A 47,671-nucleotide genomic window follows, 5' to 3' on the forward strand; every position below is an offset into this window, starting at 1 on the left:
CGTCAATGCAGCGGATATACAGAACTGGTACGACGCTCACAAAGCCGCTTACACATTGCCGGAACAGGCGCGCTTCCAATATGTAGTGTTATCGCAGGACGCTTTGGCCAGTCAGATCCATATCAGCGACGCGGATGTCAAGCAGTACTACGATCAGAATCTTGCAAAATATAGCGAGCCCGAGCAGCGCCGTGCCAGTCATATTCTAATTGCGGTAAAACCTGGCGATGATGCACAAAAACGCGCAGCTGCCAAAGCTCGTGCCGAAGCTATTTACCAGCAAGTCAAAGCGAATCCTGGCAGTTTTGCTACAGTAGCCAAACGCGAATCGAGCGATACGGGTTCTGCCCTGCAAGGTGGTGATTTGGGCTGGTTCCCCCGTAATGCAATGGTTAAACCTTTTGCAGATGCCGTGTTCGCAATGCGGAATGGTGCCATCAGCCAGCCCGTACTGAGTGAATTTGGTTATCACATCATCGAATTGACGGGTATCAAGCCTGCCCGTACACGTAGCCTGGATGAGGTGAAAGCGGATATTGTGCGCGACTTGCAAACGCAAAAAGCCAGCAAACGCTTTGCCGATGCAGCGGAAACATTCAGTAATCAGGTTTACGAACAATCCGATAGTCTCAAGCCTGTGGCTGACGCGCTTCAGTTGCAGATTACCGACTCCGGCTGGATAAACCGTAAGGGTGGTGACAGCAGCCTGCTGGCAAATCCGAAAATGCTGAAAGCGCTGTTTTCTGATGATGTGCTGAAAAACAAGCGCAACACCGAAGCCATCGAAGTTGCTCCCAATACACTGGCATCAGCTCGTCTACTCGAATACAAACCGGCTGCGCTGCAACCACTGAATACGGTACGAGCGGCTATTGAACAACAACTCAAGCGCACTCAGGCTATAGCGCTGGCCGAAAAACAGGGCAAGCAGGATTTGGTGCAATTGCGTGCAGGCAAGGAACCCGCCGTAAAATGGAGTGCGTTTCAGCTCATCTCTCGGCAACAGGTAACTGGATTGCCCGCGGCATTGGTTGAGCCGGTATTCAGTGCAGCCGAACAGCATTTTCCGGCATATGTCGGCGCAGAAGGCACCGATGGTAGCTATACACTGGCGCGTGTGACGCGAGTGATTCCCCCACCGCCAGCGGATGCCGCCCAGATCAAGGCTCTGCAAGGCCAACTGGCACAACTGGCGGCGCAAGCAGATTTTTCCGCCTATCTTGCCAGTTTGGAAGCAAAGGCCAAGATCAAGATCCTTTCCGCAAGCCTGGACAAAACTGCACAATAATCCATTGCATAAAGACGGTTAGCGGCCGTCTCGCAATCGGGCACAATTTACATCGCAACTTCAATCCGGGAATAAGATGCCGATACAAGAATGGGCGCGAGTATGGAATACTCGCGCCCATTGTTTGGTAAGCTTTCTGCCCGGTCCCGGATTGCTCCTGGATTACCCCATGTCGGCCCCGGCCGTGGTATTGAAGCCCGCGTCGACGTAGGTAATCTCGCCGGTAATGCCGCTTGCCAGATCGGACAGCAGAAAGGCAGCAGCATTACCCACCTCTTCAATGGTTACATTACGCCGTAGTGGAGAGTTGCGTTCCACGTAATTCAGTATCTTGCCAAAATCCGATATCCCGCTGGCAGCCAGCGTTTTGATCGGCCCAGCCGATACGGCATTGACGCGTATACCTTGCGGCCCCAGGCTTTGTGCCATGTAATAGACGTTGGATTCGAGGCTGGCCTTGGCCAGCCCCATGACATTGTAGTGAGGCAGGGTGCGGGTGGCACCGAGATAACTCAAGGTAAGCAGTGCCGCGCGCCGCCCCTGCATCATGGGGAGGCCTGCCTTGGCCAACGCGGCAAAACTGTATGAACTGATGTCGTGGGCGATGCGGAAATTCTCGCGTGTTACCGACTCCAGATAGTCGCCTGCCAATGCTGCCTTGGGAACGAAAGCAATCGAGTGAACAATGCCATCCAGTCCGTCCCATTGATCTCCGAGATCGGCAAATAGCTGTGTGATTTCCTCGTCACTGGAGACGTCACAAGACAGAACTAAATCACTCCCGAATTCTTTGGCAAACTCGGTTACCCGATCCTTGATCTTGTCGCCCTGATAAGTAAAGGCCAGTTCAGCGCCTTCGCGTTTGCAGGCCTGGGCAATGCCATAGGCAATGGAGCGGTTACTGATCAAGCCCGTGATGAGGATGCGCTTGCCGACGAGAAATCCCATGTTTTTTCCTTTAGTGAAAATGCCTGAACATTATACCCGCTGTGCCGTGACGCTAGACACGCGCTGGGTTAAACTCATCCGATATGAATTTTTTACGGCTATTTGGTCTGTTGATATTGCCTGTGCTATTGAGCGCGTGTGGTAGTGGCCCCTTGAACGACCCTTATCCGGCAGCCGATCGTGACAGCAATATTCTCTATTCTTCATTCGAAGAGCGGCCCAAACATCTCGATCCGGCACGCTCCTATGCCAGCAATGAAGCAGAATTTACTGCGCAGATTTATGAACCACCGTTGCAATACCACTATCTGAAACGGCCTTATACGCTCATCCCGCTGACTGCAGCGCAAATGCCCACGGTAACCTATTACGATGCCTCGGGCCGGCCACTGCCTGCTACTGCCCCCGTCTCCGCCATTGCCGAGAGCGTATACGAAATCCATATCCGGCCAGGTATTTACTATCAGCCGCATCCGGCTTTTGCACGCGATGCCCAAGGCAGGCTGCGCTATCAGGACATGAAACCGGGCGACTGGCATGGCATCCAGACACTCGGCGATTTCCGCCACAGCGGCACGCGCGAGTTGGTGGCTGCAGATTATGTTTACGAGATCAAACGGCTCGCCGCGCCGCAACTCAATTCACCCATTCTGGGAGTGATGGCCGAATACATCATCGGTCTGAAAGATTATGCAGCGCGACTGGAGAAGGCGGCGCGCAGCCTTCCGCGCGGGACATATCCTGATCTGCAGCGCTATCCACTGGCCGGGGCGGAGGTGGTGGATCGCTACACCTACCGCATCAAACTGCGCGGCAAATACCCGCAGTTTCTGTATTGGCTGGCGATGCCGTTTTTCGCGCCGGTGCCGCCAGAAGCGGATCGCTTCTATGCGCAGCCCGGCATGGCCGAGCGCAACCTGAGCCTGGACTGGTACCCGCTGGGCACAGGCGCCTACATGCTGACCCGGAACAACCCCAATCGCCAGATGGTGCTGGAGAGAAATCCCGATTTCCACGGCGAGACCTACCCGCGCACCGGCGAGCCGGGCGACGCAGCCGCCGGTTTGTTGAAGGATGCCGGCAAGCCGTTGCCGTTTATCGACAAGGTGGTTTTCAGCCTGGAAAAGGAAACTATCCCCTACTGGAACAAGTTTTTGCAGGGCTACTACGACGCCTCCGGCATCAGTTCGGACAGCTTTGACCAGGCTGTGCAGATCAACGCAAATGGGGTGGCGCAGCCATCCGAAGCGATGCGCGCCAAGGGTATCCGGCTGACCACGGCGGTGCGGCCAACGAGCAGTTATATGGGTTTCAACATGCTCGATTCGACGGTAGGCGGTTCGAGCGAACGCGCGCGCAAATTACGCCAGGCGATTGCCATCGCGGTGGACTACGAGGAATACATTTCCATTTTTGCCAATGGGCGCGGCATCCCGGCGCAAGGACCGATCCCGCCGGGCATATTCGGCTATGTGGGCGGCACGGCCGGGGTGAACCCGGTGGTGTACCGGCTGGTCAATGGCCAGCCGGTGCGGCGCCCGATAGCAGAAGCGCGGCGCCTGCTGGCCGAGGCCGGCTATCCGGACGGGCGCGATGCCCAAACCGGCGCTCCGCTGGTGTTGTATTTCGATACGAATGCCAGCGGCCCGGATGCTGCCTCGCGCCTGAGCTGGATGACCAAGCAATTTGCCAAACTGAATATCCAGCTGGTGGTGCGCAGCACCGACTTCAATCGCTTTCAGGACAAGATGCGGCGCGGCACCGAGCAGATATTCGAATGGGGATGGAATGCGGATTACCCCGATCCGGAAAACTTCCTGTTTCTGCTGTACGGGCCCAACATGAAAGTGGGAAAAAATGGCGAAAACGCAGCGAATTACAGCAACCCGGAATATGACCGACTGTTCGACCAGATGAAATATCTGGATAACGGCCCTGAGCGCCAGGCCATCATCGACCGCATGGTGAACATCGTGCGCGTGGACTCGCCCTGGCTGTTCGGATATTTTCCCAAGGCGTTCAGCCTGAGCCATGCCTGGGTCGCACCCAGCAAGCCCAATGTGATGGCCAACAACACGCTTAAATACCGCCGCATCGACCCGAAATTGCGCGAGAAATTGCGTAACCAGTGGAATCAGCCGGTGCTGTGGCCATTGCTGCTGTTATTGCTGGCGCTGATCGCGGCATTGGCACCTGCGCTGTGGGCGTGGCGGCAGCGTGAACGGAGTGTGGCGCGATGATTGCCTATCTGCTGCGCCGAATTTTATACGCCATCCCGATACTGATCGGGGTGAATCTGCTGACCTTCGCGCTGTTTTTCGTGGTCAATACGCCGGACGATATGGCGCGCATGCATCTGGGCATGAAGCGCGTCACGCCGCAGGCAATCAGCAACTGGAAGGCTGAACATGGCTACGATGCGCCGTTGTTCTATGACGCCAGTGCGCCGGGCATCAATAAAATCACCCATACCATTTTTTTCGAGAAATCCGCGCGCATGTTCGTACTTGATTTCGGTACCTCCGATGACGGGCGCGATATCTGGCATGAGATCAAAACCCGCGCCGGCCCCAGCCTGGCGATTGCGGTGCCGGTATTTATTATTGGGCTGCTGGTGAACATCACCTTTGCCCTGCTCATGGTGTTTTTCCGTGCCACTTATCTGGATTTCTGGGGGGTGGTGCTGTGCGTGGTGCTGATGTCGATTTCCGGCTTGTTCTACATCATCGCCGGGCAATATCTCATCGCCAAGCTGTGGCATCTGGTGCCGATTTCAGGCTTCAACGGCGGAATCGACGGGCTGCGCTTCATCCTTCTGCCGGTGGTGGTTTCCATCGTTGCGGGAATCGGCGGCGGTGCGCGCTGGTACCGTACTATTTTCCTCGAAGAGATCGGCAAGGACTACGTGCGTACGGCGCGTGCCAAAGGCCTGTCCGAGTGGCGCGTGCTGTTCCGTCACGTGCTGCAGAACGGCATGATCCCCATTCTCACCGGTGCGGTGGTGGTGTTGCCGCTGCTATTCATGGGCAGCCTGATCACCGAATCGTTTTTCGGCATTCCGGGTCTGGGCAGCTACACCATTGACGCCATCCAGTCGCAGGATTTTGCCATCGTGCGCGCCATGGTGTTCATCGGCTCCGCGCTTTACATTATCGGCCTGCTGCTGACCGACATTTCCTACACCCTGGCTGATCCAAGGGTGCGCCTGCAATGATGTTCAAGCTGGTCATGCTGAAGACGGATGCGTTGATATTCCTGCTGCTGGCCGCAGTAGGCATATTTACCTGGTATGTGCGCCGCCACGACTATCTGCGTGCGCCATGGCGGCGTGTGCTGACCAACCCCACCGGCATGGCAGCGGCAGTGGTGCTGGCGGTGTTTGTGGTGATCGGGCTGCTGGATTCGCTGCATTACCGCCCCGCATTGGCGATGAAAGCCGGGCAGCCGGTGCAATACGGGGTCGAGGTGCTCAGTGCGCTCGATGCCATGCTTCCCAAGCTGCGCACGCACAAGGAAAAAACCTACTCGGCGCCACTGGCTACGCATCTTTATGCCAAGGAAACCATCGTGCTGGCCAATGGCAGCACCGTGCGTGATTATCCGCGCCTGAAATATGGCGGCGCGCAGCTGGCTGATCCGCACACGCAGTGGATGCGCGACATTGTGCAGCGGATCGCATGGGGCGTGATCGAGGGACTGACATTGACGGCGCTTCTGGTTTTGCTGCTGGCCGCTTTGCTGGCACGCCGCCAGCCTGGCGGCCTGGTTGCGGCACTGGTGCGCCTGCTGCGTGGCGGCAATGCGATTCCTTGGCGCACTCTGTTGATTACCTGCGCCATCCTGCTGATGCTGGGTCTGGTCATTGTCCAACTGGCGGCTGCTTATCACGTATTTGGCACCGACAAAGTGGGGCAGGACGTGCTCTACATCTCGCTGAAAAGCATACGTACCGGACTGGTCATCGGTACGCTGACGACATTGGTGATGCTGCCATTCGCATTGTTGCTGGGGATAGTGGCGGGTTATTTTCGCGGCTGGGTGGATGATCTGATCCAGTATCTCTACACCACACTCAACTCCATTCCGGGCGTGCTGCTGATCGCAGCTTCGGTGCTCATCATGCAGGTGTATATCGAAGCCCACCCGGACGTGTTCGACACCTCGGCTGCGCGTAGCGATATTCGGCTGCTGTTTCTGTGTCTGATCCTCGGCGTGACCAGTTGGACCGGGCTGTGCCGTTTGTTGCGCGGCGAGACGCTGAAACTGCGCGAGCAGGAATATATCCAGGCCGCCACCGCGTTTGGAGTGTCGCACTGGCGCATTATCACGCGTCACATTTTGCCCAATCTGCAACACCTGGTGCTGATTACCGTGGTCATGGATTTTTCCGGTCTGGTGCTGGCCGAGGCGGTGTTGACTTATGTCGGTGTGGGTGTGGATCCGGCCATGTACAGCTGGGGCAACATGATCAACTCGGCGCGCCTGGAAATGGCACGCGAGCCGGTGGTGTGGTGGCAGCTCAGCGCGGCGTTTGTGTTCATGTTCGCGCTGGTGCTGGCCGCCAACCTGTTCGCCGACAGCGTGCGCGATGCGTTCGATCCGCGCGGGAGGGTGCAATGAAGCCCACCCCGTTGTTGCAGATAAGCGATCTGCGCACCCGCATCGGTGCCGTGCGTGCCGTGGATGATGTGAGTTTCAGTGTGTCCGCCAATGAAACCTTCGCGCTGCTGGGTGAATCCGGGTGCGGTAAATCGATGACGGCATTATCCATCATGCGCCTGTTGCCGGAGCATGGCACCATTGATGCCGGGGCGGTTTTGCTGGAAGGGCGCGACTTGCTGGCATTACCCGAGGCTTCCATGCGTGCCGTGCGCGGTGGTGCGATCGGCATGATCTTCCAGGAGCCGATGACCAGTCTCAACCCGGTGCTCAGCATTGGCGAGCAGGTCGGCGAATCGCTGCGTCGCCATCGCAATCTTGGCGGAGCAGCCTTGCGAGCCGAGTCCATCCACTTGCTCAATGCCGTAGGTCTGCCGGATGCGGCGCGGCGTATCAGCGAATATCCATTCCAGTTATCCGGAGGGATGAAACAGCGCGTTATGATCGCGATGGCATTGGCAGGCAATCCGCGCCTGCTCATCGCCGACGAACCCACCACCGCGCTGGATGTAACGATACAGGCGCAGGTATTGCAATTGCTGCGCAGCATACAGCGTGAGCGCGGCATGGGCATGTTACTGATCACCCACGATCTGGGTGTGGTGGCCGAAATGGCGGATCGCGTAGGCGTGATGTATGCCGGCGAGCTGGTGGAAATCGCACCGCGCGATGCATTTTTTGACGCGCCGTTTCACCCCTATAGCCGCAAACTGTTTGCCGCGTTGCCCGGCAGAGGGCAGCGTGGCGGCGCGCTGGAAGTCATACCGGGCATGGTGCCTGCCTTGGACAGCGCGTTCGTCGGCTGCCGTTTTGCCCAGCGCTGTGATGCTGCTTTCGATCTTTGCCGGAGCGAGACGCCGGCGTGGACGCAGCTGGCACAGGGGCATACAGTGCGCTGTCATCTGGCGCCCACCGGCAGCCGCACCGCCATGCCGGTACCCACGACTTCTGTGACGCAAGCTGTCATGGGCAAAGCGACAGCGCTTTTGACGGTCCGTAATTTGCAAGTGCATTTTCCGATTCGAAGCGGCCTGTTGCAACGTCAGGTCGGCGCAGTCAAGGCCGTGGATGGGGTGTCGCTGGATATTGGGGTTGGGGAGACGCTGGCGCTGGTGGGCGAATCCGGCTGCGGTAAAACCACCGTGGGCAAGGCCATTATTCAATTGGTCAAACCGACTGCAGGCAGCGTGCTGTTCAATGGCAGCGAACTCACCCGGCTCGGTGCAGCCGGGTTGCGCGCTCAGCGCAGCGGATTCCAGATGATTTTTCAGGATCCGTACAGCTCGCTCAACCCGCGTATGCGCGTGGTGGAGATACTGGAAGAAGGCATGATGGCGCTGGGCGTCGAGCCTGCCGCCGGGGCGCGCAGAAAAGCGATGACGCGATTGCTTGATCAGGTTGGCTTGGCGCAGACAGCGCTGCATCGCTATCCGCACGAATTTTCGGGTGGCCAGCGCCAGCGCATCGCCATCGCCCGTGCGCTGGCGGTGCGGCCCAGACTGATTGTGTGCGACGAACCCACCAGCGCGCTGGATGTGTCCGTGCAGGCGCAAATCCTTAACCTGCTGAAAGATTTGCAGAACGAACTGGGGTTGAGTTACTTGTTCATCACCCACAATCTGCCGGTGGTGGATTATCTGGCGCAGCGCGTCGCAGTGATGTATCTGGGACGTATAGTGGAAACGGGTGATACGCGAACTGTGCTGGAACATCCACGCCACCCTTATACCCAGGCTTTACTTTCTGCTGCGCCGGTAATCAGCGGGCCGCGGCCACCGAAGATTCAGTTGCATGGGGATTTGCCGTCGCTGGCACGGCCGCCGGCAGGCTGCCATTTTCACCCGCGTTGTGCGCAGGCCATGGAGGTGTGCCGCAGGCAATATCCCGGACAGACTGAAATCAATTCCCATCAAATGGTGTGGTGCCATCTGGCAAATCAGATTGCGTGAATGGATATTGCTGCTGAAAAAATCTAATTAAGCACCAGCCTGGTACCGGGTTTGATTGCTGCGTGATGCTTGATGCGATTCCAGTACTGAATTTCAGCCACCGAGACATCGAACTTTTCCGCAATACCAGACAATGAGTCACCGCGTTTCACCGTGTAGCGCCTGGCTCTGGCGTGGTGTGCAGGCCGTTTGTGTGAAGCTGCCTTAGGGCCGACCTCGCCATTTGCTTCAGCAACGATAAGGCGGCTACCGGTGCGCAAATGCTCACCATGCAAGTGATTCCAGCGTTTGATTTCGGCAATGCTGACGCCATGATGTCTGGCCAGCATGGCGAGTGTATCGCCACGTCTTACCTTGACGGTGCTTGCATGGCGCGAGTTTGCAACGGATTTCGAGCTTGCTTCAGTTACTGGGGAGTCTGCCTTGTTGGCAAGCGGCAGCATAAGGGAATAATTGGCCGTCAATCGGCCTTTGCGGGTGAGATTAAATTCATTGTGTTGCTTGAGCCATGCCACGGTCACGCCGAATTTTTTCGCAATGCTAACTACACGTTCACCTTTTTTGGCTGAATATTGCTGCCAGCTTACCAGCGGGCGATCGTAATTTTTCAGGTTGTCGGAGAAAGCTTCAGCCCGGTCTACAGGCAGCAGGATAGGTTGGCCTGAATCCGAGCGAACAACCGGTCTGGTGAATGCCGGGTTGAGCGATTCGAAATCCTTGACCGGCATGTTTGCCAGCTTGGCAGCCAGCTTCACGTCGATGGGCTTATGCAGACTGACTGAAACGAAGTAGGCCTGATTGGGAATGCTGTCCAGGCTGAGTCCGGCCATGCCGGGATCGGAGATGATTTCTTTTACCGCCATTAACTTGGGGACATAGTGCCGGGTTTCGGCAGGCAGGTTCAGGCTTAGGTAATTGGTGGGTAAGCCCTGCGCCTCATTTTTGGCGATGGCGCGGGAAACGCAACCCTCGCCGCAATTATAAGCAGCGAGCGCCAGGTTCCAGGTGCCAAACATGGTATGCAGTTTTTCCAGATAATCGAGCGCGGCATCTGTTGCTGCGACGATATCGCGTCGACCGTCATACCAGTTGTTTTGCTTGAGACCGAAATCCTTGCCAGTGGAGGGAATGAATTGCCAGATACCCGACGCATGACTACGCGAATAGGCCATCGGATTGAATGCGCTTTCCACAATCGGCAACAATGCGATTTCGGCCGGCATGCCGCGCTTCTGAACCTCCTCCATAATATGAAACAGATACATCTTGCTGCGCGCTATCGTGCGGCGCAGATAATCCGGACGCTGGGCATACCAGTCAACGTGGGTGGCGACAAGTGGACTATCAAGCGGCTTAAGCGCAAAGCCGTTGCGTATGCGCTGCCACAAATCGCCTGAATCCGGGGCAGGGGTGTCAGTTGTATTTTCCGTTTCCTGCGCAGCATAGCCCGAGTGAGCCGTATCGATGACAGGTGTGGCATTCGGATCGTTGGGAAGAGAGCCGACTGTTGTTGCATGAGTGGGGACGGCAGCGGATAAGACCTGGGTCTCTGACAAGACAGTAATCGTTACACCATTCTGCGACGTGACTGAAGGAATGCGACCATCGGCTTCAGCAAATGCTGAAGGGGCCAGGCTCAAAGCCAGTAAACAAAAGCATAGGGGCTGGCGAAAGATATTCAGAGCTGAGGACTTATACATAAGTCGGGCTATGGTACTGGAGCGACCAATGGGGGTCAAGGCGCCCACATTTGGTGCATATTTAAGCCCGAAATACGTTTTTCATTTCACGCAAGGCCGCGAATACAGCGATGTCATCCGCTAATGATTGACCGGCCCAGGTTTCTGCAACTTTATGTAATGCGCTTAGATGACAGCGCAAAAAAGGATTGGTCGCTTTCTCAAGGCCGATACTGCTAGGCAAGGTCGGTAAATCAACAGCGCGTTTCTCCCGTTCGATGCGGGCGCGTTCGATCAAGGCCGGGTTGGCACCATCCACGCTGAGTGCAAAATCGATATTGGCAAGCGTATATTCATGTGCGCAATAAACAGCCGTGTCATCAGGCAATTGTGCCAGTCTGGCAAGCGAGGTAGCCATCTGCGCGGGGGTGCCTTCAAACAACCTGCCGCAACCCGCAGCAAACAGTGTATCGCCACACAGCAGGCTACCTGTACCATAATAGGCAATGTGTCCTGCGGTGTGCCCCGGCACATTGAGTACATGCAAATCCAGCATCAATTCAGGCAGGGAAACAATATCTCCATCATGTAACGGCTGGGTGATGCCGGGTATAGTTTCGCTGGCGGGGCCGTATACAGGCACTGGATAGTGTTCTAATAGGGCCAGATTGCCACCGGTGTGGTCGGCATGGTGGTGTGTGGTTAAAATAGCCACAAGTTGTAAGTGTTTGTCGCGTAAAAACCGGATGACTGGTTGTGCGTCACCGGGGTCAACCACGACAGCAAAATTACCGCGATGGATGACCCAGATATAGTTGTCGGTAAAGGCGCGTACCGGTGTCAGAAAAATATCAGAATGCATGGGAGCAGGATAGCATGGCACAAAGAACTATTTCTCTGGATGAATGGTTGACAACGCCGCTGGGACAGCACCTGCAGGCGCGAGAAAGTGCCTATTTCGACACGGTAGTGGCAGATATGTTCGGTTTTAATGCGGTGCAAATCGGCCACCCGGAGCTGGATTTGTTGCGTAACTGCCGTATCCCGAAGCGCTACCGGGTCGGATATGGCGGGGCAGTGGCAGTGCGCGCAGATGTGGAGTTGCTGCCGTTTGCCAGCCAATCAATGGATCTGGTGGTGATTCCACACATGTTGGAATTTGCGACGCACCCGCACCAGGTATTGCGCGAGGTGGAACGTATCCTGATGCCTGAAGGCCATCTGATTGTAAGCGGTTTTAATCCGCGCAGCCTGTGGGGCGCCAGCCGCTGGATCAAACAGAGAGAGGGCGAATTTCCGTGGTGCGGCCGTTTCATAACACTGCCGCGTCTCAAGGACTGGTTATCCTTGCTGGGTTTTGAAACGCAGGGCGGTAGCATGTGCTGTTACACACCTCCATTCAGTCAGGCAAGATGGCTGCAACGTTTTGCTTTTATGGAGGCTGCCGGAGATCGCTGGTGGGCCATGGGCGGAGGTGTCTATTTCATCAAGGCCGTCAAACGCGTGCAGGGTATGCGTCTGATTACACCCAACTGGCGCGAACCGGCTGTCAAATCAGCAGCGCTGACCCCCGCCGCCCGGAATGTAGTGAATTTGAATCAATATAGAAAGTTGAAACACCCTAATGAGTGACCGTAGTTTGCCTGTTATAAACATTTATTCGGACGGGGCGTGTAAAGGCAATCCCGGCGTCGGGGGTTGGGGAGCACTACTGGTTAGCGGAGAGCATCGCAAGGAACTGGTTGGCGGGGAACTTCTCACTACCAACAACCGCATGGAGTTGACGGCTGTCATCGAGGCCCTGCAAAGTTTGAAACGCAACAGCCGTGTGTGTATCCATACCGATTCACAGTATGTGTTGAAGGGGATCACTGAGTGGTTACCCAACTGGAAACGGCGTGGGTGGCGTACCAGCAGCAACACTGCAGTCAAAAACGTAGACCTGTGGCAGCGGCTGGATGAATTGGTCAGTCAGCATCAGGTAGACTGGTTATGGGTAAAAGGTCATAGCGGGCATCCCGGTAACGAACGCGCTGATGCACTCGCCAATCAGGGCGTGCTGTCAGTACAGTAAGCATAACAAGCAAGCGAACCAGACATGCGACAAATATTTCTCGATACCGAAACGACCGGCCTCGACCCAAGACAAGGGCACCGTATTATCGAGGTGGCCGGCGTGGAGATGATCAATCGGCGGCTGACTGGTAACCGCTTTCATCGCTATCTCAATCCGGAACGCGATATCGACGCGGGTGCGCAGCAAGTGCATGGCCTGACCAGCGAATTCCTGCAGGACAAACCGCGCTTTGCGGATATCGTGGACGAACTGCTTGCATTCTTACGCGGAGCCGAGTTGGTCATCCATAATGCGCCATTCGATCTGGGTTTTCTCAATGCCGAATTGCAGCGTCTTGATCGCCCGCTCATGGTCGAATATTGTTCGGAAGTTACCGACACGCTCAAATTGGCCAAAGATCTCCATCCTGGTCAAAAAAACAACCTGAATGCCCTGTGTAAGCGCTATGAAGTGGATAATACCAGCCGTACCTTGCATGGAGCTTTGCTGGATGCCGAACTGCTGGGCGCCGTATATCTCGGAATGACACGTGGCCAGGAAAGTCTGGTGATGGAGGTGGAAACGAAACCCGCCCAGTTCGGCCAACAATCCAGCAGTACGCATGCCCCATTGAGAATTATCCTGGCTGACACGCTTGAAATATCCGCACATGAGACTGAACTCACACGACTGGAACAGGAAAGCCGCAAAGCCAGCCTGTGGCGTTCCACTCTGCCAGGATAAGCGGCCATTCAAGTAAAGCGGAGTCACGTGTATCTTCTTCCAGCGATTTCCAGCTCCGACGCGGCTATACGCTGGAGCTGGCTACTCCTGTACCGATTGGTATTGCTGTCAGCCGCCAGTTTGCTTCTGTGTGCACCTTCCTGGGCAGCAGGCGTGCTGGTGTTGATGAGTGACAAGAGTCCGCCTTACCAGGAAGTCGCAGATGGTTTTCGTGTGCAATTGCAGCATGAACGGCCTGCCGTCCAGGTGATTGTCGAAGCCTCTCTTGAACGTGCAGAAAAAGCCGTGACAGCGAACACGAGCTTGCTGGTAAGTGTCGGAATGAAAGCCACCCGGGCAGCGCTTGCCTTGAATACTCGCGCGCCTATCCTGGCCGTGCTGGTGCCCAAAGACAGCTTCGACTCATTAGCCTTGCCAGCCAATGAGGCACGCAGATCAATTAGCGCCATTTACCTTGATCAACCCTATTCACGCCAACTGGCCATGATACGCATGGCTTTCCCGGAACGTCGGAGAATAGGCGTGTTATTGCGTGAGAAAAACCGGCAAAAGCTGGAGGCGTTATTAGCATCAGCCAGATTGCAAAAAATCCAGGTGACTGGTGAATTGATACCCAATGCAAGCGAAATCATCCCTGCTTTGGAGCATTTGCTGGGAGCAAGCGATATGCTGCTGGTGCTGCCGGATGCGTTGCTATATAACAAAAACGATATTCAGGGCGTGCTGCTTACGTCTTATCGCTATCATGTCCCATTGATTGGTTACTCGCAGGCACTGGTACGTGCCGGCGCAATTGTGGCGCTGTATTCAAAGCCTCAGCAGATTGGTTATCACGCTGCCGAAGTGGCATTACGCTACCTCGACACCGGTGATTTACCTGCGCCGCAGTACCCGAAATATTTTACCGTGAGCATTAACCAGCAGGTGGCGCGCTCATTGAATATTTCCGTGCCTGACGAGATTGAGTTGCAAACGGCATTGCAGCGCAGGGAACAGGAGCAATGATGAAATCAAGCATTCGCCGCCGGGTTTTGTTGCTGGCTCTTCTGCCCGCCACATTGCTTGCATTATCTTTAGGCTATTTTTTCACGCTGTCGCGTATCACCGATCTGGACCAGGCGCTACGCGCACGCGGACTGGCCATTGCCCGTCACCTGGCACCCGCATGCGAATATGGCGTGATTTCCGGGAATAACCAGATACTGCAGCGCCTGGCTGATTCAGCGCTTGCCGAGCCTGATGTTGTCTCAGTGTATATCATGGATCGTGGCGGTAATGTACTGGCCAGCAACAGCCTTAAACAGAGCAAACTGGCCGGCATTCAACCTGGCGATATCCCTGTTTCAAGCCAGAACGATACTGTTACCGTTGCCACTCGATCCAACGTGTTATTTTTCCGGATGCCTATCCGGCAGACGGAAGTTCAGGTTGATGATTTCGCGTTGACTTCAACACCCGCGCCAGCCATCCAGCCTGTGAACGCAGCGCCTTTGGGCTACGTGGCTATAGAGTTGTCCCGTAAAGCCACCATGGAGCGCCAGAACGAGGTGCTGCGCAGCGCCGCACTGCTGACCATTGCCGCGCTCATTGCCACGGCCTTGCTGGCACTACGCTTGGGACGAGAGATTACCGTGCCGATTATGAAGCTGGCCAGTGCTGTGGACAAAATCGGCAGGGGTTATCTGGATGTGCGCGTGAAGCTGGGTGGCAACGATGACGAATTCCGTATTCTGGAAGATGGCATCAACGGCATGGTAAGCAAGTTGCACCGGGCGCATGACAACTTGCAGGAGCAGATTCTGCAGGCCACCGCCAAGCTCAGCTATCAGGCTAGCCACGATATGCTCACTGGCCTGATTAACCGGCGCGAGTTCGAAGTCAGGCTGGAACGCGCCTTGTTCAGTGCGCAACACCAGGATAGAGAGCATGCACTGTGTTACATGGATCTTGACCAGTTCAAGATCGTCAATGACAGTTGTGGTCATGTGGCAGGCGATGAACTGTTACGCCAGCTGACCCTGCATTTGCAACAGGAAGTCCGCGAACGCGATACCCTGGCGCGTCTTGGGGGGGATGAATTCGGTCTGTTGTTGGAAAACTGTCCTCAGGATAAAGCGCTGGAGTTAGCTGAAATCATGCGGAAAACGGTGGAAGATTTCCGTTTCAGTATGGGCGAAAAAAACTTCATGGTGGGAGTCAGTATCGGTATTGTCATGATCAACCACGAAAGCGACAACGTGGTCAGTCTGCTCACCTCGGCGGATGCCGCCTGTTACGCTGCCAAGGATCATGGTCGCAACCGCGTCCATTTATATCAGATGCAGGATAGTGAACTGGCCAAGCGTCGTGGCGAAATGCAATGGGTCAATCGTATTCAACTGGCCATCGCAGAAAACCGGTTGCAACTCTATTTTCAGCAGATCCAGCCACTGCAGAAGCAGGAACAGGGCCTGCATGTGGAGTTATTGCTACGCATGATAGACGAATCGGGTCAATGCATTCTGCCCATGGCGTTTATCCCGGCGGCTGAACGTTATCACTTGATGCCGATGCTGGATCGCTGGGTAATGGAAAATAGCTTCAAGCTATGCGACGCATATATCGCGCCAGATAGCTGTGAACTGCAAACCTGGGCAGTCAACGTGTCGGGCGCATCACTGTGCGATGCAGGCTTCGTGCAATATCTGAAATCCCATCTCGTAGACAATCCGGCACTGGCACGAACCTTGTGCATAGAAATTACCGAAACCGCCGCCATCACCAATCTCGGTGCGGCGAATACATTTATCAAAGAACTCAAATCGCTCGGTTGCCGCTTTGCGCTGGATGATTTTGGCAGCGGACTGTCATCACTCAATTATCTGAAAAATCTGAATGTGGATTATCTGAAAATTGATGGTGCCTTTATCAAGGATATGGCGGACGATGCCATCGATCTGGCAATGGTCGAAGCCATCAACAAGATCGGTCATCAAATGGGTTTGTTGACGATTGCCGAATTTGTGGACAGTGAGCGCGTATTGTTAAAACTGAAAGAAATCGGAGTGGATTTTGTGCAAGGAAACTGGATACACAAACCCGAAAATGCCGAAGCTTTGTGTAAAACCTGATCAGCAAGGTATTTGACGTGGCGTTTGCGGGTGGTGCCGTTATATTAAATGCCTGTTACTGGATACCGAGTATAGGAATGACAGCATCCAGCCCGTTGAAATTCACTGCATAGCCAGCCTGTGCCTGCACCACTGGTTTGGCGTGATAAGCAATGGATATCCCTGCTTCGCTCATCATCTTCAGGTCGTTGGCACCGTCACCAATGGCTACGACCTGTTCATATGTCAGCCCCAACTCGTTACGGATGCGATTGAGCCAATCAGCCTTGCCCTGGGCGTCAATAATCTGTCCCAACACGCGCCCGCTCAGTTTGCCTGCAACGACTTCCAGTGTATTGGCGGCAGTGTAATCCAGCCCGAGCCGTGCCTGCAGGCGTTCGGTGAAAAATGTGAAGCCGCCGGATACCAGCAGCGTCTTGATGTTGTGCTGTTTAAGTTTGCCGAGCATTTTTTCCGCACCCGGAGAAAGTTGCAGGCGTTCGTCATACACGCGTTGCAATGCGGATTGATCGAGTCCCGCCAGCAACGCCACGCGCCGGGTGAGGCTCTCGGAAAAATCGATCTCACCGCGCATGGCGGCTTCGGTAATCTGCGCGACTTGCGGCTTGACGCCTATCATGTCGGCAATCTCGTCGATGCATTCGATCGTGATCAGCGTGGAATCCATATCCATCACCACCAGTCCGAAATCACTCGGGCGACGCGTGGATGGAACAAAGCCATAGTCCAGAGCGACCTCGTTGCAAAAATTGGCCACAGCGGCCTGGCTATCCGGATTCGCTCCCGTCAGGCGGAACGCCTGCTGGGAAATGGCCTGAATTTCATGTGCGCCGCTAAGCTTGGCGAGCTGTTTCAGGGACTGGGTCGCAATGTTTGTTGCCTGAACAATCAAATTATAATTCATGATATTAGGATAACTCTTTAAATAGTTTTCTAATGTTTTCCACGCGGTTTGCCAAGGTCGGCGATGAGACCGTTACGCGTAGCTTGTCCGGGCCGGCCAGCTTGAAATTGCGCCGGGTCTGGATCAATTCAATAATCCGCGCCGGATTGATTGGCGGGTTGGGCACGAACTGGATGCTGATCGCATCTGTGGAGGCATCCAGCTTGGCTATGCCCAGCGGCTTGGCGAGCAGGCGCAAGCGATGCGATTCCTGCAGTGCCTGTGCCGGTTCCGGCAACAGCCCGAAACGGTCCACCAGCTCGGCGTGCAGGTCGTCCAGCTCATCGCTGTTGCTGCAGTTGGCGAAGCGTTTGTACAGCACCAGTCGCTCATGGATATCGCCGCAATAGCTGTCGGGCAGCAGGGCAGGGGTGTGCAGATTGATTTCCGTGGTTATCCCGAGTGGCTGGTTCATGTCCGGTTCGATGCCCTTTTTCAGCGCTGCCACGGCATGGTTAAGCATGTCGTTGTACAGGCTGAAGCCGATCTCCTGCATGCTACCGCTTTGCGAATCGCCCAGCACCTCGCCGGCGCCGCGTATTTCCAGATCATGCATGGCGAGATAAAAGCCCGCGCCCAGTTCTTCCATCATCTGCAAGGCTTCCAGGCGTTTTTTGGCGGAGGAGGTGAGCGCCTCTTCCTCAGGCGTCAGCAGATAAGCGTAGGCCTGATGGTGCGAGCGCCCGACCCGGCCGCGCAACTGGTGCAGCTGCGCCAGTCCGAACTTGTCGGCACGGTTCATGATGATGGTGTTGGCGGTGGGAATATCAATCCCGGTTTCGATGATGGTGGTGCACAGCAGTACATTGACGCGTTGCTGGTGGAAATCGCGCATCACATGTTCCAGCTCACGTTCCGGCATCTGGCCATGGGCGACGCGGATGCGTGCTTCGGGCAACAGTTTGGCGAGCCTGGCTTCCATGTTGAGGATGGTTTCTACCTCGTTGTGCAGGAAATACACCTGGCCGCCGCGTTTCAATTCGCGCAGCACCGCTTCGCGGATCACGCCATCCGAGTAGCGCGACACGAAAGTCTTGATCGCCAGGCGCTTCTGCGGCGCGGTAGCGATCACCGAAAAATCGCGGATGCCTTCCAGTGACATGGCCAGCGTGCGCGGGATCGGCGTGGCGGTCAGCGTCAGCACGTCCACTTCGGCGCGCAGTACCTTCATCTGCTCTTTCTGACGCACGCCGAAGCGGTGTTCCTCGTCGATGATGACCAGACCGAGGTTTTTGAACACCACATCCTTCTGCAGCAGCTTATGGGTGCCGATGACGATGTCGATCTTGCCATCCGCCAGGCCGGCCAGTGCCTGGGTGATTTCCTTGGCGGAGCGGAAGCGCGACAGTTCCGCGATTTTTACCGGCCAGTCGGAAAACCGGTCGGAAAAAGTCTGGAAATGCTGCTCGGCGAGCAAGGTAGTGGGAACCAGTACAGCGACCTGGCGGCCATCCATCAGCGCCACAAATGCGGCGCGCAGCGCGACCTCGGTTTTGCCAAAACCCACGTCACCGCATACCAGCCGGTCCATCGGTTTGGCGGTGCACAAGTCAGTAATCACCGCCTGGATCGCGGCAGCCTGGTCGGGCGTTTCTTCAAAACCGAAGCCTTCGGCAAAGGCCTCGTAATCATGCGGTTTGAGCGTGAACGCGTGGCCCTCGCGCGCCGCGCGCCGCGCATACAGGTTGAGCAACTCGGCAGCAGTGTCGCGTGCTTGCTGCATGGCGCGGCGCTTGGCTTTTTCCCACTGGCCGCTACCGAGCTTGGACAGGGGAACGGATTCGGGCGATGCGCCGCTGTAACGCCCGATCAGATGCAGTTGCGACACCGGCACATACAGCTTGTCGTCACCCGCGTATTGCAGCAGCAAGAATTCCGTCTCGCCTTCCCCCATATCCATGCTCACCAAGCCAAGATAGCGTCCGATGCCATGGTCGGCGTGCACCACCGGGTCACCCACCTTGACCTCGGACAGGTCGCGCAGCATGCTGTCCACCTGGCTGCGACGTCCGCTGTCGCGGCTGCGCGTACGTACCGTGGTGGCGTACAGTTCGGTTTCGGTAACGAAGGCGGTGGGACTATCTGCTTCAAGAATGAAGCCGTGACCCAACGGGGCAACACCCAGCAAAAGCCGGCCAGCCGGAACCGTACAGCTTTGATAATCCTCGCACAGCACCGGTTTGAGTCCGTATTCGGCGAAATACTGCGCCATGGTTTCGCGCCGTCCCAGGCTCTCCGCCAGCAGCACAACCCGGCCTGAAAAGCGGCTGATGAAATTCTTGACGCGGTGCAGGGGGTCATCGGCGCGGCGCTCGACTTCCAGCTTGGGCAGCGGGCGCGTGCTACCGCCTTCGGTGTCGCCCCGGCTGAGTTCAACGCGCGGATAGCTCTTCAGCCCGCCGAACAGCGCATCGACCGAAAGAAACAGGTCGGCAGGCGGCAACAAAGGCCGCTGCGGATCGCCGCGCAGCAGCTTGTAGCGCGATTCGGTGTCGCGCCAGAAATCCTGCGCGGCGGCCTCCACATCGCCGTGCAGACAGAGCATGGCATTGTCCGGCAGGTAATCGAACAGGCTGGTGGTGGTATCGAAAAACAGCGGCAGATAATACTCGATGCCCGCTGGTGCCAGACCATTGCTCACGTCCTTGTAGAGCTGGCGTTTGGAAGCATCGCCTTCGAAGCGGTCGCGGAAACCCTCGCGGAAGCGCGCAATGCCGGCTTCGTCGAGAGGAAATTCGCGTGCCGGCAGCAGGCGGATTTCATTTACCGGGTAAATACTGCGCTGGGTATCCACGTCGAAGGTACGGATGGTCTCGATTTCGTCGTCGAACAAGTCGATGCGGTAGGGCAACGGGCTGCCCATCGGGAACAAATCCAGCAACCCGCCGCGCACGCTGTATTCGCCGGGGGAAATTACCTGACTCACTGCGGTGTAGCCGGCCAGCGTCATCTGCCCGCGCAGCGCATTCAAATCCAGCGTCTGGCCTTGTTTGAGAAAAAACGTATAAGCGCCAAGATAGGCCGGGGGTGCCAGTCGATACAGCGCCGTGGTTACCGGAACGATGGCGACGTCGCACTGGCTTTGAGAAATCTGGTAGAGCGTGGCCAGGCGTTCGGAAACCAGATCCTGATGCGGCGAAAAATGGTCATAAGGCAGTGTTTCCCAGTCCGGCAACAGATTGACTTGCAGACCCGGCGCGAACCAGCGAATTTCCTCCAGCAGTCGCTGGGCATCCAGCGCATTGGCGGTGAGCACTACCAGCGGGCGCGCTTGTCCGGCCAGTTCAGCCAGCGCCAGTGCATCGGCAGAGCCGGTGATTGGCTGCAGACGGACGCGTTGACCAGATGTGGGAAGCGGCTGATTGAAGAGCATGTGGGATCGCAAATGAACGCATTATAACTTTTCGTGCTGGAAATAACCGCTGGCAGGGCTATGCTTAAAAAGTGATGGTCCATCTTTTTCAGGGGTAAGACATGCTGTTTACTGACCGTAACCAGGCCGCATACCAACTGGCGGCCGCACTTTCCCAATACCAGGACATGCATCCGCTGGTACTGGCGATCCCGCGCGGCGCCGTGCCGATGGGGCGCATCATTGCGGATGCATTGGGCGGGGAGCTGGATGTGGTCCTGGTACGCAAGTTGCCCGCACCGTTCAATCCGGAATACGCCATTGGTTCGGTGGATGAATCGGGCTGGACTTACGTGTCCGATTCAGCCGCAGCGGCGGGCGCCACACCGGAATACATCGAGCAGGAAAAGCAGCGCCAGCTGGCAACCATACGCCGCCGGCGTGCCGAATATACGCCGTTGCGCCCCCCTTTCGATCCGGCCGGGCGTATCGTCATCGTGGTGGACGACGGCCTGGCCACCGGCGCCACCATGATCGCCGCATTGCATGGTTTGCGCGAGCGCAAGCCCGCCAGGCTGGTGTGCGCAATACCCGTGGCGCCTGTGGATACCGTGGACCGGGTACGGCTATACGCCGATGACGTGGTGTGTCTGGAAACCCCCTTCAGCTTTCAGGCAGTCGGGCAGTTCTACAGCGATTTCCCGCAGGTGGAGGATGAGGAGGTGGTAGAGATTCTGCGACGCTAGTGTACTGTTTCACACTAAACAGCACTTACAGCGTTCCCCTGATGGGTCAGCTGCAAGGCGCGTTTGCACAGCCATAGCTGTTCTATGGCAAGTAAACGCAACGCCGCAGATGACCCATCAGGGGCGCGCCCGCAGGGAGCCACCCAAAAACGCCCTGCCCGCGTTGCGGCGCTTGACAAGGGAATGGCCATTGCCTGCGCGCCGCGCCTTGTCAGGGCGTTTTTGGGTGGCTCTGTAAGAGCCGTTTAGTGTGAAACAGTACACTAGCGCACTGTCACGCGGCTGTCGTCTGTCAGGCCATCCCCCGGATATACGACAACCTGTTCTCCCCGTTGCAAGCCGCTGCTTACCATCGCTTCGCTGCCATTCTGGCGCGAAATTTCCACCTTGCGCAATCGGGCACGGCCCGCAGATATCACAAATACCTGCCACTGTCCGTCCTTGCGGAATAACGCGCTCACCGGCACCTTCAGCGTATCGGGCGTATTGAAAATGATGATGCCAGTCTCAACCCGGTAGCCGTCGCCCAAGGCCTGCCATTGTTGCGGTGGGGAAGTCAGATCAATGATGACATTGACGCGCTGCTCCTCCACGCCCAATGCGGAAACCTTGGTGAAGGCGGACGGTTCGACCCGGCGCACGCGTCCTTGCAGGGACTCGCCGCCCCCCCAACGCTGGATGCGCACAGCGTCACCTGGCACGATCTGCACGGCATCGGTGGTGAGCACATCCACCACCACTTCCAGATCGCCCGGCGCGCCGATTTCCACGAGCGGCGTGCCAATGGCGACCACACCCTCATTTTCCTGCATGACTCTTAGCACCCGTCCGGCAACAGGAGCGCGCAGCATCCATTGCCGATCTGCCGTCTTGCCGCCATCGCTATGCAGTCGCAGCACTGCAGCGCGGGCGGCGGCAGTATCGAATCCTGCAGCGCGGGCGGCATGCCTGGTCACCTCCAGGTCGCGGGTAGCGAGTTGCGCCGCGAGTTCAGCCTGTTCCAGTTGGGCAGGGGAAATAAAAGCGCGGACGGCCAAGGCTCGGCTACGCATGAGATCGGCACGGGATTTTTCCAGGGATGACTGAGCCCTTGCCACGCCTGCATCAGCGCGTGCCTGGCTCGCCTCGGCCGCACCGACCCGTGCGCTCAGTTCGCGCTCGGTGCGTGCATCGAGCAGCGCAGGCGCAGCGGGTTCGATGACGCCCAGCAGCATGCCCGGCTTGACCTCGTCGCCGACCTTGAGCGCAATACGCTGTAACTTGCCCGCCACCGGTGCGGATACGACATAGCGCTCGCGTACCCGGGTTTTGCCGTCTTCCTCGATCAGTTGCTGGAAGCTGCCACGGGTGACTTGCGCCACCTGCACCGCCACCGGCTGGGGGCGAAACGCCCAGATCAGCACTACTATGGCGGCGAGGCCGAGCAGTATCAGCAAACCACGTTTGATCCAGATTTTATTCATGTTCACTCTCTTGTTTTGAGTACGGCGACCAGGTCGAGGCGATCCACACGGTGGCGCACGATGAGTGCGCTGACCGTGCCCGCCAGCAGAATCGCGATGCCTGCATAGGCATATGTGTCGGGTTGAATAATGACGGGCAGCACCAGGGTTTCGTGCGGCATCAGTTGTATCAAACCCCATGCGATGAAGTAACCCAGCGGAAACCCCAGCGGAATAGCCAGCACGATTTCGATGGCGAGTTCCCCCAGTAAAAAGGCAGAAACTTCGCGTCGTGTGAAGCCCAGTACGCGCAGCGATGCGAGCTCCCAGGCACGCTCGGCAAGCGCGATGCGCGCGCTGTTGTACACCACACCGAACGCGATCACTGCAGCGAAGCCAGTGAATATCGTGGTGAAGAACAACACGTTTTTTGCCGAGGTTTCCTTGAAGCTTTGCAGCATGGCCGTCTTGCTCCCCGAGGTGGCGATTTTGGGGTGTCCTTTAAGATAGGCAAAAAAATCTTTCTCACGGCTTTTGTCGAGCGCCACCGAAATACCCGAGACCACATCGGACTCGCCCATGAAACGGTTGAGCGCACCGATCTCCATGTACGCCGACAGGCCGATCAGCTCCCCTACTGTACCGGCGACCACGACTTCGCGCTTGCGCCGCGTGCTTTCCAGCGACTCGACCCATAATGTGTCGCCGGCATGTACGTTGAGGCGCTGCGCCAGGCGGTCGGTGAGCAGGATTCCAGCACGTGGCAGTGGCACGCTGCGCAAGTTCGCGTCGAGCAGGCGGTGCAGACGCGCGTCCTGTGGAATGCCCTGGATCACGGTGCGATACGACAGGTGGCCCGACACCAGCCGCACCGGCACAATGCGCGAAACTTCGGTTTCACGCACGCCGGGAGCATGCGCGATTTCGTGGCGCACGCGGGCGGCCATCGGCTCATTGAAAACCACTTCCGCGTCGGCACGCTGCACTGCCTCGAACTGCACGTAGATCAGGTAATTCACCGCATCGCGCCAGAAAGTGCCGGACAAAATGACCGCCACCGAGATGGCAATGCCGAAAATGGTCACCAGTACGCGCAGCGGGTGCCGTTCCATGTTGCGGATCACCATGCGAGCCGCCGGAGAAAGCCAGTGCACCAGTCCCAGGCGTTCCAGCAGCATTTTCCGGTAACGCGGCGGGGACGGCGGGTGCATCGCCTGCGCCGGCGCCAGCACCACGACTTGGTGCACGGTGCTCAGCGCGCCTGCAACGGCGGCCAGCAGACTGATGCCACCCGCGAGCAGAGGGATCCAGGGTTGCATGCGGTAAGCCAGGTGCGGGAAGTGAAAAAAATCCGTGTACATGCGGGTCATGTAATGGCCGAACCAGGCGCCGACCAAAACACCGATGACGATGCCCAGCATCGTAATGACCAGGACGAATTTCAGATAATGCGTGGCGATCGCTGCATTGCCGTAACCGAGTGCCTTGAGCGCAGCGATTTGTTCGCGCTGGGTGGAAACAATGCGGCTTAACACCACGTTGAGCAGAAATATCGCAACACCGAAGAAAGGCAGCGGCAGCGTGGTGCCCATTACCTTTTGCTGGCCGATTTCCTGCGTCAGGATTTTGTTGGATACCTGGTCGCTACGTCCGTACGCATGCAGCCCGCCATAGGGCTCGAGCAGGCGATCAAGCGCATCGATCACAACACGTTCGGAAGCGCCCGGCGCAAGCTTTACCGCGACATGATTGAACGCGCCTTCCATGTTGAACGCTGTGGCGAGATGGACACGGTCAATCCACAGCACGCCGAAGCCGCGGTCGTCCGGAAACGCGCCGCCGCGGGTGGCAAAAACATACTCCGGCGATAACCCGATGCCGACGATCTTCAATGTTTCGCGCTTGCCGTTGATCAAGGCGGCAAGCGTAGCGCCGGGTTTGAGATGGCGTACGCTGGCGAACCCTTCCGACACCACAACTTCATGCGCTTGCCCGGCTTCCGGCATGCGCCCCTGGCGGATGAATATCCGGTTCAAGCGCGGCTGCCCCCCTTCCGGCAGGCCGATCATGCGTCCAACCACCGGCTCGGCGATGCCGGGTATATCCAGCGTCACGTCGAACTGCACGGTGCTTTGCACATCCGCCACACCGGGAATCTCCGCGATCCTGCGTTCGATTGCTTTCGGGGCGCGCTTCAACTCGGCGAACACATCGGCGAAGCGTGCGGCGTCGTAATAACTTGCGCGCGACCACTGCATCGAATCGTAGGTGGAAAGCGAGCCGATGAAACCGGCAATGCCTGCTGCCACCACCAGTGCGATGGTGAATGCCTGGCTGCGCATGCGCCAGAGATCGCGCAGCAGCTTTTTGTCGAGCAGGTTCACCAGGACAACTCCGCAGGCCTGAGTTTGTTCTGATTGTGTTCGACGCTGGTGATGCGCCCGTCAGCAAGCCGCATCACCCGGTCCGCCATGCCTGCGATGGCTGCATTGTGGGTGATGACCACTGCAGTGGTGCCGAATTCCTGATTGATTCTGGCGATCACTTCCAGCACCACCTTGCCGGTTGTGTAATCCAGTGCACCGGTCGGCTCGTCGCAAAGCAACACATCGGGTCGTTTCGCGATGGCGCGGGCAATGGCTACACGCTGCTGTTCGCCGCCGGAAAGCTGGGAAGGAAAATGATTGGCGCGTTCACTCAGGCCCACCAGGCCGATGGCCTCGTCCACATCCATTGGATGCGGACATATATCGGTTACCAGTGCCACGTTCTCGCGTACGGTGAGGCTGGGAATCAGGTTGTAAAACTGGAACACGAAACCCACGTGCTCGCGCCGGTAGCGGGTCAGTTCGCGCTCGTCGGATTTTGCCAGATCATGGTCGCGCCAATGCGCCTCGCCGCTGGTAGGTGTATCGAGGCCGCCAAGAATATTCAGCAGGGTCGATTTGCCGCTGCCGGATGGCCCCAGCAACACCACGAATTCGCCGGAATAGATTTCCAGATCCACTCCGCGCAGCGCCGGAACTTCGACTTCGCCCATACGGTAGATTTTGGTCAGACCATGGGCGACAAACACGGCTGGGGGTGCTGGCTGCATGTTCACCCCTTGTATTTATTTATTGGAGGATTTGTTTATAGCTCAGCTGGCCGGAGATTTGAAGTAATGCCCAAACCACGCTGCCGCCTGGCGCGCCACTTCCTCCAGCGTACCGGGTTCCTCGAACAGGTGGGTGGCGCCGGGGATGATGATCAATTCCTGGTGACATTGCAGGTGTGCGGCGGCGCGACGGTTGAGTTCGATCACCACGTCGTCGAACCCGCCCACCAGCAGCAGGGTGGGGGCGGTTACCCGGCTTAGCGCGTCAGTTCCGGCCAGGTCGGGGCGTCCACCGCGCGATACGACAGCGGCGATTTTTCCGCCCGGTTGGGCGGCGGCCTGCAACGCAGCAGCGGCGCCCGTGCTGGCGCCGAAATAGCCGAGAGGCAAGCTGCGGCAATCGGCGTGATTTTTCACCCAGGCCGTGGCGGCAAGCAGGCGCCGGGTCAGCAGGGGAATGTCGAAGCGGGTTTGGTAGTCACTGTCCTCCTCGCGCGTGAGCAGGTCCATCAGCAGCGTGCCCATTCCGGCTTCGCGCAGTATCCGTGCCACGTAGTTGTTGCGTGGGCTGTGACGGCTGCTGCCGCTGCCATGGGCGAACAGGACGATGCCCGCCGCGTGTTCCGGTAATTCCAGCATGCCCTCGATGTGCACGTCGTCTGCCGGGATGTGTACCAGTTGCTCCAGTTTGCTGGTTGTCATGGTGTGTCTCCCTTTCACAGTCAATTTTGCGCGCGTCTGATGACGTACTGAAGAATTAAATCAAACCGCGCGCTGCATGTTGATGGCGATGGGAATGCGCCGTCGTCCGAACTGGCCGCTGAATGCCTCGAAACGACCGGCTACCTGGGCGCCGCAATCCGGGCAATGGCCTTCCGGGGTGAGCCGGTACTGGATGATCTGATGCCAGTCCCGCACGATCAGCGGCGCGTGGCAACTGGGGCAAGCGGTGGTGCCGCCGGCCGGATCGTATACATTGCCAGTATAAACGTAGCGCAGACCGGCGCGCAGGGCGATGTCGCGGGCGCGCGTGAGCGTCGCGGGCGGGGTAGCCGGCAGGTCTTCCATTTTGTAGTCAGGGTGGAAGGCGGTGAAGTGCAACGGCACGTCCGGCCCCAGTTCGCGCATGATCCACTGGCTCATGGCGCTGAGTTCCTCATCCGAGTCGTTCTTGCCTGGGATGAGCAGGGTGGTGATCTCGAACCACACGTCGGTGTGGTGCCTGAGGTATATCAGCGTATCCAGCACCGGCTGCAATTGCGAGCCGGTGAGCTTGAAGTAAAAATCCTCGGTGAAGGCTTTCAGGTCGACGTTGGCGGCATCCATTTTGGCGTAGAAGTCGCGCCGCGGCTGATCGTGCATATAGCCCGCGGTCACCGCAACGGTTTTGATGCCGCGCGCATGACAGGCATCCGCCACGTCCATGGCGTATTCGGCAAAAATCACCGGATCGTTGTAAGTGAAAGCCACGCTCTTGCTGCCGTATTGCTCGGCCGCGTCGGCGATGGCTGCGGGTGAGGCCTGATCCATCAGCCTGTCCATGTCTTTTGATTTGCTGATATCCCAGTTCTGGCAGAATTTGCACGCCAGGTTGCAACCGGCGGTACCGAACGACAGCACGCTGCTGCCCGGATAGAAGTGATTGAGCGGCTTCTTCTCGATCGGGTCAACGCAAAAGCCCGAGGAGCGCCCGTAAGTGGTCAGAACCATCTGGTCGCCGACGCGCTGGCGCACAAAACAGGCGCCGCGCTGCCCCTCATGCAGCTTGCAGTCGCGCGGGCACAGATCGCATTGAATGCGGCCGTCTTCAATAAAATGCCAGTAGCGGGCGGGGTAGCCGGATTCGACCGTCATTGGGGTGCCCATAACTCGCTCTCCCTCCATTTGCTTACGCTATAGCACGACAGGCGGATATCCTCTGCCCAGAAATCTGCTGGTAGACCGGCCTTGCGCTTCAACTGGGCCAGGAACATTCCCGGCTCCGGCAATTGCTCCCACACCTGCGGCAGAAAGGTGCTGCGGTAGTGACGGTATTCGAGCACCACGCCATCGATGCCGGGGCGCAATGCAGCCAGCGCGTCCACCTCGCTGGTGAAAGCGATGGGCTGGATGGCTGAGAGCAGCGACACCTCCACCTCGGTAATATCCAGTTCCGTGTGCTGTAATGGTTCGAAACGCGGATCGCGGAAAGCCGCCGCCAGTGCGTTGGCTTTGACGTCTGCCAGCAGCGAACGGTGCGCCTCCAGCGTGCCGATACAGCCGCGCAGTTCACCTTGCTGGGTCAGCGTGACGAAGCTGGCGCCGGGTGCGTGCAAGCGCGGTGCGGATTCATCCGCACGCGCCGCACTACCCAGGGCATCGGCAATCGTCGCGCGGGCAATACCAAGCAGGCTTGTTCCCAGTTCAGCGGTCATGGTTTTCATCCTCGTAAAAGGCAAAGGCAGCGTAGCCCACCACCCGGCTTTTGTCGCCGGACGTATCCCCGGAATTGCGCAAGTCGAGCAGTTCCACTTGCAGCCCATGATGCCGGGCGGCCAGCAGCAGGCCATTCACCGGCGTGGCGCCGCAGGCCTGGTTGTAATCAAGGTCGCCACGCAGGCCGAGTATCATCCGGGCGGTGTCGGTGTCCACGCTTTGTGCGGTGGCATAGGGCAGGTAATGGGAAAGGTCTGAGCTCACCACAATCAGGGTTTCGTCGCCGCCCCATAGCCGCTCGATCACCTCGGCCACCTGCGCGGCGCTGGCGTCGCCTACCGCCAGCGGCACCAGCTTGAATTCGCCCAGCGCGCTTTGCAGAAAAGGCAGGTGTACCTCCAGCGCGTGTTCCTGGGCGTGGCAGCGGTCATCCACCACTACTTGCGGCAGATCGGCCAATGCAGCCAAAGCCATGGTATCCAGCAGCACTTCTCCCATAGGACTTGCAAAAGCCTGTACGCTGGGTACTGCCAGGCCCAGTACCGGCACCCGGTGTACCGGCCCCAGCAATACCACGCGGCGCACCTTGCCGCGCAGCGGACGCAGCCGGGCGTAGGCGCTGGCGGCGATGGCGCCGGAATAGCTATAACCGGCGTGAGGCACGATCAAGGCCTTGGGCGCACGCATTTCCTCTGTAGTGTGGACGTTCTCCAGCAGCGCTTGTACCTGGCCAGCCAGCAGTGTGGCATCGGCCGGGTAGAATAGCCCGGCGACTGCTGCCGGGCGGGTGGTTGCGGACATGTTTGCTTCCTCGTTTAATCCAATGACTCCAATATGGAGACAAATACCATTAAGACAATAATGCCTTCATAAATTGCATTGCTTGCAGAGGCCGAGCATCCCGCCGGATAATCCGTTTCTTTGCGCATCGCCCACATGTCTGACTATTACGCACTGATTCCTGCGGCGGGCAGTGGCGCCCGCATGGGCGGAGAGCTGCCCAAGCAGTACCTTGACCTTGCCGGCAAGCCGATGATTTACCATGCATTGCGGAGGCTTGCCGGTTCTCCGCGCATCCGCCGGGTGTATGTGGTGATCTCGCCTGAAGATGCTTACTGGGACGATTACGACTGGCGCGAATTCGCGCCCAGGTTAAGCGTATTGCGCTGCGGCGGTGCCGCGCGTGCCGACAGCGTGCGCAATGGGCTGGCGGCGATGGCGGAGGAAGTGGCGGAAAACGACTGGGTGCTGGTGCACGACGCCGCGCGCCCCTGCCTTTCCGCAGCCCAACTCGAGCGCTTGCTGGATGAGGCGGGCGCCGACCCGGTAGGTGGCTTGCTGGCGGTGCCGGTGGCAGATACGCTGAAGCGCGCCGATGCCGGCCGGCATGTGTGCACGACCGAACCGCGCGAAGGGCTATGGCAGGCGCAAACCCCGCAGATGTTCCGCCATGCCATGCTGCTGCAAGCCCTGCACCAGGTGCGTGATGCTGTACCCACCGACGAGGCGCGCGCCATCGAGGCACTGGGGCATCGCCCCTTGCTGGTGGTGGCGGACAACAGCAATTTCAAAGTGACTTATCCGCGCGACCTCTATCTGGCGCGTTTGATCCTGGAGAACCCGGATGACTGATTTACGCATTGGGCATGGCTTCGACGTTCACGCCTTCGCAGCGCAGCGCAAGCTCATTATCGGCGGTGTGGAGATTGCCCATCCGCTGGGTCTGGCCGGACATTCCGACGCAGACGTACTGCTTCATGCTATCTGTGACGCGCTGTTGGGCGCAGCGGGGCTGGGCGACATCGGCCGTCACTTCCCCGATACCGACGCCCGCTTCAAGGGCATCGACAGCCGCCACCTGCTGCGCGAAGTAGCGCATCTGTTGACTGGACGCGGTTACCGCGTGGTGAACGTGGATTCCACCATCATCGCCCAGGCGCCCAAAATGGCGCCGCATATTGCGCTGATGCAGGCAAATATCGCCGATGATTTGGGCGTGGGGCCGGATGCGATCAACGTCAAGGCCACCACCACTGAAAAACTCGGTTTCACCGGACGCGGCGAAGGTATCGCTGCGGAAGCCGTGTGTTTGTTGGCACGGCGCGGTGGCGGATAAACAAGCCACCACGCTGCGCGTGTTTTTTGCGCTGTGGCCGGACAGTGCGCTGCAAACCGCACTGCACAATCTGGGAAACGCCCTCAACCCCGATTGCGACGGGCGTGCCGTGCGTCCGGAAACCATCCACCTCACTCTGGCTTTTATCGCGGCACTGCCGGCTGACCGAATAGAGGCGCTATACGCCGCAGCGGCACGGGTCGATACGCCGGCATTCGACTGGCAAGTCGATCAGCTCGGCTACTGGCGCCGTAATCAGCTACTCTGGGCAGGCGCAAGCCAGCCGCCCGAGGCGCTTACCACCCTGGTCGGCCGTTTGCATGCCGTACTCAACGACGCCGGCCTGGCTTTTGACGACAGCAAGCCGTTCGTTCCGCACATTACACTGTTGCGAAAAGCCCGCTGCAAACAACTGGTACAACCGCCGGTGGCGCTAGACTGGCAGGTGCGAGAATTTGTTCTGGTGCAATCCGAAATCGCTGCCGGGGGAGCGAACTACCGCGTGATGCGGCGCTGGCCGCTGGGGTGAATCCCTCGTCCGCAGCGGGCGAGGGGGAGTCGATCAAAGATAGATACAGTGTTCCAGATGCCCGGAGAGTTCCTTCGGCGTGGCGCGGGTGTAATCTTTCTCGATGGTGTCGCTCACCATATTGCGCACGTGCCCGGTCAGGCGCTGGTTGAGCACGCCGATGAACGGCGACGATGCCACCATAATAAGGCGCTCATAGTGGTTGGAAGCACGCCCGCATTCCAGTTCTTTCGATAATTCCTGGGCGAAACGCTCGGCTTCATGTTGCTTGGGATCGGTGGCGGGAACAAAGGAACCGTGCCCATTTCCCGTGCCCGGATTATGGCCTGGCCGGTCAGAGACCAGTTCCGATGCTTTTTCGCGGCTTTCAGGGTGGTTGAGTTCTTTGAGGAGTTGTAGACCTTGTTTCGGGCCATTATTGATATAGAGGCGGGCTAGACTTGCATTTGCAACAACGATCCAGGTTGTGGTCATGGTTCCTCTTTTCTTCAGTAATTAAACCCGCAAAACATTGAACCGACGCGCGTCGCAACCAGCTACTCTCGCCTGCCTGCAAGACAGGAAGCGCGCATTCTGCCAGTTGATTTCATGATTAAAGTGCGGTCAAGTCAAGTTTGTTGGATTTTCTGGTTTACGAAAGTGTTACGCTTTAAAGCTAGCACCTCAATCCAACCCGTCAAGGCTGTTCTAGGATGCGTTGCGCCGTCGAGAGGAAACCGGCCGGGCTGATATCTTCCACCACAATCGGCATCGTGTCGGCGTAATGAGGGTAATTTTTCAACGTGGACTTGCTGTAAGCGGGGTCGTAGTGCCTTTCCAGCAAAGCCAGCACCAGTTCGTCCCATGCACCCTGTTCGGCCAGTGCGTTCCAGCGCGCAATGATCTCATGGCCATACAGGCCAACCAGGCAATCGAGCTTTTCCTTGAGGGCAGCAGGGTTGGCTAAAAAGTGGGCGTATTCTTCCTTGAGGAGGACTACCCGTAACGGCATTGCTACTTCAACACGCACGCAGCCACCCTCATGCATGCGTGCCAGCAGCGCATCGGGTACTCGCAGCAAACCGATTTTTTTGCTTTCTGCTTCCACATACACCGGGCGGCCGGGGTTGAAGTGCTGAAGTGTCCACCACAACTGGCTGTCGAACATTTTTTGCGGCGGTTGCGCTGCATCCGGCAGATTGCCCAGTACCGAGCCGCGATGTGCGGCGAGTCCTTCCAGGTCGAGCACCTGCGCACCGGATTCCTGCAGCGCTTGCAGCAAGCGGCTTTTCCCGGAACCGGTCGGTCCGCACACCACGCGGAAATCGAAACGGCCAGGCAGGCTATCCAGTTCGGCCACCACTGTGCGACGGTAAGCTTTATAACCGCCATCCATCTGGGCGGCGTCAAAGCCGATCTGTTTCAAAACATGCGCCAGCGAGCCGCTGCGGCTGCCTCCGCGCCAGCAATAGATAAGCGGTTTCCAGCCACGCGGTTTGTCGGCAAAAGAATCCTCGATATGGCGGGCGATGTTGCGTGACACCAGCGCCGCACCGATTTTTTTGGCCTCGAATGCGGAAACCTGCTTGTATATCGTGCCCACGCGCGCGCGCTCGGCATCATCCAGGACCGGGAAATTCAGGGCACCTGGAATATGGTCCTCGGTATATTCACCGGGCGAGCGCACGTCGATAATCTCGTCAAATTCGGCGAGCTGTGCTACGTTTGCGAGGGGTACAGATTTCATGAGTGTTTGCGATCAAGCGAATCGCGCAGTTTATACGAGAGGGTAACAACAATGAACGACTCCTTGGCGCCCGAGCCTATCCGCCTGACCCAGTATTCCCACGGCGGCGGCTGCGGCTGCAAGATCGCGTCGGCAGTATTGTCCCAAATCCTGGCCAATTCCGGTGCTGCGCGCTTGCTGCCGCCGGAACTGCTGGTAGGGACTGAATCCAGCGACGACGCCGCCGTATACAAGCTCAACGACACCCAGGCGATCGTTGCCACCACGGATTTTTTCATGCCGATTGTGGATGACGCGTTTGATTTTGGCCGCATTGCCGCGACCAACGCCATTTCCGACGTGTACGCCATGGGCGGCAAGCCGATTTTCGCGTTGGCCATTGTCGGCATGCCGATCGGCAAGTTGCCAGTCGAAACCATCCAGCAAATCCTCGCTGGTGGTGAATCGGTGTGTGCTGCGGCGGGCATCCCTATCGCGGGAGGGCATTCTATCGACGCGCCCGAACCCATCTACGGTCTGGTGGTGTTGGGTATCGTGCACCCCGACCGGATCAAGCGTAACGACATGGCTCGCGCCGGTGATGTGCTGGTGCTCGGCAAGCCGCTCGGCGTCGGTGTAATGAGTGCCGCGCTGAAAAAAGGCGAGCTGTCCGCGGAAGGCTACCGCCAGATGCTGGCCAGCACCACACAGCTCAATACCCCCGGCAGCCGTCTGGCGGAAATGCCTGGCGTGCACGCAATGACGGACGTGACCGGATTTGCCCTGTTAGGCCATCTGCTTGAAATCTGTCGGGGTTCCAAAATGGGTGCCACAGTGCAATTCGACCAATTGCCATTCTGGAGTGTGTCACGCGAATTGGCGCAGCAAGGTTATGCTACGGGCGCTGCCGAGCGTAACTGGAATAGCTACGGTCACGATGTGGAGATCCCGGCGCACATGCCCGACTGGCAACATAAGCTGTTAAGCGATCCGCAAACCAGTGGCGGCCTGTTGGTGGCGTGTGCGCCTGAAGTGGTGGCTGAGGTTTTGGCAGTGTTTCGGGAAGAGGGCTTCGATCAGGCTTGCGTGATAGGTGGCATGCAAGCTGGGCCAGCCAGGGTGACGGTGCGTTAAACCCACCGCTATTTCAAATCAGGCGCTGCCATGGAAACGCGGTACTGGTGCCGTCATCTTCCTGCCGGCGGCCAGTAGCGCGGCGATCCACACCCAAATAGGGCTCCCGCTCCAGCGGTGCGGCCAGACTGCGCCGCTCGCACATACGCCGCTCGAGGGGTATGAACTCTACTTCATAACTTCCTGGCTTTTTGGTGGCTTTTTGCATCAAGTGCCCCATTATTTATTGTCGAGATTTCATCACTTTTCAAATGATAGCACTCTATTATTGAATAAGTTACGCAAATTAAAAATTCATGGTTCATCGTAGACGTCTGGCGGTCAATAGGGGTTGCAAGGATTTCCAAACATTGTCCAGAACCTGATTTTGCGCAGAGGCGATAGGATGAAAACCATCAGCCTGGAAAAGTTCGCGCTTTGTCTCGATACCACTGAGAAGGGATGGCAACAATGCAACATGACGTTGCTGGGCAAGCGTTTCATAGGTGTGTAGGAACTTTTCCGTATAAGCCATGCCGTAATTGGGCGGCAGGTGTATGCCCACCAGCAGTACACGTGCTCCAGTGTGCTGAATGAGGAGGATCATCGCATCCAGATTATGCTGCATCGCAGTCAGGGACAATCCCCGCAGGCCGTCGTTCGCGCCCAGTTCCAGAATGACGATTGCGGGCTTTTGCTGTACCAGCGCGGCAGGCAGGCGTGCCAGACCCCCGGCGCTGGTTTCGCCGCTGATACTGGCATTGACCACGCGCCAGTTTTGTTTGTTATGGTTAAGTCGCTGTTGCAGCAGACTGGGCCAGGCCTGGCTGGTTTCGAGACCATAGCCCGCCGACAGACTGTCGCCGAATACCAGAATGACTGGCGCTGCCTGCGCGGCGCCGGATACGACAAGACATAACAACAGTAAAATTTTTCTAAAATTCATGACCACTCCCATTAATACATTCATTCTGCGTGCAGCCGGTGTTGCCAAGCAAGTCGCGTTGAACGGCGTAGCGCTGACCATTCTGCATCCTGCCAGCTTCGACATCCGGCGCGGTGAATCAGTTGCCATTGTAGGTGCGTCCGGCTCGGGAAAATCCACCTTGCTGGGCTTATTGGCCGGGCTGGACCTGCCCAGTGAGGGCGAAGTGTGGCTGGACGGACAAGCGCTTGGGTCGCTGGATGAGGATGGCCGAGCCCGGCTGCGTGGTGCATTGATTGGCTTTGTGTTCCAGTCGTTTCAGTTGCTGCCCATGTTGACCGCGCTGGAGAATGTAATGCTGCCGCTGGAATTGAACGGCGCCTCCGATGCGCGGGCGCGTGCCCAGCATTGGCTGGAACGGGTGGGGTTGGCCGAGCGCCAGCGTCACCGCGCCCAGCAACTCTCCGGCGGCGAGCAACAACGCGTGGCCATCGCCCGCGCATTTGCGGTCAAACCGGCGCTGCTGCTGGCGGATGAGCCCACGGGCAATCTCGATGCGGAAACCGGCGCGCGCGTGATTGAATTGCTGTTCGAACTCAACCGCGAGCAAGGCACTACGCTGGTTCTCGTCACACACGATACGCAACTCGCCGGGCGCTGTGGCCGCCGTTTGCAACTGCGTGCCGGGCATCTGGAAATCGGCGCATGAATATTGTTCGCCTGGCATTGCGCATGTTGGCGCGCGAATGGCGCGCCGGCGAATTGCGCGTACTGGTGCTGGCTGTTCTGATTGCCGTGGCCGGGCTGGCCTCGGTGAATGCCTTCACAGTGCGCATGCATCTGGCTTTGAGCCAGGAAAGCAATCGCTTGCTGGGCGCGGATATGGTATTGGTATCGGATCATGTACCCGCCGCCAGGTTGATTGCCGAGGCGCAACGGCGCGGGCTCGCAACGGCGCAGACCGCGTTGTTCCCGAGCATGGTGAGCACGCCGCAGCAGAGCCGACTGGCCGAGATCAAGGCGGTGAGTAACGGCTATCCACTGCGTGGCACGCTACGTATTGCCGATGCGGCATTCGGTGCGGACCATCCTGCCGATGGCATTCCCCGCCCGGGCAGTGTGTGGCTGGAAGCGCGTCTGGCGAATGAATTGCAGGTGGCGCCGGGTGGATCCATACAGGTCGGCTACAGCCAACTCAAAGTGGCGGCGATTCTCACCAATGAACCGGATCGTGGTGGAGATTTTTTCAATCTGGCCCCGCGTCTGTTGATGAACCAGGCTGATTTGCCTGCCACCGGTTTGATCCAGCCGGGCAGCCGCGTGGGTTATCGGCTGCTGATTGCGGGCGAGAGCAAGGCGGTGGAGTCTTATCGAAACTGGCTGGCACAACACCTGGAGCGCGGTCAGCGTGTGCTGGGTGTGCGCGACGCGCGGCCGGAAATCCGCAATGTGCTGGACAAGGCCGAGCGCTATCTGGGCTTGGCGGTGCTGCTGGCAGCAATGCTGGCGGCCGTCGCGATTTTGCTATCGGCACGACATTTTTTGCGCCGTCACCTGGATGCCTGTGCACTGTTGCGCTGCTTTGGCGCCAGCCAGCGCAATATCGTCGCACTATATGCTGTGCAAATTGCCGTGCTTGGCGTGCTGGCGGCGCTGGCCGGGGTGGCGTTGGGTTATGCCGGGCAGATGGTGCTGGCGGGGCTGTTGGGTAAGCTGGCCAACCTGGTATTGCCGCCCGCCAATGGCTTGCCCTTTTTACAGGCCGCGCTTGCAGGTCTGGTATTGCTGGCGGGGTTTAGCCTGCCCACTCTTTTTGCGCTGCGGCGCACCCCGGCATTACGCATTTTGCGCCGTGATGGCATGGCGTTCGACGCGCTCGGCGCGGCCAGTTATCTGGCCGGGCTGGCAGCGCTGACGGCATTGCTGTTCTGGCAGGTACGCGATACCCGACTCACCTTGATGGTGCTGTCTGGCATGGGTGCAACCCTGCTGCTCACCGTGTTGCTGGCATGGCTGCTGGTGCTCGGTGCAGGTTGGCTGGGTGCACGCAGCCGGGGCAGTTGGCGCCAGGGCCTGCTCAACCTGCGCCGCCGTGCCGGCGGCAGCGTGATCCAGGTTTCCGCCTTTACCCTGGGGATGCTGGCATTGCTGCTGCTCACCGTGGTGCGCGGTGATTTGCTCAACAACTGGCGCGCCACCTTGCCTGCGGATGCCCCTAACCGTTTTGTCATCAACATCCAGCCGGATCAGGTTGCGCCACTGCAGGTTTTTTTCCGTAGTCACGGACAGGCTGAGGCGACTCTCTATCCGATGATACGCGGGCGGCTGACGGCCATTAATGGGCATGCAGTGAATGTAGCGGCCTATGCCGACCAGCAGACCCGGCGCCTGCTGGAGCGCGAGTTCAACTTGTCTTATGCCGACCGGTTGATGCAACAAGGCAATCAGCTGGTTGCGGGCTACGGCTGGAATAGCGCCAACGCCGCGCCGCAATTTTCAGTAGAGCAGGGCATCGCGGAAAAATTGCATCTCAAGCTGGGGGACAGTTTGAGTTTCGACGTGGGCGGCACGCCTGTCTCCGCGCATATCACCAGTCTGCGTAAAGTCAACTGGGACAGCTTCCGGGTGAATTTTTTTGTGATCGCCAACAGTAGCCTGCTGAAGAATATTTCTGCCAGCTACATCACCAGCTTTTATCTTCCCGCACAGCAGTCTGACGTGTTGAATGAAATGGTCAAGGCCTATCCCAATCTGACTGTCATCGACGTGTCTGCCATCATGAAGACGGTGCAGGATATGCTCGACCGCGTTACCGCAGCGGTGCAGTTCGTGTTCATATTCAGCCTCGCATCAGGCCTGGTGGTGTTATACGCAGCACTCGCCGCTACTCGCGACGAGCGTGCGCTGGAAACCGCGCTGTGGCGCGTACTCGGTGCGCGACGCGGGCAATTATTGGTAGCACAGGTGACTGAATTCGCCGCGATTGGCTTGCTGGCCGGCCTGCTCGCTGCAGCCGGGGCGAGCGCAATTGGCTGGGCCTTAAGCAGCGAAGTATTCAACTTGCCATACCATTTCAATCCGATGCTGTGGATTTCCGCAATGGGTTTGGGTAGCGCGGGTGTGGCACTGGCCGGAGTGGCCGGGTTGTGGGGGATTAGCAGGGAAGCGCCGCTTGCGACCTTGCGCGCAGCGGTTTAGGGATTGTCCGACTAGACTTTATTACGCATGGCGCGCTGTACTTCACGATCGGTTTCACGTTCTTTGGCGCTTTGGCGCTTGTCATGCTGTTTCTTGCCTTTGGCCAGGCCGATTTCCAGCTTGATGCGGCCACGCTTGTAGTGCATATCCAGCGGCACCAGGGTGTACCCGGCGCGCTCCACCTTGCCGATGAGCTTGCTGATTTCTTCGGCGTGCAACAGCAGTTTGCGGCTGCGTGTGGCGTCCGGATGGACGTGGGTGGAAGCGGTGGCCAGCGGGCTGATATGCGCGCCGATCAGAAATATTTCACCATTCTTGATGACCACATAAGCTTCTTTCAGCTGCACGCGCGAGGCGCGGATGGCCTTCACCTCCCAGCCTGCCAATATCAGGCCGGCTTCGTATTTGTCCTCGATGAAATAATCGTGGAAGGCTTTTTTGTTCTGCGCGATGCTCATTGGTTTTTCCGGCGTCAATCGTGTATTTTACCAGTTTTTACATGCAAGGCTGACGATGGCAGTTGTAAACAAAAGCGTGCTGGTCGGGCATTCTGCCCAGCAAATGTTTGAGCTGGTAGATGGGGTGGAGCACTACCGTGAATTTTTACCCTGGTGCGGTGGCACCGAGGTGAAATTGCGCGACGGCCTCACTACGATAGCTACCATTCATATTGACTATATGCACATCAAGCAGCACTTCACTACCGAAAATCTCAATCAGCCGCCGCATCTCATCAAGATGAAACTACTCGATGGGCCATTCAAGAAACTCGACGGGGAATGGCACTTCAAAGCACTGACCGAAGATGCCTGCAAGATTGAATTCATGCTGAACTATGAATTTTCCAACAAGTTGCTGGATACAGTGCTCGGGCCGGTTTTCAGCTATATTGCCAATAGCTTTGTCGAATCTTTCATCCAGCGCGCAGAACAAATATACGGAGCATCATGAGCGAACAAATAATGGTGGAGGTTGCCTATGCAAAGCCCGACATCCAGGTAATTCTGCCGGTCAGGTTACATGCGGGCGCGACAGCGCTGCAGGCCATCGAAGGCTCGGGCATTCTGGAAAAATTTCCGGAAATCGACCTCAAGCAAAACAAAATTGGTATTTTTGGCAAACTGACCAAACCCGAAACCACAGTGCGCGACAAGGATCGCGTGGAAATTTATCGCAAGCTGATTGCCGATCCCAAGGAGGTCAGGCGCCAGCGCGCCGAAGAGGGCAAAGCAATGAAAAAAGGGGGGGGAGAACTGGAAAAAAACGAAGACGCATGAGGCGGCTTCAAAAATATGCACCATTAAATAAAAACGGGCGCCGATGCGCCCGTTTTTAATGGCTTGAACAGATGCCGCTTATTTAAATACGTCGGTAGTAGGGTATTTCAACTGAGCGACGCTCAGCTTGGCTAGCTCGCTGGCAAACTTGGCATTTTTCAGCACAGCGTCGCTATCCCCTTTTTTGGCGGCATCCTGCGCATTTTTTAATGCGGCTGCAGCTGTCGTCCATTCGTTCCCGTCTTTCTTGGAAGCGCCGACATCACTTTCAGCCTGCTTTAGCGCTGTCTGGGCCGAAGCGCTGATGCCGGGGGTGGTCTGAGCCGAAGCCTGGGTACCGCTTGTGCCATTGGACGTACTGGCACAGCCACCCAGCGTCAATAAACCTGCACTCGCCAAAGCAATTAAAAGTTTCGTCATCTTCAAATCTCCTCTGCTATCTGGTTTGTAATTAGCGAATCTAACCGAACACTGCGCCAGTTGATGCAAACATAACTATTCATACGCCATACGTCAAATGCTTTTGCAATGTTTGGTAGGTATTTACCACCTCTACCCAGGCTTTCCGCATAATATCGAGTTGCCGTATAATAGCGCTTTGCACAGGAACAAAATAATCATGCGTGTCGTTCAAAAAGCGCTAACCTTCGACGACGTTCTGCTCGTCCCCGCGCACTCCGATGTTCTGCCTCGCGATGTTAGCCTGCAAAGCCGCCTGACACGTACTATCACCCTTAATATCCCCCTCGTCTCGGCCGCTATGGATACGGTGACCGAAGCACGCCTGGCGATTGCCCTGGCTCAGGAAGGTGGTCTGGGTATCGTACACAAGAACATGACGGCCGAGCTGCAGGCGCTTGAAGTGTCGCGCGTCAAACGGTTTGAGTCCGGCGTGGTTAAAGACCCAGTCACGATTTCCCCTGACATGAGCGTGCGCAATGTACTGGAAATCACTCGTCGTCATCGCATTTCCGGCCTGCCGGTGGTGGATGCAACAGGCAAGGTGGTGGGTATTGTCACCAACCGCGATTTGCGTTTCGAGACCAATCTCGACCAGACCATCAGCAACGTCATGACGCCACGGGAGCGGCTCGTGACTGTCAAGGAAGGCGCCAGCCGTGAAGAAGCGCTGGCCTTATTGCACAAGCATCGCCTGGAACGCGTACTGGTGGTCAATGATGCGTTCGAGCTGCGTGGCCTGATTACGGTAAAAGATATCCAGAAATCCTCGGAGCATCCCAATGCATGCAAGGACAGTCTGGGTCATCTGCGTGTGGGTGCCGCAGTCGGCGTAGGGGCGGGTACCGAAGAGCGTGTAGCGGCACTGTCCGAAGCCGGCGTGGATGTGATTGTAGTGGACACGGCGCACGGCCATTCCAAGGGTGTTCTGGATCGCGTCAAATGGGTCAAGACCCACTTCCCTCATATCCAGGTGATCGGCGGCAATATCGCCACGGCAGCGGCTGCACTGGCACTGGTGGATCATGGCGCCGATGCAGTCAAGGTTGGCATCGGCCCCGGCTCGATCTGCACCACACGCATCGTAGCGGGCGTAGGCGTGCCGCAAATTACCGCCATTCACAATGTGGCTGAAGCGTTGAAGGACAGCGGCGTGCCATTGATTGCTGACGGCGGGATCCGCTATTCCGGCGATATCGCCAAGGCGCTTGCCGCTGGCGCACACACGGTGATGCTAGGCGGGCTGTTTGCCGGTACCGAAGAAGCGCCGGGAGAGATCGAGTTGTTCCAGGGCCGCTCGTACAAATCCTATCGCGGCATGGGTTCGCTGGGGGCAATGCAAAAAGGTTCCAGCGACCGTTATTTCCAGGACAACGAAGCCGCAGACAAATTCGTGCCTGAAGGTATCGAAGGTCGAGTGCCCTACAAGGGCAGCATGCTCGCGGTAATTCACCAGCTGATGGGCGGGGTACGTTCCAGCATGGGCTATCTGGGTTGTGCCACCGTGGCGGATATGCATGCGCGTGCCGAATTCGTGGAAATCACTTCTTCCGGCGTGCGTGAGTCGCATGTCCATGATGTGCAGATCACCAAAGAAGCGCCCAACTACCGCATTGACTCATAACCTCACTCCGGAAGCACGAGAAAGAGCCGGTTTCTTTCTTGTGAGTTTCGGAGCCTTCGTGTTCGCGTCGTAAAAAATTCCATATGGCCCACCAAAAAATCCTTATTCTCGATTTCGGTTCCCAATACACCCAACTCATTGCACGCAGGGTTCGGGAAACCAACGTTTATTGTGAGCTTCACTCATATGACGTAGACGAAGCGTTTATCCGCGCCTTTGATCCGGCCGGTATTATTCTGTCAGGTGGCCCCGCTTCGGTTATCGAGGAAGAGACTCCGCGTGCGCCGCAAGTGGTATTTGAATTGGGAGTGCCGGTGCTGGGTACCTGCTACGGCATGCAAACCATGGCCGCGCAACTCGGCGGTGCCGTGGAAAATTCCATGCAGCGCGAATTCGGTTATGCGGAAGTGCGAGCGCAAGGGCATTCAGCGCTACTGCGCGACATCCAGGACCGTGTAAATGAAGCCGGTCATGGCCTGCTCGATGTGTGGATGAGCCATGGCGACAAAGTCACTGTGCTCCCCGAAGGTTTCAAGATTATTGCCAGCAACGCGGCCACCCCCATCGCCGGTATGGCAGACGAAACACGCCGTTTCTACGGTTTGCAATTCCATTCCGAAGTTACTCACACCTTGCAAGGCAAGGCCATCATTGCGCGCTTTGTACACGACATTTGCGGGATTGGTTATGACTGGAACATGCCCGACTATGTGGAAGAAGCAATAGGCCGGGTGCGCTCTGAGGTCGGCAGCGACGAGGTTATTCTCGGTTTGTCTGGCGGCGTGGATTCCTCGGTAGTAGCGGCGCTGCTGCATCGTGCCATTGGCGAGCAGCTTACCTGTGTGTTCGTGGACAACGGCCTGCTGCGCCTGAACGAGGCTGAACAGGTGATGGAAACTTTCGCCAAAAATCTGGGGGTGAAAGTCATCCACGTGGATGCCAGCACGGAATTCATGAAACATTTGACCGGCGTTACCGAGCCCGAGCAGAAGCGCAAGATTATCGGCCGTGAATTCGTGGAAGTATTCCAGCGCGAATCCGCCAAACTGCCCAATGCGAAATGGCTGGCGCAAGGCACCATTTACCCGGACGTGATCGAATCCGCCGGCGCCAAGACCAAAAAGGCGCACGCCATCAAATCCCACCACAACGTGGGCGGGTTGCCGGAAAGCCTGCATCTGAAGCTGCTGGAACCACTGCGCGAACTGTTCAAGGACGAAGTACGCGAACTCGGCATTGCGCTCGGCCTGCCACATGACATGGTTTACCGTCACCCCTTCCCGGGCCCTGGTTTAGGTGTGCGGATACTCGGTGAAGTGAAGCAGGAATATGCTGATTTACTGCGGCGCGCTGACGCAATTTTTATTGAAGAATTGCGCGCAAGTGGCTGGTATGAAAAAACTTCCCAGGCTTTTGCCGTATTTCTGCCGGTGAAATCCGTCGGTGTAATGGGTGACGGGCGAACTTATGATTACGTAGTCGCGCTGCGCGCTGTTCAAACCCAGGATTTCATGACAGCGCACTGGGCAGAACTGCCTTATACCCTGCTTGGCAAGGTCTCCAACCGTATTATCAATGAGATACGAGGCATTAATCGAGTGGTTTATGATATTTCTGGAAAACCACCGGCCACCATCGAGTGGGAGTGACGGGAATCCGAAGCGACAATAATTTATTCAGTATTATCATTGGCTTTCTTGTTTTTGACGATCAATTCTGTTACATCGTCAATTGCGCGGATTTTCGGTGGTAAGCGATTGATGTCGAAAGGATTCGTGCCCGTCGCCTGTCGGCGGTTCGTGCATGCAGCGCGAAGATTTGACGGTAAACCTGACGGTAGATTTTTTCTTGAAATCTCGGTGTCTGCATTTACCGTCGTATCCGTGTGGCTTCAGACGGTAAAACCAAACAAGAGCGACATACAAACTAAAAACGCTTCGGCGAGCTTGTGTATCTCGTAGTGGCGTTCCGGTACATGTTTACTGAGCTGTAAATATCGATGTTTTTCGCTCAATTCGTCCCTCGAGGAGAAACGAACTGCGTGATAAATATGATGTCAGTCGAAAAATTTGTATCCTTCTGGTATCCGAAATCTATCATCCGGGACAATAATTACCGAGTACTGAGTCCATGATTGATCGCGATCCATCGGCGGATTTGAAGGCTGAAAACGCCCGCTTGATCGCCCTGCTGGAAGCGAACGGCATTCAATGGCGCGCGCAGCCTGGGCATGTAGTACCGCCAGCTTCGACGCCGGAGCCCTCGCGGCTTTCCACGGACGAGAAGGTGGCGCTGTTTCGCAGGTTGTTCCGGGGACGTACGGATGTCTACCCGATCCGCTGGGAGAGCAAGACCGAGGGTGGGTCAATATTCGATGCAAATCTACAGTGGTGAGCTTGCGGTGAATCTCGCGCAGGACGATTCCCAGATCGTGCGTTGCCGTTTGACGGTGCGCCGCAGTCGTTTGAGCTGAGCCGCGAAACTCGCAGCGTGCGGAAATCGGGGAGTTGTTTTGTAGTAAAAATGGGAGCAGGGCCAAGTACCAGCACGCTTTTTTTACAAAGCATTTTTATATAAAATGCATTACATCAAGTATTTACCGCGTTATTCTCCTTTTATTTTGCAAAATTCAGGCTAGTATTACGAAAGAGATAGGGGGACATGTCATGACTGTTTTGCCCGCATCACTTTATTTTTCTGCAACGAGATGGCCGCTTCATTATCCATGAACGCCGAGCCGGCGATTATGGAAAAACCGGATCAACTCCTGGTTTTTGCTTTGGACGATCAGCGCTGTGCCCTGTATCTGCCGGTGGTGGACAGGGTGGTGCGTGTGGTGGAGATTACCCCGTTGCCGAAGGCACCGGACATCGTGCATGGTGTGGTCAATGTGCACGGAGAAGTGATCCCGGTTATCAATGTGCGCAAGCGTTTTGGCTTGCCGCAACAGGATATCGCCCTCACCGACCAACTCGTCATCATCCACACGGCGCGGCGGCAGGTGGCGCTGGTGGTGGATACGGTGACCGGTGTCGTCGAATGCACCGCGCGGGAACTGGTCGTGGCGGAGGGTATCCTGCCCGAGCTTGAATATGTTCAAGGTGTGGCGAAGCTCAAGGATGGCTTGATCCTGATCTACAATCTGGAACAGTTTCTCTCCCTGGAAGAAGATGTATTTCTGGATCAGGCCATGTCACCCCTTTGATGCAGAACATACGCCCTCCTTTTCCCGATTCGCTTTTGTCCAGCCTGAGCGATTTCCTAGCCGTACAGACCGGGCTGTATTTCCCGAAAAAACGCTGGAGTGACCTGGAGCGTGGGATCGCCGCAGCCGCCCGCCAGTTCGGCCTGCCGGATGCGCAAGCATGCGCGCACTGGCTGTTGTCCGCACCCCTGACGCGCAGCCAGATCGAGACCCTCGCCAGTCATTTGACCGTGGGCGAAACCTATTTCTTCCGCGAGAAGCGGAGCTTCGAGGCGCTCGAACAACACATCCTCCCGGCGTTGCTGCATGCACGCGAGCACAGCGAACCGCGGTTGCGCATCTGGAGCGCCGGTTGCAGCACGGGCGAGGAAGCCTATTCCATCGCCATGCTCCTCGACCAACTAATCCCCGACCCTGAAAAATGGAATATCACCATCCTGGCCACCGACATCAACCCGGCGTTCCTGGGCAAGGCGGCAGCAGGAGTGTACGGCGAATGGTCGTTCCGCGACACGCCGGCCTGGATCCGGGCGCGTCATTTCAAACATGGAAAAAATGCGCCCTTCGAGATCCTGCCGCGCATCCGCAAACGGGTGACATTATCCTACCTCAACCTCGCCGACGACGTTTACCCTTCGCTCACCAACAATACCAACGCAATGGACGTGATCTTCTGCCGCAATGTACTGATGTATTTCACCGCGGCGCGTGCGAAGCAGGTCATCGAGAACTTCCACCGCTCGCTCGTCGATGGCGGGTGGCTCATCGTCAGCCCCGTGGAAACCTCGACCAGCCTGTTTTCCGGATTTGCCGTCGTCAGCTTTCCCGGAGCTGTTCTCTACCGCAAACTCGCCAACTCGGAATCGCCGGCTGTCGCAACTACTTGCCCCGCTGCGGTACCCGGCCTATTGCCCGAGACCTTGCCGCCGGAATACCTGGTTGGGGATGCAATCCTCTCTATCCCATTGCACGAAGCGCTGTTGAGTTTGGATCGCCCGGCAGAGCAACCAGGCGAAGCACCTCTGGTCGAGGTGAATGATAACGCAGCGCCGTCCCGCACGGCGCGGGCCTGTGCCAACCAGGGCAAGCTCACCGAAGCGGCCGAATGGTGCGAAAAAGCAGTCGCCGCCGACAAGCTGAATCCCGCGCACCCGTATCTCCTCGCCACCATCCGGCAGGAGCAGGGCCACTACGACCTCGCCGTACAGGCGCTGATGCGCGCGCTCTATCTCGATCCCGATTTCGTACTCGCGCATTTCGGGTTGGGTAACCTGCGTCTGGCGCAGGGCCGCCACCGCGAGGCGGAGCGGCATTTCAGAAATGCCCTCGCGCTCCTGCATCGGCACCCGCGCGACGAACCCCTCGCCGAGTCGGACGGGCTGAGCGCCGGCCGGCTTGTCGAGATCATCACATCCGTGCTGTCCAGCCTGCCGCGCGCTGCAGCGGTCGGCGTATGAGAGGAATAAGGCATGAATACACCTAAGCCAGCGTCGCGAGAACAGAAAAAAACGGCCGTCGACTGGCGCGATATAGAGCGACGCATGGCGGCCACGCGCGCCGCGATCGAGCGTGGATCGACGCCGCCACCCGAAGAGACGCAACGCATCCTGAAGGCAAGAGCGCAGGCGCTGGCCCGGGAACCCGTGCCGGAAGAAGCCGCCAATGCGCGCATCGAGGTCGTGGAATTTCTCTTGGCCTACGAACGCTACGCGGTCGAGTCGCGTTATGTCCGGGAGGTTTATCCCCTGGAAAATCTCACGCCGCTGCCGTGCACGCCGGACTTTGTACTCGGCATCATCAACCTGCGCGGCGAGATACTCTCGGTCATCGACATCAGGAAATTTTTCGAGTTGCCGGAGCAAGGGCTGACCGATCTCAACAAGGTCATCGTGCTCCGCTCCGAAAACATGCTCTTCGGCATCCTGGCGGATGCGATTACCGGCGTGCGCCGCATCCCTATCGCTGATATTCAGTCATCCCTGCCCACGCTCACGGATATCCGGGCAGCGTATTTGCGGGGCGTGACGCCTGATCGGACAGTCATTCTAGATGCGGAAAAACTCCTGTCCGACGCGAACATCATCGTGCAGGAGCAGGTGGATCGGTAGCGGACAAATGGTTCCAGGCTCGACAGAACAACAAGGAGAACAGTGATGAAATGGTTCCTCAATTTGAAAACGCGCGGCAAGCTCTTCGCCGGATTCGGGCTGATGCTCGTTTTTCTCGCAATTGTGATCGTGGCTGCTTATCTCGGTATCACGGCGATCCAGGCGTCACAAAAGCGTCTCTACCAGAAGGAATTTGCCAACGCCGTGGATCTGCTGAACATTCGCTCGGACGAGAACGGCATGCGGGCCGCGCTGTTCAGCATGATGATGGCGACAAAGCACTCCGATCAGGATGGCTGGCATCAGAATATCGAGCAGCGCGGCAAGGAAATCGCCACGGCCACGCAGCAACTGCTGGAACGCAACCGCAACAATCCAGGGCTGCTTGCCCAGCTCGACAAGCTCAAGACAATACGCGAGGCGTTCACGCAGACGCGCGACAACCAGCTCATCCCGCTGATCTATGCAAACAAGACAGACGAAGCCAAGGCGCTGGCGCTAGGCATCCAGGAGGAACGCTACCGCAAGATACGCGTCATTGCCCAGGAGCTGGGCGACTCAGCGGTGGAAAAGGCGCGCGCCGCCGTGGCGGAATCCGAGCGCTGGACGCAGCAGATGGTGCGCCTGTTCGTCTTCATGGGTATCGCGGCGATGCTGCTCGGACTGGCTATGGTACTGCTTCTCAACCGGATTATAGTCCAGCCGCTGCGCGCGATCTCGGATGTTGCCGAACGAGTAGCGTCAGGCGATCTTACCGTCAACGTCCCGGAAAACGATCGTGCCGATGAAGTCGGTACCCTTGGGCGCACTTTCCACGGGATGGTCGAAAATCTGCGGCGGCTCACACGCGAGATTAATGAAGGGGTTGGGGTACTGGCCTCGACCTCAAGCGAGATTTTAGCCACCACCACCCAGGTTGCCTCCGGCGCGGCCGAGACAGCCAGTGCGGTGAGCGAGACCACGGCGACGGTTGAGGAAGTCAAG

At 57.6% G+C, this 47,671-nt stretch carries 44 protein-coding genes (1 of these 44 running past the window's edge); 26 read left to right on the forward strand and 18 right to left on the reverse strand.

Annotation, left to right across the window (positions count from 1 at the left end):
• Positions 1-1,288, forward strand: partial view of a SurA N-terminal domain-containing protein gene (locus EI185_RS04120; RefSeq protein WP_124703862.1) — the 3' portion only. The gene continues 617 nt to the left of window position 1, outside the view; 1,288 of the gene's 1,905 nt are visible here — the last part of the coding sequence; the start codon falls outside the window, past its left edge; it ends in the stop codon at positions 1,286-1,288.
• Between the two features lie 162 nt (positions 1,289-1,450).
• Here the strand turns inward: EI185_RS04120 and fabI are convergent, their stop codons facing one another.
• A complete protein-coding gene (fabI, locus tag EI185_RS04125; RefSeq protein WP_124703863.1) occupies positions 1,451-2,236 on the reverse strand; it encodes an enoyl-ACP reductase FabI in 786 nt (261 codons plus the stop codon).
• Between the two features lie 83 nt (positions 2,237-2,319).
• On the opposite strand from fabI, the gene EI185_RS04130 reads away from it, so the two are divergent.
• The 4 genes from EI185_RS04130 to EI185_RS04145 are packed head-to-tail and all read left to right on the forward strand — an operon-like array spanning position 2,320 to position 8,844.
• Positions 2,320-4,476 carry an ABC transporter substrate-binding protein gene (locus tag EI185_RS04130; protein ID WP_124703864.1) on the forward strand — a complete coding sequence of 719 codons (2,157 nt, stop codon included), beginning with the start codon at positions 2,320-2,322 and terminating at the stop codon, positions 4,474-4,476.
• Complete coding sequence (locus EI185_RS04135) at positions 4,473-5,450, forward strand: ABC transporter permease (RefSeq protein WP_124703865.1); 978 nt, start codon at positions 4,473-4,475, stop codon at positions 5,448-5,450. Before EI185_RS04130 ends, EI185_RS04135 begins: the two co-directional genes overlap by 4 nt.
• Positions 5,447-6,856 (forward strand): ABC transporter permease, encoded by a 1,410-nt coding sequence (locus tag EI185_RS04140; RefSeq protein WP_124703866.1) that lies wholly within the window; start codon positions 5,447-5,449, stop codon positions 6,854-6,856. The genes EI185_RS04135 and EI185_RS04140 overlap by 4 nt, the downstream gene beginning before the upstream one ends.
• On the forward strand, positions 6,853-8,844 hold the full coding sequence (locus EI185_RS04145) for an ABC transporter ATP-binding protein (protein WP_124703867.1): 1,992 nt from the start codon (positions 6,853-6,855) through the stop codon (positions 8,842-8,844). The genes EI185_RS04140 and EI185_RS04145 overlap by 4 nt, the downstream gene beginning before the upstream one ends.
• A gap of 23 nt (positions 8,845-8,867) precedes the next feature.
• Here the strand turns inward: EI185_RS04145 and EI185_RS04150 are convergent, their stop codons facing one another.
• Positions 8,868-10,400 (reverse strand): LysM peptidoglycan-binding domain-containing protein, encoded by a 1,533-nt coding sequence (locus EI185_RS04150; protein ID WP_189836271.1) that lies wholly within the window; start codon positions 10,398-10,400, stop codon positions 8,868-8,870.
• 205 nt (positions 10,401-10,605) lie between these two features.
• Positions 10,606-11,385, reverse strand: a complete 780-nt coding sequence (gloB, locus tag EI185_RS04155) for a hydroxyacylglutathione hydrolase (protein WP_124703869.1) — start codon at positions 11,383-11,385, stop codon at positions 10,606-10,608.
• A 14-nt stretch (positions 11,386-11,399) separates the two neighbouring features.
• On the opposite strand from gloB, the gene EI185_RS04160 reads away from it, so the two are divergent.
• The 5 genes from EI185_RS04160 to EI185_RS04180 are packed head-to-tail and all read left to right on the forward strand — an operon-like array spanning position 11,400 to position 16,433.
• Positions 11,400-12,155, forward strand: coding sequence for a class I SAM-dependent methyltransferase (locus tag EI185_RS04160; RefSeq protein WP_124703870.1), 756 nt, complete (start codon positions 11,400-11,402; stop codon positions 12,153-12,155).
• Entirely contained in the window at positions 12,148-12,597 is a 450-nt protein-coding gene (rnhA, locus tag EI185_RS04165; protein ID WP_124703871.1) for a ribonuclease HI, read from the forward strand. Before EI185_RS04160 ends, rnhA begins: the two co-directional genes overlap by 8 nt.
• A 24-nt stretch (positions 12,598-12,621) precedes the next feature.
• On the forward strand, positions 12,622-13,323 hold the full coding sequence (dnaQ, locus tag EI185_RS04170) for a DNA polymerase III subunit epsilon (protein ID WP_124703872.1): 702 nt from the start codon (positions 12,622-12,624) through the stop codon (positions 13,321-13,323).
• 27 nt (positions 13,324-13,350) lie between these two features.
• Positions 13,351-14,328: an ABC transporter substrate-binding protein gene (locus EI185_RS04175; protein WP_124703873.1), complete on the forward strand. Its 978-nt coding sequence runs from the start codon at positions 13,351-13,353 to the stop codon at positions 14,326-14,328.
• On the forward strand, positions 14,325-16,433 hold the full coding sequence (locus EI185_RS04180) for a putative bifunctional diguanylate cyclase/phosphodiesterase (RefSeq protein ID WP_124703874.1): 2,109 nt from the start codon (positions 14,325-14,327) through the stop codon (positions 16,431-16,433). The genes EI185_RS04175 and EI185_RS04180 overlap by 4 nt, the downstream gene beginning before the upstream one ends.
• 55 nt (positions 16,434-16,488) lie before the next feature.
• Here EI185_RS04180 and serB read toward each other — a convergent pair whose 3' ends face one another.
• Positions 16,489-17,337: a phosphoserine phosphatase SerB gene (gene serB / locus EI185_RS04185; protein WP_124703875.1), complete on the reverse strand. Its 849-nt coding sequence runs from the start codon at positions 17,335-17,337 to the stop codon at positions 16,489-16,491.
• A 4-nt stretch (positions 17,338-17,341) separates the two neighbouring features.
• Positions 17,342-20,749 (reverse strand): transcription-repair coupling factor, encoded by a 3,408-nt coding sequence (mfd, locus tag EI185_RS04190; RefSeq protein ID WP_124703876.1) that lies wholly within the window; start codon positions 20,747-20,749, stop codon positions 17,342-17,344.
• 101 nt (positions 20,750-20,850) lie between these two features.
• Here mfd and EI185_RS04195 point away from each other — a divergent pair, with 101 nt between their 5' ends.
• The gene (locus tag EI185_RS04195; RefSeq protein ID WP_124703877.1) at positions 20,851-21,474 is read left to right on the forward strand and encodes a phosphoribosyltransferase; all 624 of its coding nucleotides are present in this window, start codon (positions 20,851-20,853) and stop codon (positions 21,472-21,474) included.
• Between the two features lie 263 nt (positions 21,475-21,737).
• Here the strand turns inward: EI185_RS04195 and EI185_RS04200 are convergent, their stop codons facing one another.
• The 7 genes from EI185_RS04200 to amrB are packed head-to-tail and all read right to left on the reverse strand — an operon-like array spanning position 21,738 to position 29,229.
• The gene (locus EI185_RS04200) at positions 21,738-22,937 is read right to left on the reverse strand and encodes an efflux RND transporter periplasmic adaptor subunit (protein ID WP_124703878.1); all 1,200 of its coding nucleotides are present in this window, start codon (positions 22,935-22,937) and stop codon (positions 21,738-21,740) included.
• A 2-nt stretch (positions 22,938-22,939) separates the two neighbouring features.
• Complete coding sequence (locus tag EI185_RS04205) at positions 22,940-25,300, reverse strand: ABC transporter permease (protein ID WP_124703879.1); 2,361 nt, start codon at positions 25,298-25,300, stop codon at positions 22,940-22,942.
• Positions 25,297-26,013, reverse strand: a complete 717-nt coding sequence (locus tag EI185_RS04210) for an ABC transporter ATP-binding protein (RefSeq protein ID WP_124703880.1) — start codon at positions 26,011-26,013, stop codon at positions 25,297-25,299. Before EI185_RS04210 ends, EI185_RS04205 begins: the two co-directional genes overlap by 4 nt.
• A gap of 42 nt (positions 26,014-26,055) precedes the next feature.
• The gene (locus EI185_RS04215; RefSeq protein WP_124703881.1) at positions 26,056-26,715 is read right to left on the reverse strand and encodes a dienelactone hydrolase family protein; all 660 of its coding nucleotides are present in this window, start codon (positions 26,713-26,715) and stop codon (positions 26,056-26,058) included.
• 60 nt (positions 26,716-26,775) lie between these two features.
• On the reverse strand, positions 26,776-27,879 hold the full coding sequence (amrS, locus tag EI185_RS04220; RefSeq protein WP_370685754.1) for an AmmeMemoRadiSam system radical SAM enzyme: 1,104 nt from the start codon (positions 27,877-27,879) through the stop codon (positions 26,776-26,778).
• Positions 27,864-28,427, reverse strand: a complete 564-nt coding sequence (gene amrA / locus EI185_RS17940; RefSeq protein ID WP_189836272.1) for an AmmeMemoRadiSam system protein A — start codon at positions 28,425-28,427, stop codon at positions 27,864-27,866. The genes amrS and amrA overlap by 16 nt, the downstream gene beginning before the upstream one ends.
• Positions 28,417-29,229: an AmmeMemoRadiSam system protein B gene (gene amrB / locus EI185_RS17945; protein ID WP_189836273.1), complete on the reverse strand. Its 813-nt coding sequence runs from the start codon at positions 29,227-29,229 to the stop codon at positions 28,417-28,419. The genes amrA and amrB overlap by 11 nt, the downstream gene beginning before the upstream one ends.
• Before the next feature lie 135 nt (positions 29,230-29,364).
• Between amrB and ispD the strand changes: the two genes are divergently transcribed.
• Genes ispD through thpR form a run of 3 tightly spaced genes read left to right on the forward strand, consistent with a single transcriptional unit; the run spans position 29,365 to position 31,073 of the window.
• Entirely contained in the window at positions 29,365-30,060 is a 696-nt protein-coding gene (gene ispD / locus EI185_RS04230) for a 2-C-methyl-D-erythritol 4-phosphate cytidylyltransferase (protein WP_124703882.1), read from the forward strand.
• Entirely contained in the window at positions 30,053-30,544 is a 492-nt protein-coding gene (gene ispF, locus EI185_RS04235; RefSeq protein WP_124703883.1) for a 2-C-methyl-D-erythritol 2,4-cyclodiphosphate synthase, read from the forward strand. Before ispD ends, ispF begins: the two co-directional genes overlap by 8 nt.
• Positions 30,534-31,073: an RNA 2',3'-cyclic phosphodiesterase gene (thpR, locus tag EI185_RS04240; RefSeq protein ID WP_189836274.1), complete on the forward strand. Its 540-nt coding sequence runs from the start codon at positions 30,534-30,536 to the stop codon at positions 31,071-31,073. The genes ispF and thpR overlap by 11 nt, the downstream gene beginning before the upstream one ends.
• 33 nt (positions 31,074-31,106) lie before the next feature.
• Here the strand turns inward: thpR and EI185_RS04245 are convergent, their stop codons facing one another.
• Complete coding sequence (locus EI185_RS04245; RefSeq protein WP_124703885.1) at positions 31,107-31,547, reverse strand: host attachment protein; 441 nt, start codon at positions 31,545-31,547, stop codon at positions 31,107-31,109.
• A 202-nt stretch (positions 31,548-31,749) separates the two neighbouring features.
• Positions 31,750-32,799 carry a tRNA 2-selenouridine(34) synthase MnmH gene (gene mnmH / locus EI185_RS04250; protein ID WP_124703886.1) on the reverse strand — a complete coding sequence of 350 codons (1,050 nt, stop codon included), beginning with the start codon at positions 32,797-32,799 and terminating at the stop codon, positions 31,750-31,752.
• Between the two features lie 51 nt (positions 32,800-32,850).
• Between mnmH and selD the strand changes: the two genes are divergently transcribed.
• Positions 32,851-33,912, forward strand: coding sequence for a selenide, water dikinase SelD (selD, locus tag EI185_RS04255; RefSeq protein ID WP_124703887.1), 1,062 nt, complete (start codon positions 32,851-32,853; stop codon positions 33,910-33,912).
• A 13-nt stretch (positions 33,913-33,925) separates the two neighbouring features.
• Here selD and EI185_RS04260 read toward each other — a convergent pair whose 3' ends face one another.
• Together EI185_RS04260 and EI185_RS04265 are read right to left on the reverse strand one after the other, a co-directional pair.
• A complete protein-coding gene (locus EI185_RS04260) occupies positions 33,926-34,120 on the reverse strand; it encodes a hypothetical protein (protein ID WP_124703888.1) in 195 nt (64 codons plus the stop codon).
• 93 nt (positions 34,121-34,213) lie between these two features.
• Positions 34,214-34,837, reverse strand: a complete 624-nt coding sequence (locus EI185_RS04265; protein WP_124703889.1) for an arylesterase — start codon at positions 34,835-34,837, stop codon at positions 34,214-34,216.
• On the opposite strand from EI185_RS04265, the gene EI185_RS04270 reads away from it, so the two are divergent.
• Together EI185_RS04270 and EI185_RS04275 are read left to right on the forward strand one after the other, a co-directional pair.
• Entirely contained in the window at positions 34,836-35,525 is a 690-nt protein-coding gene (locus tag EI185_RS04270; protein ID WP_124703890.1) for an ABC transporter ATP-binding protein, read from the forward strand. The two genes, EI185_RS04265 and EI185_RS04270, sit on opposite strands and share 2 nt — an antisense overlap.
• A complete protein-coding gene (locus tag EI185_RS04275) occupies positions 35,522-38,014 on the forward strand; it encodes an ABC transporter permease (protein WP_124703891.1) in 2,493 nt (830 codons plus the stop codon). Before EI185_RS04270 ends, EI185_RS04275 begins: the two co-directional genes overlap by 4 nt.
• Positions 38,015-38,025: 11 nt before the next feature.
• Here the strand turns inward: EI185_RS04275 and smpB are convergent, their stop codons facing one another.
• A complete protein-coding gene (gene smpB, locus EI185_RS04280; protein WP_124703892.1) occupies positions 38,026-38,472 on the reverse strand; it encodes an SsrA-binding protein SmpB in 447 nt (148 codons plus the stop codon).
• Between the two features lie 55 nt (positions 38,473-38,527).
• Here smpB and EI185_RS04285 point away from each other — a divergent pair, with 55 nt between their 5' ends.
• On the forward strand, positions 38,528-38,965 hold the full coding sequence (locus EI185_RS04285; protein ID WP_124703893.1) for a type II toxin-antitoxin system RatA family toxin: 438 nt from the start codon (positions 38,528-38,530) through the stop codon (positions 38,963-38,965).
• Positions 38,962-39,291 (forward strand): RnfH family protein, encoded by a 330-nt coding sequence (locus EI185_RS04290; protein WP_124703894.1) that lies wholly within the window; start codon positions 38,962-38,964, stop codon positions 39,289-39,291. Before EI185_RS04285 ends, EI185_RS04290 begins: the two co-directional genes overlap by 4 nt.
• 78 nt (positions 39,292-39,369) lie before the next feature.
• Here the strand turns inward: EI185_RS04290 and EI185_RS04295 are convergent, their stop codons facing one another.
• The gene (locus EI185_RS04295; protein WP_370685755.1) at positions 39,370-39,717 is read right to left on the reverse strand and encodes a hypothetical protein; all 348 of its coding nucleotides are present in this window, start codon (positions 39,715-39,717) and stop codon (positions 39,370-39,372) included.
• Between the two features lie 193 nt (positions 39,718-39,910).
• Between EI185_RS04295 and guaB the strand changes: the two genes are divergently transcribed.
• The 7 genes from guaB to EI185_RS04330 all read left to right on the forward strand — a co-directional run.
• A complete protein-coding gene (guaB, locus tag EI185_RS04300) occupies positions 39,911-41,374 on the forward strand; it encodes an IMP dehydrogenase (protein WP_124703896.1) in 1,464 nt (487 codons plus the stop codon).
• Positions 41,375-41,457: 83 nt separating this feature from the next.
• Positions 41,458-43,023 carry a glutamine-hydrolyzing GMP synthase gene (gene guaA / locus EI185_RS04305; RefSeq protein ID WP_124703897.1) on the forward strand — a complete coding sequence of 522 codons (1,566 nt, stop codon included), beginning with the start codon at positions 41,458-41,460 and terminating at the stop codon, positions 43,021-43,023.
• 481 nt (positions 43,024-43,504) lie between these two features.
• Complete coding sequence (locus EI185_RS04310; RefSeq protein WP_124703898.1) at positions 43,505-43,768, forward strand: TOTE conflict system archaeo-eukaryotic primase domain-containing protein; 264 nt, start codon at positions 43,505-43,507, stop codon at positions 43,766-43,768.
• A gap of 313 nt (positions 43,769-44,081) precedes the next feature.
• A complete protein-coding gene (locus EI185_RS04315; protein WP_223247659.1) occupies positions 44,082-44,579 on the forward strand; it encodes a chemotaxis protein CheW in 498 nt (165 codons plus the stop codon).
• The gene (locus tag EI185_RS04320) at positions 44,579-46,036 is read left to right on the forward strand and encodes a CheR family methyltransferase (protein WP_124703899.1); all 1,458 of its coding nucleotides are present in this window, start codon (positions 44,579-44,581) and stop codon (positions 46,034-46,036) included. Before EI185_RS04315 ends, EI185_RS04320 begins: the two co-directional genes overlap by 1 nt.
• A 12-nt stretch (positions 46,037-46,048) precedes the next feature.
• Positions 46,049-46,687 (forward strand): chemotaxis protein CheW, encoded by a 639-nt coding sequence (locus EI185_RS04325; RefSeq protein ID WP_124703900.1) that lies wholly within the window; start codon positions 46,049-46,051, stop codon positions 46,685-46,687.
• Between the two features lie 45 nt (positions 46,688-46,732).
• On the forward strand, positions 46,733-47,671 hold a 939-nt coding region (locus EI185_RS04330), incomplete at its 3' end, for an MCP four helix bundle domain-containing protein (protein WP_133372247.1).

Origin of the sequence: Sulfuriferula multivorans (assembly GCF_003851125.1) — a bacterium.
GTDB classification, from domain to species: Bacteria; Pseudomonadota; Gammaproteobacteria; order Burkholderiales; family Sulfuriferulaceae; genus Sulfuriferula; species Sulfuriferula multivorans.

Bases quoted from the DNA above. Each gene is read 5' to 3' on its own strand.
- fabI (WP_124703863.1), bottom strand. From the start codon at position 2,236: ATGGGATTTCTCGTCGGCAAGCGCATCCTCATCACGGGCTTGATCAGT.
- EI185_RS04130 (WP_124703864.1), top strand. From the start codon at position 2,320: ATGAATTTTTTACGGCTATTTGGTCTGTTGATATTGCCTGTGCTATTG.
- EI185_RS04135 (WP_124703865.1), top strand. From the start codon at position 4,473: ATGATTGCCTATCTGCTGCGCCGAATTTTATACGCCATCCCGATACTG.
- EI185_RS04140 (WP_124703866.1), top strand. From the start codon at position 5,447: ATGATGTTCAAGCTGGTCATGCTGAAGACGGATGCGTTGATATTCCTG.
- EI185_RS04145 (WP_124703867.1), top strand. From the start codon at position 6,853: ATGAAGCCCACCCCGTTGTTGCAGATAAGCGATCTGCGCACCCGCATC.
- gloB (WP_124703869.1), bottom strand. From the start codon at position 11,385: ATGCATTCTGATATTTTTCTGACACCGGTACGCGCCTTTACCGACAAC.
- EI185_RS04160 (WP_124703870.1), top strand. From the start codon at position 11,400: ATGGCACAAAGAACTATTTCTCTGGATGAATGGTTGACAACGCCGCTG.
- rnhA (WP_124703871.1), top strand. From the start codon at position 12,148: ATGAGTGACCGTAGTTTGCCTGTTATAAACATTTATTCGGACGGGGCG.
- dnaQ (WP_124703872.1), top strand. From the start codon at position 12,622: ATGCGACAAATATTTCTCGATACCGAAACGACCGGCCTCGACCCAAGA.
- EI185_RS04180 (WP_124703874.1), top strand. From the start codon at position 14,325: ATGATGAAATCAAGCATTCGCCGCCGGGTTTTGTTGCTGGCTCTTCTG.
- serB (WP_124703875.1), bottom strand. From the start codon at position 17,337: ATGAATTATAATTTGATTGTTCAGGCAACAAACATTGCGACCCAGTCC.
- mfd (WP_124703876.1), bottom strand. From the start codon at position 20,749: ATGCTCTTCAATCAGCCGCTTCCCACATCTGGTCAACGCGTCCGTCTG.
- EI185_RS04195 (WP_124703877.1), top strand. From the start codon at position 20,851: ATGCTGTTTACTGACCGTAACCAGGCCGCATACCAACTGGCGGCCGCA.
- EI185_RS04200 (WP_124703878.1), bottom strand. From the start codon at position 22,937: ATGAATAAAATCTGGATCAAACGTGGTTTGCTGATACTGCTCGGCCTC.
- EI185_RS04210 (WP_124703880.1), bottom strand. From the start codon at position 26,013: ATGCAGCCAGCACCCCCAGCCGTGTTTGTCGCCCATGGTCTGACCAAA.
- EI185_RS04215 (WP_124703881.1), bottom strand. From the start codon at position 26,715: ATGACAACCAGCAAACTGGAGCAACTGGTACACATCCCGGCAGACGAC.
- amrS (WP_370685754.1), bottom strand. From the start codon at position 27,879: ATGGGCACCCCAATGACGGTCGAATCCGGCTACCCCGCCCGCTACTGG.
- amrA (WP_189836272.1), bottom strand. From the start codon at position 28,427: ATGACCGCTGAACTGGGAACAAGCCTGCTTGGTATTGCCCGCGCGACG.
- amrB (WP_189836273.1), bottom strand. From the start codon at position 29,229: ATGTCCGCAACCACCCGCCCGGCAGCAGTCGCCGGGCTATTCTACCCG.
- ispD (WP_124703882.1), top strand. From the start codon at position 29,365: ATGTCTGACTATTACGCACTGATTCCTGCGGCGGGCAGTGGCGCCCGC.
- ispF (WP_124703883.1), top strand. From the start codon at position 30,053: ATGACTGATTTACGCATTGGGCATGGCTTCGACGTTCACGCCTTCGCA.
- EI185_RS04245 (WP_124703885.1), bottom strand. From the start codon at position 31,547: ATGACCACAACCTGGATCGTTGTTGCAAATGCAAGTCTAGCCCGCCTC.
- mnmH (WP_124703886.1), bottom strand. From the start codon at position 32,799: ATGAAATCTGTACCCCTCGCAAACGTAGCACAGCTCGCCGAATTTGAC.
- selD (WP_124703887.1), top strand. From the start codon at position 32,851: ATGAACGACTCCTTGGCGCCCGAGCCTATCCGCCTGACCCAGTATTCC.
- EI185_RS04260 (WP_124703888.1), bottom strand. From the start codon at position 34,120: ATGCAAAAAGCCACCAAAAAGCCAGGAAGTTATGAAGTAGAGTTCATA.
- EI185_RS04270 (WP_124703890.1), top strand. From the start codon at position 34,836: ATGACCACTCCCATTAATACATTCATTCTGCGTGCAGCCGGTGTTGCC.
- EI185_RS04265 (WP_124703889.1), bottom strand. From the start codon at position 34,837: ATGAATTTTAGAAAAATTTTACTGTTGTTATGTCTTGTCGTATCCGGC.
- EI185_RS04275 (WP_124703891.1), top strand. From the start codon at position 35,522: ATGAATATTGTTCGCCTGGCATTGCGCATGTTGGCGCGCGAATGGCGC.
- smpB (WP_124703892.1), bottom strand. From the start codon at position 38,472: ATGAGCATCGCGCAGAACAAAAAAGCCTTCCACGATTATTTCATCGAG.
- EI185_RS04285 (WP_124703893.1), top strand. From the start codon at position 38,528: ATGGCAGTTGTAAACAAAAGCGTGCTGGTCGGGCATTCTGCCCAGCAA.
- EI185_RS04290 (WP_124703894.1), top strand. From the start codon at position 38,962: ATGAGCGAACAAATAATGGTGGAGGTTGCCTATGCAAAGCCCGACATC.
- guaB (WP_124703896.1), top strand. From the start codon at position 39,911: ATGCGTGTCGTTCAAAAAGCGCTAACCTTCGACGACGTTCTGCTCGTC.
- guaA (WP_124703897.1), top strand. From the start codon at position 41,458: ATGGCCCACCAAAAAATCCTTATTCTCGATTTCGGTTCCCAATACACC.
- EI185_RS04310 (WP_124703898.1), top strand. From the start codon at position 43,505: ATGATTGATCGCGATCCATCGGCGGATTTGAAGGCTGAAAACGCCCGC.
- EI185_RS04315 (WP_223247659.1), top strand. From the start codon at position 44,082: ATGGCCGCTTCATTATCCATGAACGCCGAGCCGGCGATTATGGAAAAA.
- EI185_RS04320 (WP_124703899.1), top strand. From the start codon at position 44,579: ATGCAGAACATACGCCCTCCTTTTCCCGATTCGCTTTTGTCCAGCCTG.
- EI185_RS04325 (WP_124703900.1), top strand. From the start codon at position 46,049: ATGAATACACCTAAGCCAGCGTCGCGAGAACAGAAAAAAACGGCCGTC.